General features: G+C 69.5%; 46 protein-coding genes and 1 tRNA gene (2 of these 47 running past the window's edge). 33 read left to right on the top strand and 14 right to left on the bottom strand.

The features are described 5' to 3' along the window. On the top strand, window positions 1–1259 hold the 3' portion of the coding sequence (locus LC452_RS17120; RefSeq protein WP_308116484.1) for a PH domain-containing protein. 745 nt of this gene lie to the left of the window's left edge; the window shows 1259 of its 2004 coding nt (coding positions 746–2004); the start codon falls outside the window, past its left edge; its stop codon occupies window positions 1257–1259. Between the two features lie 4 nt (window positions 1260–1263). Then, entirely contained in the window at window positions 1264–1956 is a 693-nt protein-coding gene (locus LC452_RS17115) for a DUF2520 domain-containing protein (RefSeq protein ID WP_223627420.1), read from the top strand. 18 nt (window positions 1957–1974) lie between these two features. On the opposite strand, the gene LC452_RS17110 is transcribed toward LC452_RS17115, so the two are convergent. Then, window positions 1975–3843, bottom strand: coding sequence for a DUF2207 domain-containing protein (locus LC452_RS17110; protein WP_223627418.1), 1869 nt, complete (start codon window positions 3841–3843; stop codon window positions 1975–1977). Window positions 3844–3922: 79 nt separating this feature from the next. On the opposite strand from LC452_RS17110, the gene lysS reads away from it, so the two are divergent. Next, window positions 3923–5455 carry a lysine--tRNA ligase gene (lysS, locus tag LC452_RS17105; protein ID WP_223627416.1) on the top strand — a complete coding sequence of 511 codons (1533 nt, stop codon included), beginning with the start codon at window positions 3923–3925 and terminating at the stop codon, window positions 5453–5455. Between the two features lie 14 nt (window positions 5456–5469). Here lysS and LC452_RS17100 read toward each other — a convergent pair whose 3' ends face one another. Beyond that, window positions 5470–6597, bottom strand: coding sequence for a DUF4192 family protein (locus LC452_RS17100; protein ID WP_223627414.1), 1128 nt, complete (start codon window positions 6595–6597; stop codon window positions 5470–5472). 112 nt (window positions 6598–6709) lie between these two features. Here LC452_RS17100 and LC452_RS17095 point away from each other — a divergent pair, with 112 nt between their 5' ends. The 3 genes from LC452_RS17095 to LC452_RS17085 all read left to right on the top strand — a co-directional run bounded on the left by LC452_RS17095 (window position 6710) and on the right by LC452_RS17085 (window position 9237). After that, window positions 6710–6883, top strand: a complete 174-nt coding sequence (locus LC452_RS17095; protein WP_223627412.1) for a hypothetical protein — start codon at window positions 6710–6712, stop codon at window positions 6881–6883. A gap of 91 nt (window positions 6884–6974) precedes the next feature. After that, entirely contained in the window at window positions 6975–8435 is a 1461-nt protein-coding gene (gene cls / locus LC452_RS17090) for a cardiolipin synthase (RefSeq protein ID WP_223627410.1), read from the top strand. A 64-nt stretch (window positions 8436–8499) separates the two neighbouring features. Beyond that, the gene (locus LC452_RS17085; protein WP_223627409.1) at window positions 8500–9237 is read left to right on the top strand and encodes a hypothetical protein; all 738 of its coding nucleotides are present in this window, start codon (window positions 8500–8502) and stop codon (window positions 9235–9237) included. Between the two features lie 26 nt (window positions 9238–9263). Here the strand turns inward: LC452_RS17085 and LC452_RS17080 are convergent, their stop codons facing one another. Further along, the gene (locus LC452_RS17080; RefSeq protein WP_223627407.1) at window positions 9264–10262 is read right to left on the bottom strand and encodes a diacylglycerol kinase family protein; all 999 of its coding nucleotides are present in this window, start codon (window positions 10260–10262) and stop codon (window positions 9264–9266) included. A gap of 208 nt (window positions 10263–10470) precedes the next feature. Here LC452_RS17080 and LC452_RS17075 point away from each other — a divergent pair, with 208 nt between their 5' ends. From LC452_RS17075 to LC452_RS17015, 13 genes are all read left to right on the top strand, one after another. Beyond that, window positions 10471–11430 carry a MetQ/NlpA family ABC transporter substrate-binding protein gene (locus tag LC452_RS17075; RefSeq protein ID WP_223627405.1) on the top strand — a complete coding sequence of 320 codons (960 nt, stop codon included), beginning with the start codon at window positions 10471–10473 and terminating at the stop codon, window positions 11428–11430. A gap of 43 nt (window positions 11431–11473) precedes the next feature. Then, the gene (locus LC452_RS17070; protein WP_223627403.1) at window positions 11474–12499 is read left to right on the top strand and encodes a methionine ABC transporter ATP-binding protein; all 1026 of its coding nucleotides are present in this window, start codon (window positions 11474–11476) and stop codon (window positions 12497–12499) included. Beyond that, the gene (locus tag LC452_RS17065; protein ID WP_308116483.1) at window positions 12493–13167 is read left to right on the top strand and encodes a methionine ABC transporter permease; all 675 of its coding nucleotides are present in this window, start codon (window positions 12493–12495) and stop codon (window positions 13165–13167) included. The genes LC452_RS17070 and LC452_RS17065 overlap by 7 nt, the downstream gene beginning before the upstream one ends. A gap of 70 nt (window positions 13168–13237) precedes the next feature. After that, window positions 13238–14431: a PLP-dependent aminotransferase family protein gene (locus tag LC452_RS17060; RefSeq protein ID WP_223627402.1), complete on the top strand. Its 1194-nt coding sequence runs from the start codon at window positions 13238–13240 to the stop codon at window positions 14429–14431. 30 nt (window positions 14432–14461) lie between these two features. Next, window positions 14462–15787, top strand: a complete 1326-nt coding sequence (gene serS / locus LC452_RS17055; protein ID WP_223627400.1) for a serine--tRNA ligase — start codon at window positions 14462–14464, stop codon at window positions 15785–15787. After that, on the top strand, window positions 15784–16605 hold the full coding sequence (locus LC452_RS17050) for an HAD family hydrolase (protein ID WP_223627398.1): 822 nt from the start codon (window positions 15784–15786) through the stop codon (window positions 16603–16605). The genes serS and LC452_RS17050 overlap by 4 nt, the downstream gene beginning before the upstream one ends. 43 nt (window positions 16606–16648) lie before the next feature. Further along, window positions 16649–16733, top strand: a tRNA-Ser gene (locus LC452_RS17045). 24 nt (window positions 16734–16757) lie between these two features. Next, complete coding sequence (locus LC452_RS17040; RefSeq protein ID WP_223627396.1) at window positions 16758–17993, top strand: LCP family protein; 1236 nt, start codon at window positions 16758–16760, stop codon at window positions 17991–17993. A 65-nt stretch (window positions 17994–18058) separates the two neighbouring features. Next, complete coding sequence (locus LC452_RS17035; RefSeq protein WP_223627394.1) at window positions 18059–19063, top strand: LacI family DNA-binding transcriptional regulator; 1005 nt, start codon at window positions 18059–18061, stop codon at window positions 19061–19063. Between the two features lie 193 nt (window positions 19064–19256). Then, a complete protein-coding gene (locus LC452_RS17030) occupies window positions 19257–20900 on the top strand; it encodes a glycoside hydrolase family 13 protein (RefSeq protein ID WP_223627711.1) in 1644 nt (547 codons plus the stop codon). 43 nt (window positions 20901–20943) lie between these two features. After that, a complete protein-coding gene (locus LC452_RS17025; protein ID WP_223627392.1) occupies window positions 20944–22314 on the top strand; it encodes an ABC transporter substrate-binding protein in 1371 nt (456 codons plus the stop codon). Window positions 22315–22317: 3 nt separating this feature from the next. Then, window positions 22318–23283 carry a carbohydrate ABC transporter permease gene (locus LC452_RS17020; RefSeq protein ID WP_223627390.1) on the top strand — a complete coding sequence of 322 codons (966 nt, stop codon included), beginning with the start codon at window positions 22318–22320 and terminating at the stop codon, window positions 23281–23283. Further along, window positions 23280–24227, top strand: a complete 948-nt coding sequence (locus tag LC452_RS17015; RefSeq protein WP_223627388.1) for a carbohydrate ABC transporter permease — start codon at window positions 23280–23282, stop codon at window positions 24225–24227. The genes LC452_RS17020 and LC452_RS17015 overlap by 4 nt, the downstream gene beginning before the upstream one ends. Window positions 24228–24244: 17 nt before the next feature. Here LC452_RS17015 and LC452_RS17010 read toward each other — a convergent pair whose 3' ends face one another. After that, on the bottom strand, window positions 24245–24814 hold the full coding sequence (locus LC452_RS17010; protein ID WP_223627386.1) for a TetR/AcrR family transcriptional regulator: 570 nt from the start codon (window positions 24812–24814) through the stop codon (window positions 24245–24247). 93 nt (window positions 24815–24907) lie between these two features. Between LC452_RS17010 and LC452_RS17005 the strand changes: the two genes are divergently transcribed. Further along, window positions 24908–27196, top strand: coding sequence for a glycoside hydrolase family 3 C-terminal domain-containing protein (locus LC452_RS17005; protein WP_223627385.1), 2289 nt, complete (start codon window positions 24908–24910; stop codon window positions 27194–27196). 29 nt (window positions 27197–27225) lie between these two features. Here the strand turns inward: LC452_RS17005 and LC452_RS17000 are convergent, their stop codons facing one another. From LC452_RS17000 to rhaI, 3 genes are read right to left on the bottom strand one after another with little or no spacing between them, the layout of a single operon-like run. Beyond that, window positions 27226–28632, bottom strand: coding sequence for a rhamnulokinase family protein (locus tag LC452_RS17000; protein ID WP_223627383.1), 1407 nt, complete (start codon window positions 28630–28632; stop codon window positions 27226–27228). Further along, window positions 28629–30665: a bifunctional aldolase/short-chain dehydrogenase gene (locus LC452_RS16995; RefSeq protein ID WP_223627381.1), complete on the bottom strand. Its 2037-nt coding sequence runs from the start codon at window positions 30663–30665 to the stop codon at window positions 28629–28631. Before LC452_RS16995 ends, LC452_RS17000 begins: the two co-directional genes overlap by 4 nt. Window positions 30666–30706: 41 nt before the next feature. Continuing rightward, a complete protein-coding gene (rhaI, locus tag LC452_RS16990) occupies window positions 30707–31873 on the bottom strand; it encodes an L-rhamnose isomerase (RefSeq protein WP_223627379.1) in 1167 nt (388 codons plus the stop codon). Window positions 31874–32012: 139 nt separating this feature from the next. Here rhaI and LC452_RS16985 point away from each other — a divergent pair, with 139 nt between their 5' ends. Then, on the top strand, window positions 32013–33020 hold the full coding sequence (locus tag LC452_RS16985) for a LacI family DNA-binding transcriptional regulator (protein ID WP_223627710.1): 1008 nt from the start codon (window positions 32013–32015) through the stop codon (window positions 33018–33020). A 6-nt stretch (window positions 33021–33026) separates the two neighbouring features. On the opposite strand, the gene LC452_RS16980 is transcribed toward LC452_RS16985, so the two are convergent. Next, window positions 33027–33380 (bottom strand): hypothetical protein, encoded by a 354-nt coding sequence (locus tag LC452_RS16980; protein ID WP_223627377.1) that lies wholly within the window; start codon window positions 33378–33380, stop codon window positions 33027–33029. A 114-nt stretch (window positions 33381–33494) separates the two neighbouring features. Continuing rightward, complete coding sequence (locus LC452_RS16975; RefSeq protein WP_223627375.1) at window positions 33495–36110, bottom strand: glycoside hydrolase family 78 protein; 2616 nt, start codon at window positions 36108–36110, stop codon at window positions 33495–33497. Between the two features lie 92 nt (window positions 36111–36202). Here LC452_RS16975 and LC452_RS16970 point away from each other — a divergent pair, with 92 nt between their 5' ends. Next, complete coding sequence (locus LC452_RS16970; protein ID WP_223627373.1) at window positions 36203–37051, top strand: NAD(P)-dependent oxidoreductase; 849 nt, start codon at window positions 36203–36205, stop codon at window positions 37049–37051. Between the two features lie 11 nt (window positions 37052–37062). Here the strand turns inward: LC452_RS16970 and LC452_RS16965 are convergent, their stop codons facing one another. Next, window positions 37063–37947 carry an SMP-30/gluconolactonase/LRE family protein gene (locus LC452_RS16965; RefSeq protein WP_223627371.1) on the bottom strand — a complete coding sequence of 295 codons (885 nt, stop codon included), beginning with the start codon at window positions 37945–37947 and terminating at the stop codon, window positions 37063–37065. Window positions 37948–38023: 76 nt separating this feature from the next. Between LC452_RS16965 and LC452_RS16960 the strand changes: the two genes are divergently transcribed. From LC452_RS16960 to LC452_RS16950, 3 genes are all read left to right on the top strand, one after another. Next, on the top strand, window positions 38024–38947 hold the full coding sequence (locus LC452_RS16960; RefSeq protein ID WP_223627369.1) for an aldo/keto reductase: 924 nt from the start codon (window positions 38024–38026) through the stop codon (window positions 38945–38947). Continuing rightward, window positions 38944–41940: a glycoside hydrolase family 2 TIM barrel-domain containing protein gene (locus LC452_RS16955; RefSeq protein WP_223627367.1), complete on the top strand. Its 2997-nt coding sequence runs from the start codon at window positions 38944–38946 to the stop codon at window positions 41938–41940. The genes LC452_RS16960 and LC452_RS16955 overlap by 4 nt, the downstream gene beginning before the upstream one ends. 117 nt (window positions 41941–42057) lie before the next feature. Beyond that, entirely contained in the window at window positions 42058–43299 is a 1242-nt protein-coding gene (locus tag LC452_RS16950) for a Fic family protein (RefSeq protein WP_223627366.1), read from the top strand. Between the two features lie 15 nt (window positions 43300–43314). Here the strand turns inward: LC452_RS16950 and LC452_RS16945 are convergent, their stop codons facing one another. Genes LC452_RS16945 through LC452_RS16935 form a run of 3 tightly spaced genes read right to left on the bottom strand, consistent with a single transcriptional unit; the run spans window position 43315 to window position 47836 of the window. Then, complete coding sequence (locus LC452_RS16945) at window positions 43315–44574, bottom strand: four-carbon acid sugar kinase family protein (protein ID WP_223627364.1); 1260 nt, start codon at window positions 44572–44574, stop codon at window positions 43315–43317. Window positions 44575–44582: 8 nt separating this feature from the next. Next, window positions 44583–45839 carry a RuBisCO large subunit C-terminal-like domain-containing protein gene (locus LC452_RS16940; RefSeq protein ID WP_223627362.1) on the bottom strand — a complete coding sequence of 419 codons (1257 nt, stop codon included), beginning with the start codon at window positions 45837–45839 and terminating at the stop codon, window positions 44583–44585. Between the two features lie 5 nt (window positions 45840–45844). Beyond that, the gene (locus LC452_RS16935) at window positions 45845–47836 is read right to left on the bottom strand and encodes a glycoside hydrolase family 127 protein (RefSeq protein ID WP_223627360.1); all 1992 of its coding nucleotides are present in this window, start codon (window positions 47834–47836) and stop codon (window positions 45845–45847) included. 210 nt (window positions 47837–48046) lie between these two features. Here LC452_RS16935 and LC452_RS16930 point away from each other — a divergent pair, with 210 nt between their 5' ends. The 4 genes from LC452_RS16930 to LC452_RS16915 all read left to right on the top strand — a co-directional run bounded on the left by LC452_RS16930 (window position 48047) and on the right by LC452_RS16915 (window position 51914). Beyond that, window positions 48047–49384 carry an ABC transporter substrate-binding protein gene (locus tag LC452_RS16930; protein ID WP_223627358.1) on the top strand — a complete coding sequence of 446 codons (1338 nt, stop codon included), beginning with the start codon at window positions 48047–48049 and terminating at the stop codon, window positions 49382–49384. Window positions 49385–49448: 64 nt separating this feature from the next. Further along, on the top strand, window positions 49449–50330 hold the full coding sequence (locus LC452_RS16925; protein WP_136056194.1) for a carbohydrate ABC transporter permease: 882 nt from the start codon (window positions 49449–49451) through the stop codon (window positions 50328–50330). A 2-nt stretch (window positions 50331–50332) separates the two neighbouring features. Then, on the top strand, window positions 50333–51247 hold the full coding sequence (locus LC452_RS16920) for a carbohydrate ABC transporter permease (RefSeq protein ID WP_223627356.1): 915 nt from the start codon (window positions 50333–50335) through the stop codon (window positions 51245–51247). A gap of 4 nt (window positions 51248–51251) precedes the next feature. Next, window positions 51252–51914, top strand: coding sequence for an aspartate/glutamate racemase family protein (locus tag LC452_RS16915; protein ID WP_223627355.1), 663 nt, complete (start codon window positions 51252–51254; stop codon window positions 51912–51914). 14 nt (window positions 51915–51928) lie between these two features. Here the strand turns inward: LC452_RS16915 and LC452_RS16910 are convergent, their stop codons facing one another. Further along, entirely contained in the window at window positions 51929–52909 is a 981-nt protein-coding gene (locus tag LC452_RS16910; RefSeq protein ID WP_223627353.1) for a sugar-binding transcriptional regulator, read from the bottom strand. 153 nt (window positions 52910–53062) lie between these two features. Between LC452_RS16910 and LC452_RS16905 the strand changes: the two genes are divergently transcribed. The 4 genes in view from LC452_RS16905 to LC452_RS16890 are tightly spaced (at most 30 nt apart) and all read left to right on the top strand, a layout consistent with a single transcriptional unit that may run on beyond the window. Further along, complete coding sequence (locus tag LC452_RS16905) at window positions 53063–54565, top strand: DUF4038 domain-containing protein (RefSeq protein ID WP_223627351.1); 1503 nt, start codon at window positions 53063–53065, stop codon at window positions 54563–54565. Window positions 54566–54568: 3 nt separating this feature from the next. After that, window positions 54569–56656, top strand: coding sequence for a beta-galactosidase (locus LC452_RS22145; RefSeq protein WP_223627349.1), 2088 nt, complete (start codon window positions 54569–54571; stop codon window positions 56654–56656). Between the two features lie 30 nt (window positions 56657–56686). Continuing rightward, window positions 56687–57610 (top strand): NAD(P)-dependent oxidoreductase, encoded by a 924-nt coding sequence (locus LC452_RS16895; RefSeq protein ID WP_223627347.1) that lies wholly within the window; start codon window positions 56687–56689, stop codon window positions 57608–57610. Then, a protein-coding gene (locus LC452_RS16890; RefSeq protein ID WP_223627345.1) for a 5-dehydro-4-deoxyglucarate dehydratase crosses the window boundary here: on the top strand, window positions 57607–57671 show its 5' portion. 853 nt of this gene lie beyond the right edge of the window; the window shows 65 of its 918 coding nt (coding positions 1–65); its start codon is at window positions 57607–57609; the stop codon falls past the right edge of the window. The genes LC452_RS16895 and LC452_RS16890 overlap by 4 nt, the downstream gene beginning before the upstream one ends.

The following is a 57671-nucleotide window of genomic DNA, read 5'->3' as shown; positions in this document are numbered from 1 at the left end:
ACCTCGCCGACGTCGCCCCCGAGAGCGTCGTCAAGATCCCGACCGGCCGCCTGATCGGCTCGCAGCTGATCTCCGGACTGCTCTGGCTGCTGTTCTTCGGCGTGATCTTCGCGATCGCGCTCGGCAGCACGATCATCGGCGTCCTCGCCGACGGAGACACCGAAGGCGGAGTGGTGCTGCTCGGCATCGGGCTGGCCATGGGAATCCCCATGGTCGTCGCGGTCGTCGGTATCACCTGGGCGCAGATCTCCAAGTCGCTGCGCTACTCGATCGCGCCGACGCCCGACGGGGTGCGCATCACCTACGGTCTGCTCACGACCGTGACCGAGACGCTCCCGCCCGGACGCATCTTCGCCGTCGAGGTGTCGCAGTCGCTGCTGTGGCGTCCGTTCGGGTGGTGGACGATCAAGATCAACCGCATGAGCGGCAAGAGCGCGGCGGCGCAGCAGTCCGGCAGCGCTCAGCAGTTCAACGTCGTGCTCCCGGTCGGCAAGCGCGCCGATGTGGAGCGCGTGCTCGGCCTGGTCCTCCCGGACGTGCCCGCGGCGAGCATCCCCTTCCTCTGGGAGCAGGGCATCGTCGGCCCGACCGAGGGCGACCCGTTCCGCCGGATGCCGCGACGGGCCTGGTGGCGTCGTCCGCTGTCGTGGAAGCGGCACGGCTACTCGGTCGCCGACTTCGGGCTGCTGCTGCGGCGCGGCGTCGTGTGGCGCAAGCTCGCCGTCTTCCCGCTGGCCCGCCTGCAGGGCGTCTCGCTCTCGCAGGGGCCCATCGACCGGGCGCAGCGCGTCTCCGGTGCCCAGGTGCACACTGCGCCGGGTCCGATCACCGGGTACCTGTCCGGGCTCGAGCGCGAGGACGCGCTCGCGCTGCTCGGGGATGTCAGCCGCGCGGCCGCCGAGGCCGCGTCGCGCGACACCAGCCACCGCTGGAGCGCGCACGCTCCGGTCGCTCCGCCGACGCCTCCCGCCCCTCCGGCGTACGGGGCACCGGCGTACACGGATCTCCCGGCGCCGTCGGGTCCGCCCGTGCCGCTGCCCGCGCCGCCGGTGACGACTCCGCCTCCTGCGCCTCCGGTGGCTCCGCCTCCTGCGCCTCCGGTGACTCCGCCTGCGCCTCCGGTGGCTCCGCCTGCGCCTCCGGCGGCTCCGCCTGCACCTCCCGCGCCGCCGGTGGCTCCGCCTCCTGCGCCTCCCGTGGCACCGCCCGCACCTCCGGTCTCTCCGCCGCCTGCGCCACCCGCCACGAACGGGGAGTGACGCGGTGGTGCGTGACGGGCGTCTCGGCGTCGGCATCATCGGTGCAGGGCGCGTCGGACCGGTGATCGGCGCGGCACTCGGGGGTGCCGGCCACGCGATCGTCGGCATCACGAGCGGTTCGGACGATGAACGCGCCTCCGCCGTCCTGCCCGAGGTGCCGGTCCTCGACGCGCTCGAGGTGGTGCGCCGCGCGGAGCTCGTGATCCTGGCGGTCCCGACCGATCAGCTCGGGTCGCTCGTCGCGGGCATCGCCGAGGTGGGTGGGTGGCAGATCGGTCAGCTCGTGCTGCACACCGATCCGGCCCACGGCACCGAGATCCTGCGGCCGGCTGCGGAACGCGGAGCGATCCCGCTCGCCGTGCACCCCGCCATCACCTTCACGGGGACATCGATCGACCTGCGCCAGCTGCAGGCGGGTTTCGCAGCGGTGACCGCCGCGGCCGCGGTGCTGCCGATCGCGCAGGCGCTCGCGGTGGAGATGGGCTGTGAGCCGATCGTGATCGCGGAAGAGGATCGTCCCGCGTACGCGGATGCCATCCAGACTGCGACGGAGTTCTCGCGGTCGATCATCGGGCAGTCGACCGCGCGGCTGCGCGAGATCGGCGTCGAGAATCCGGGCGGCTACCTCTCGGCGCTCGTGCAGTCGACTGTCGAGCGGGCGCTGCGCGAAGCATCCGATCCGCCGCCGCTGGTCTGACGAGTGCAGGCCGGCGGTTCAGCGTCCTCCGGAGAACCCTCCGCCGCCTCCGCCGCCGGAGAATCCGCCGCCGAAGGATCCGCCCGAGCTCGATGATGTTCCCGCAGACGGCGACGTGTACACCGATGCCGCGTGGGACGACGCCGTGAAGGCGGAGAGATAGACGCCGACGTAGGGCGTGGATGGATCGCCGATCCAGCCGGGGCCGCGCTGCTCGCGCAGGTACGCCTTCTCCAGCACGTCGCCCCACTCCTTCTCCATGCCGAACAGCATCGCGTAGGGGAGCAGCCGCTCGTACACGTGGATGACGTCGGCCGTGCCGTCCTGCCGACGTTCGGCTCCGCTGTACGACTGCAGCATGCGCAGGCGGTCGGCATCCGCGACCCGGATGAACTCCTTGACACCCTGCAGATATTCGAACTCGCGGGCGCCTTCGGGGGTGAGGACGGTGTGCTTGGTGAAGGAGTAGAAGCCGGCGATGAGCACGAGGACGACGCCGAACGAGACCGCGACGAGCGCCGGGATCGCCGAGAGCCGACCGGAGCTCACGCCCCACACCGAGACCCCCAAGCCGACGACGGCGAGGGCGATCGCGCACCACTGCACGATCACGGCGACTCGACTGCGCGCCCCGGTCGTGAGTCCGCGGGACGCCGCAGCGGCCTTCCCGGACTGCGTGAGCGCCGTCATCCGCCCGGCGAAGGACTCGCTCGCGCTCGGAACGTCGACCACACCCCCGTCGTTGGCCTTCAGGAAGAGGGCATCGAGTGCTTCGACATCGAGCTGGTCGGGGATGCGCGCTCCCGGGAGGCGTCGCAACCGCGGATTCTCCGGAGAGCCGCCTTCTTCGATGCGCAGGGTGCCGCGCACGGCGAGGTGCACGATCTCGGCGGGGATCACGTCTTTCGCACCGGGCACGATGGCGGCGGCAAGCAGGGGAGGCATCGCGTCGGGCACGTCGTACTGGGCGACGATGATGCCGGTCGCGACGCGGCGGCGGCGCTGGAAGGCCGACACGCTCAGCCATCCGCCGACCGCCAGTCCGGCGGCGCCGATGGCGGCGACCAGAGGTGCCGTGTCGGTGACGGGATTCGGCGTGCGCGCCGACGGCTGCACGACCGTTCCCGGTTCGAAGCCGATCGCGACCGTCACGCCGTCGCCCGCAGGCCGCTCTCCGGACTCGACCCGGAACGTCGCGAGGCCGCCGTCGACGGCGGGGCCCTGAAGCTCGCACTCGTCGGCCGCGCCGGAGACACCGGCATAGCAGCTCGTCGCTCCGACGAGCTGCGCGCCCATCGCGGAGTCGAAGACGATGTCGGCACGGAAGCGCTCGATGGGCTGGGTGCTGTCGAGCGGGAGGAGATCCCAGTAGAACTCGTCCACGGCAGGATGGCCCGAGCCGTCGCCGCGTGCTGCTCGCGATGCTCCGGCAGCGAGGATCACGTCGCGCATCTCGTACTCGATGACGTAGGTGGTGAGTCCTCGCACGTAGTCATCGTTTCCGGTGAGGATCAGCAGCAGACCGTCTTCGTCGTCGGTCTCGTAGGGGACGTCCGCTCCCTGCTCGTCCTTCACCGACAGCACCCGGGTGTCGATGCCGGCGCCCTCGTAGCTCGTCGGGAGCCCGCGGACGATGCCGCGGTTCTGGTCGTATTCGGGGAAGCGGGCGACGAGCGTCTCGGTGACGTGCATGCGCGCGCGACCGTCGTCATCGATTCCGACCTCGAACACGGCATCCCAGGAGGCGTAGGAGAAGTCGTCCACGTCCTCCGATGCCGCCGGGCGCACGGACGATCCCGGCGCCGCCACCGCCGCCACCGGCGCGGCGACGCCGACGAGTGCGAGGGCGAGGACGGCGAGCGCGTGGATGATCCGTGGCGGGGTCATGCTTCGAGGCTACCCAGCCCGCGCGAAGACTCGGCGCGCCGCCTCGGTAAACTGGGGAGGACTTCAAGGAGCACCGCACATGACTGACGCGTCCGCCGCGCCCGAATCGGCTTCGGCCGACCCTTCGAACGAAGAGGACGTCCACGAGCAGAAGGCCGTGCGTCTCGCCAAGCGCGAACGCCTGATCGCGAATCGGGCGGATGCCGCGGGCGGCGCGTTCCCGGTCGGCGTCCCGGTGACGCACAGCATCCCGGCGCTCCGCGCGGAGTACGGCGAACTCGAGGCGGGTGCCGAGACCGGCGTCGTCGTCGGGGTGGCCGGGCGCGTGGTGTTCAGCCGCAACACCGGCAAGCTCTGCTTCGCGACGCTGCAGGCCGGCGACGGCACGCGCATCCAGGCGATGATCTCGCTGGCGAACGTCGGCGAGGAGTCCCTCGCGGAGTGGAAGGAGCTCGTCGACCTCGGCGACCATGTCTTCGTGCACGGCGAGGTCATCTCCAGCCGCCGCGGCGAGCTCTCGATCATGGCCGACGACTGGACGATCGCATCGAAGGCGATCCTCCCGCTGCCGAACGCGTACTCCGAGCTGAGCGAAGAGGGCCGCGTCCGCAGCCGCTACCTCGATCTCATCGTCCGTGAACAGGCACGCATCACCGTCCGCGCCCGCGCTGCCGTGAACGCGAGCCTGCGCGCCACTTTCACGAACCACGACTACCTCGAGGTCGAGACGCCGATGCTGCAGGTGCAGCACGGCGGCGCGTCCGCTCGTCCGTTCATCACCCGCTCCAACGCCTTCGACACCGAGCTGTATCTGCGCATCGCGCCGGAGCTCTACCTGAAGCGCGCGGTCGTCGGCGGCATCGAGCGCGTTTTCGAGATCAACCGCAACTTCCGCAACGAGGGCGCCGACTCGACGCACAGCCCGGAGTTCGCGATGCTCGAGGCCTACCAGGCGTATGGCGACTACAACCAGATGGCCGCCCTCACGCAGGAGCTCGTGCAGCAGGCCGCGATCGCGGTGACCGGCTCGACGACGGTGACCTGGGCCGACGGCACCGAGTACGACCTCGGCGGCGAGTGGGACCGCATCTCGATGTACGAGTCGCTCTCGGCCGCATCGGGCCGCACGGTCACCCCGCAGGACTCCGTGGACGACCTGATCGCCTTCGCCGAGGCCAACGGTGTCGACCTTCCGGCGCAGGCCACGCACGGCAAGCTGGTCGAGGAGCTGTGGGAGCACTTCGTGAAGGGCGACCTGGTGCGCCCGACCTTCGTGATGGACTTCCCGGTCGACACCTCGCCCCTGGTGCGCGAGCACCGGTCGACCGCGGGCGTCGTGGAGAAGTGGGACCTGTACATCCGCGGCTTCGAACTGGCGACCGGATACTCCGAGCTCGTCGACCCGGTGATCCAGCGCGAGCGCTTCGTCGAGCAGGCCAAGCTCGCGGCGCGCGGTGACGTCGAGGCGATGCCCGTCGACGAGGAGTTCCTGCGGGCGCTCGAGCACGGCATGCCGCCGTCGGGCGGCATGGGCATGGGCATCGATCGCCTCCTGATGGCGATCACCGGACTCGGGATCCGCGAGACCATCCTCTTCCCCCTCGTCAAGTAGCCGTCGGACCCCGGTCACCCCACCGGGCCACGCCGGAACGCCCATTCCGGCAGCAGGGCGCCGCCGATCATCGTCTCGAGCAGCGCGGCGAGACCGTACTGCGGATCGATCTCGCGGACCATCTCGAGGTAGCGGCCCGCGTGGGTAGAGCGACCGAGCGCCCAGGACAGCCACGCCGCGGCTGTCAGCGGCGCAGGTCGTGAGGCTCGCGGAGCGCGTGCCGCGGCGTGCCGCACCACCGACAGCGCGACGCGGAGCCGATCGGGGTCGGGAGCGGGTCCGCGGCCCAGGAAGACCTGGCCCAGATCGTCGGGAACCATCGAGCCGGAACCGGCGAAGGCGAGCTGGGCGCCGAGCGTGCGCATGCCGCCGGCCAGGTCGGTCGCCCACTGCGCGATCGCGACATCGCGGAAGAGCGGACGGTCGAGGCACCACAGCAGCGCCGCGGTCGCGAACGGCGGCAGATCATCGGGAGTGCGCAGCACCGACTCGAAGAACGCCGGCACATCCTCCAGCGTCACCAGGGCGGCGATCGCCAGCGGGTTCTCCCGCCCCGTGAGCGTGCCGCATCTGTCGCGGCTCAGCATCTCGGTGAACTCGAGGAGCGCCTGCCCCACGCGCTCCTTCTCCGCGAGGTCGGCGGCGGGGAGCTCGGTTCCGGAGAACTGGTCGCCGGACACGTCGCCGGACACGTCATCGGCGGTCGGGAACGCGACGGCATCGATCTCGCTGAGAGCGCCGATCACCGGGTCGTCGACGAGGTAGCTCGACCAGCCTGCGGGCGTCACGCAGAGGGCGTCGACGACGCGAAGCCCGGCGTCATCCGCGCAGCCGAGCAGCTCGTCGACCTCGACCGCGAACGGCAGCACGAGCCCGTCGCGCGTGGGGTGCACCTCGGAATCGGTGTAGACGACGAGCGCGACGGCATCCGTCCCCTCCACGCGCAGGGCGAGCCCGACCGCGGCGTCGGCATACTCCTCGAGGGGGACGTCGTCGCCCGGCAGGTCGAGACGCATCGCGCCGTAGGCGCGGGACCCGCGGAACGGCAGGAGCACGATGCTCTGCCGCGGCGTGAAGCCGGCGAGCGTGGGCACGATCCGGAGGAAACCGGCGGAGTCGGAGGCGCGAAGCAGTGTGGTCATCCCAGGAGTGTCATCGAACCGTGGGTCGGCCGGGTGCGGAAAAGGCTCCTGTGGAGAGTTTGCCGGGGAAGCGACGAATGTGGACGAAGAGTCGCTCGCGTACGATGGAGGGATGGAGAACTTCTGGCTCGCTGCGGCATGGTCGATTCTGCCGACCATCGGAGTGAGCGTCGTCTTCGTCTTCGTGCTCCGCGGCATCCTCCGATTCGATCGCACCGAGCGCAAGGTGCACGCGCAGATCGAGGCCGAGGAGCGCGCGGCGCGCGGCCTCCCTCCTCGCACCTGAGCAGCGTCCGAGCCATCGGCTACTGTGTAGCCAATGCGCGGCGGACTGCGCGAACCTCCGGTGATCGACGCCGGGGGAGCGAGGGGAGACGATGACGCCCGAGATCTGGGCCCTGTTGATCGCGGTCTTCCTCCTGCTGCTCGATCTCGCCATCCGCGCCACCGCGATCATCATCATCCCGCGCAATCGCCGGCCGACGGCGGCGATGGCCTGGCTGCTCGCCGTGTTCTTCATCCCCTTCATCGGCGTCTTCCTGTTCCTGCTGATCGGGAACCCGCGCCTTCCGCGTGCTCGGCGACGCAAGCAGGACCAGATCAACGAGTACATCGCGCAGACGAGCGAGCACCTGCATTTCGGCACCCTCCGCCCGCACGCGCCCGGATGGTTCGGGCCGACCGTGGAGATGAACCAGAAGCTGGGCGCGCTCCCGCTCTCGGGTGACAACGGCGCGCATCTGATCTCGGACTATCAGGAGTCGCTGGATGCGATGGCCGCAGCCATCCGCGAGGCGAAGGAATACGTCCACATCGAGTTCTACATCCTGCAGGCCGACGTCTCGACCGACAACTTCTTCCGCGCGATGGAAGAGGTCGCGCAGCGGGGCGTCGAGGTGCGGGTGCTCATGGACCACTGGGCGAACCGCTGGAAGCCGCGGTACAAGGCGACCGTCAAGCGACTCAACGCCATGGGCGCCGACTGGCAGCTGATGCTTCCTGTGCAGCCCCTCAAGGGCAAGATGCAGCGCCCTGACCTGCGCAACCACCGCAAGCTCCTCGTCGTCGACGGCAAAGTGGCCTTCCTCGGTTCGCAGAACGTGACCGACTCGACCTACAACCTCCCCAAGAACATCAAGCGCGGTCTGCACTGGGTCGACCTCATGGTGCGTCTCGACGGTCCGGTCGTGCTGAGCGTGAACGCGATCTTCCTCAGCGACTGGTACAGCGAGACCGACGAGGTGCTCGAGGAGATCGACATCGCGCACGCCGACATCGGCTCGGGGAATCTGGACTGCCAGGTGGTGCCGTCGGGGCCCGGCTTCAAGGTCGAGAACAACCTGCGGCTCTTCCTCGCGCTGCTCTATGCGGCCAAGCGCAAGATCATCATCGTCAGCCCGTACTTCGTCCCCGACGAAGCGCTGCTGCTGGCGATCACCGCGGCCGTGGATCGCGGCGTGCACGTCGAGCTCTTCGTGTCGGAAGAGGGCGATCAGGCGATGGTCTACCACGCCCAGCGCAGCTACTACGAGGCGCTGCTCCGGGCCGAGGTGCGCATCTGGATGTACCGCAAGCCGTACATCCTGCACACGAAGAGCCTCACGATCGACGAGGAGGTCGCGGTCATCGGCTCCAGCAACATGGACATGCGCTCCTTCGGTCTCAACCTCGAGGTGTCGATGCTCGTGCGCGGAGAGGAGTTCATCTCGGAGATGCGTGCCGTCGAGGACAAGTACCGGTCGCTGAGCCGCGAGCTCACGCTGGAGGAGTGGATGCAGCAGCCGCTCCGCTCGACGGTGCTGGACAACCTCGCCCGCCTCACCTCTGCCCTCCAGTGAGTTCACGGCCCCACCGCAGGAACCTGTAGGTGAATCCGGAATATCGGACGGGTACCCTGTGAGCATGGCCACACGCACGCGTCTCGCAGCCGTCCTCTCGTCCCTCGCTGCGATCGCGCTCCTCGCCGCAGGATGCACGTCGACGCCCGGCGCCGAGACGCCGACGAGCTCCCCGGCGCCGAGCGCGAACGCCGGCGACGACACCGGCGACATCGAGGGCGTGCTCCTCGACGAGGGCCGCATGTTCGCCGTCATCACCTGGGGCTCGTCCGGCTGCATCCCGCAGGTCGACGAGGTCTCCGCCGACGGCCAGACCGTGACCCTGAATCTCGTGGACCTCGAGGGCGAGGACGGCGAGGAGAAGGTCTGCACGGCCGACTACGCGCCGCGTGCGAGCGTCGGGGCTCTCCCCGAAGGCGTCGATCCGACGGCCGAGATCACGCTCAACGTCACCTACGGCGACATCGTCGACGATGTCGATCTCGACGGGAACCCCGACTTCGCGGGGAAGCCGGGCAGCTCGACCGAGTATCAGCCCTCGGCCGGATGGTTCGACGACGGCAGCCTGGTGCTGCTCACCTGGGGCTCCTCCTCGTGCGCACCGGTCGTGGAGTCCGTCGAGGGATCCGGCAACGCGGGCACCGTCACCTTCGTCACGGACGCCGAGCAGGTGTGCACGATGGACATGGGCCCCCGGGCGACCATCATCGCCTTCCCCGACGACGATGTGGATGACGACGACTTCACGCTCACCCTGACCGGCGGCGGCCTCGACGGCACCGTGAAGGTGCTCAGCAGCTGACCACCGGCACCCGGGGCTCCGCGGCATCAGAGCATCGACACCGGGTGGCCGGCGGGGAGGGCGAGCAGCAGCGCGCCCGGATCCGCCCGGCAGGTGATGCGCACGGCGTCGCCGAATGCATCGCCGTCGAGCTCGATCGGCGTCGGCCCGGGGGCTGCCGCCTCGGCGGCGACCCCGCGGAAGTAGTGCACCGATGCGTCTCGGCCGCGGCGCTCGAGCACCCGGCGCCCGGCACGGGAACGCCGCAGGACCGAATTGTCCCACCAGATCTTCCGCCAGACGCCGAGCCACCCGAGCACGCCCGTCGGCTGGATGACGGCGACGTCGAGCGTCGAGTCGGTGATGGACGCATCGGGGATGAGCGCGATTCCCGCGGGAAGCGTGCCGCAGTTCGCGAAGAGGATGCTGTGCACCTTCGTCGAGTGCAGGCGTCCTTCGTCGATCTGGTAGACCGCGCGGAACGGCCGGGCGCGCGGAAGTGATCGCGCCGCACCGTCGACATAGGCGATCCAGCCCACCGACTTCTTGAGGTCGGACCGCGTGTTCGCGATCATGTCGGCGTCGAGGCCGATGCCCGCGAGCACCACGAACGCATGCTCCGACTCCCCGCCGTCGGCACGGATCACGCGGGCCCATCCCATGTCGATCGGATGCCGGAAATCGCCGAGCGCTGCCCGGATCATCTCCTCCGGATCTCCGAGCGGGAGGCCCAGATTGCGCGCCAGCAGGTTGCCCGTGCCGCTCGGCAGGATCGCCAGCGGCACCCCGGAGTTCGCGATCGCTTCGGAGACCGCGCGCACGGTGCCGTCGCCGCCGGCGACGAGCACGACGTCCACACCGCGGGCGAGTGCCTGCGCGGTCGCCGCCTGACCGGCATCCTCGATCGTCGTGGGATAGAACGCGGGGTGCTCCCACCCGGCGTCCCGCGACAGATCGCGCACCGCGGCGCGAAGCCGCTTGCCGTCGACCTTGATCGGGTTGTACACGAGCGCCGCCTGGCGGCGGGCGGAATCGCTCGTGGTCATGGCGCTACTCTAAGCCCGGCATCCGCTCGCCCGATCTCCGGCACGACCACCCTCGTGTTTCCGCGCATTACCGCCGGGATCGTGCCGCCCCTGGCTCCGCGGCTAACGTCGGAAGCCATCCCGCATTCCTTGCGCAGCCGTCCCGAATCGGCTGGCCGCGGACGATGGCCGCACTCCCGACGACCCGCCCACTTCGCAGGAGCCCGACATGTCAGACCAGAACCAGACTCAGAACGAGATCGACGCGCACCTGGCCACGCAGAAGTCGCGCCGGCGGCTCTGGCTGATCGGCGGAGCGGTGGCCGTCGTGGCGATCGCCGCCGCGATCGTGATCCCGATCGTCGTGCAGAACTCCGCGCTGGAGGCAGCAGGCGAGGGTGCCGAGGAACTGATCCCGCTGACCATCGCCGACACCGCGCAGAGCGATTTCCAGGACGCGATCATCGAGGTCGGACGCGAGAACGGTCTCGACCTCACGTTCGTGAACTTCGATGACCCGTATCTTCCCAACACCGCTCTCGTCGAGGGCGAGGTCGACGGCAACTCCTTCCAGCACGTCGCCTGGCTCAGCCAGTTCAACAAGGAGAACGACACCGACATCACGCCGGTGTTCTCCACGGTCATCTCGGCCTGGGGCCTGTTCTCGGAAGATCTCGACTCGGCCGACAGCATCCCCGAAGGCGGGAAGATCGCCGTGCCCGACGACCCGGCCAACTTCTCCCGCGCGCTCTTCATCCTGCAGACCGCCGGCGTCATCGAGGTCGACGAGAACGCGGGGGTGTTCCCGACCGAGGAGGACATCACGTCGAACCCGCGCGGAGTCGAACTGGTGCGCATCGCCCACGAGTCCGTGCAGACCAGCTACAGCGACCCGACGATCTCCGCCGTCGTCATCGCCACCGACGACTTCGACCCGGCGCTCGAGATCACGAGCGACGACGCCATCGTGCTCGAGGACTCGTCGGCCACGACGTCGAGCCCGTACGTGATCGTGGTCGCCACGACCGCGGACCGCGCCGACGACCCGGCCTGGGCACTGCTCGAGAAGACGTACCGCGACGAGCGCGTCGTGCAGGCGCTCGAAGAGGAGAAGCGCGGCGAGGCCACGATCGTCGAGCTGCCGGTCGACGACCTGCGCGCGGCGCTCGCCGAGCTCGTCGCGCAGTAGCACCCGCAGTGCGGACAGGCCGCACGATCCGACCGAGGTTCGAATGACAGAGCGCATCCAGCTGTCCGGGGTGTCGAAGGACTACCCCGCGCGGGGCAAGGGCGAGCCCGTGCGAGTGCTGCGCGACGTCGACATCTCGGTGCGCGCCGGCGAGGTCTACGGGCTGATCGGCCGCTCCGGAGCGGGCAAGTCGACACTGCTCCGCATGATCAACGGGCTCGAGGCGCCGACGGAGGGACGCGTTCTCGTGGACGGCGTCGACGTGCAGTCGCTGCCGCCCGCCGAGCTGCGTGCGCTGCGGCACGGCATCGGGATGGTGTTCCAGCAGTTCAACCTCTGGAACTCGCGCACGGTCTTCAGCAACATCGCCACACCTCTCAAGCTCGCGGGGTGGAAGGACGATCAGATCTCGCGGCGGGTGGCCGAACTGCTCGACTTCGTCGGACTCGGCGGAAAGGCGTTCGCACGCCCACGTCAGCTCTCCGGCGGCCAGAAGCAGCGTGTGGGGATCGCCCGCGCGATCGCGGCGAAGCCGTCGGTGCTGCTGGCCGACGAGGCGACGAGCGCCCTCGATCCGCAGACGACGACGGAGATCGTCGACCTGCTCCGCTCGGTGAACCAGGAGTTCGGCATCACGATCGTCGTGGTGACGCACGAGATGGACGTGATGAGCCACCTCGCCGACCGCGTCTCGATCCTCAGCGACGGCGATGTGGTCGAGTCGGGCGACATCCATCAGATCCTGGCCCGTCCGCAGCATCCGGTGACGGCGAACCTCGTCGGGTCGTACACGCGCACGTTCCTGAGCGACGCGCAGCGTGCCGAGCTGGCTTCGAGCTTCACCGGCCGTCGCATCTCGGTGGCGATGGACGGCGCGGTCGCCGAGGGGCCGCTGCTCTCGTCGCTCGCCCGCACCCACGAGGTCGATTTCTCGATCATCCAGGGCGGCGTCGCGCGGGTGAAGAACCTCCCGTACGGCCAGCTCAGCCTGGCGCTGCACGGCGAGGATGCCGCCATCGAGCGGTTCGTCGCCGAGCTCGCGACACGGACCGAGGTGACGACGTGGTGAGATTCGACGTGCTCGAGCTCGACGTGGTGATCCCCAAGGTCGCGCGGGCCCTCGGCGAGACGCTCTTCATGGTCTCGGTCGCGTTCTTCCTCGCCTCGGTGATCGGCCTGATCCTCGGCATCTTCCTGTACGCCACGCGCCCGGGGCAGCTGCTGCACAGCCGTGTCGTGCACACGACCCTGAACATCGTCGTGAACACCCTGCGCCCGATCCCGTTCATCATCCTGCTGATCGCGCTGACTCCGCTCACGCGTGCTCTCATCGGCACGAGCATCGGGCCGGCCGCCGCGATCCTGCCGCTGACGATCGCGGCATCCGTCGGCATCGCCCGCGTCGCCGAGTCGAATCTCGTCGCGGTCGACCCGGGGGTCATCGAGGCCGCGAAGGCCTTCGGCGCCTCGCCCCTGCACATCCTGTTCGGCTTCGTCGTGCGCGAGGCGTTCGGGCCGCTGCTGCTCTCCCTGACGTTCATCTTCGTGGCGCTGATCGACGCGACCGCGGTGGCGGGCGCGGTCGGCGGCGGCGGGCTCGGAAACCTCGCGCTCACCTACGGCTATCAGCGCTTCGACTACGCCGTCATGATCCTCATCATCATCGTGCTGATCGCCCTGGTGCAGCTGGTGCAGTTCATCGGCAATCGGATCGCCAAGCACTTCATCGACGGATGACGGCTGCATCGGCGCCATCACGGAGGATGTATATGTCGTCCTCCTTCCGCCCCTGAACCGATCGGACACCATGACGGACACCGCTCTCACGCCGAGCGCACTGCTGGCCGGGCTCCCCGCGCGCCAGGGCTTCGGCGACGCCACGCTCATCCGCCTCGCGCCCGGCGCCATCGATCTCGGCGGCGGCAACCCGGCGGTGGACCTGCTTCCTCTCGACCTCTACCGGGATGCCTTCCGCGCGGTCTCCGAGGATGCCGGGTTCCCCGCGCTGCTGAAGTACTCCGCGGCACCCGGCCTGGCGGGGCTCCGGTCGGCGATCGCCGACCGTGAAGGGGTTGTCCCGGAGCGGGTCCTCATCACCAACGGCGGCGCGCACGGACTCGCTCTCGCAGCGCTCAGCCTCCTCGATCCCGGCGACCTGATCGTCGTCGACGACCCGGTCTACCCTCTCTTCCTCCGTGCTCTCGATCTGATCGGCGTCGAGGTGGCGCCCCTCGCCGTCACCTCCGACGGCATCGACGTGGACGAACTGGAACGTCGGCTCCGCGCGGGCCTGCGTCCGAAGGCCCTCTTCACCGTGCCGACCTTCCAGAACCCGTCCGGCGTCACGCTCAGCGCCGAGAAGGAGCAGGCGCTCGTCGCCCTCGCCGAGACCTACGGGTTCACGATCATCGCAGACGACCCGTACCGGGAGATCCGGTTCCCCGGCGTCGTCGTCCCGGACCGGCACGCGTTCCGCGCCTCGGACCGGGTCATCGGCGTGAACACCCTCTCGAAGACACTCGGGCCCGGACTGCGGCTGGGGTGGATCGTGGTGCCCGAGGCGATCTCGGAGCGCATCACGTGGCTGCGGAACCGGCTCGACGGCCAGACCAGCGGCGTCGTGCAGGCGGTGGGGGAGCGGATGCTGCGCGACGAGCGTCTGGATCCCTCGATCAGCGCGGCCGCTGCCGTCTACGCCCGCAAGGCCCAGGTGCTCACCGGCGCGCTCCGCGCGGAGTTCGGCGACGATGTCGAGGTCGCCGATCCGCAGGGCGGCTTCTTCGCGTGGGCGAGGCTCGGCGGCGGCGTCGACTACGACCGCGTGTTCGAGGACGCGCAGGATCAGGGCGTCTTCTACCAGCGCGGGGAGTGGTTCGCCGCAGCAGGTGACGGCTTCCCGGGATTCCTCCGCCTGTCGTTCTCGGAAGTCGGGGAAGACGACCTCGTCGAGGGCGTCGCGCGTCTCGGCAAGGCCTGGCGGGGTCTCATCGGGCGCGGCTGACGCCCTGGGCGCGCGCTCTAGACTTGGTGGATGATCGACCTCGCACTCCTCCGCGAAAACCCGGAGCTCGTCCGCCGTTCGCAGGCTGCTCGTGGCAATGACCAGGGCACCGTCGACGCCGCGCTCGAGGCCGATCGATCGCGCCGGGCCGCGCTGACGGCGTTCGAGGAGCTGCGGGCCGAGCAGAACGCGTTCGGCAAGCAGGTTGCGAAGGCGCCGAAAGACGAGAAGGCGGCGCTCGTCGCGCAGGCCAAAGATCTTGCCGAGCGGGTCAAGCAGGCCCAGCTCGCCGCCAACGAGGCCTCGGAGGCGGCATCCGTCGCCCTCGCCCGCATCGAGAACGTCGTGATCGACGGGGTGCCGGCCGGTGGCGAGGCCGACTTCGTCGAGCTGCGTCGCGTCGGCGACGTGCCCGCCTTCGACTTCGAGCCGCGCGACCACCTCGAGCTCGGCGAGCTCCTCGGCGCGATCGACATGGAACGCGGCGCGAAGGTCTCCGGCGCGCGCTTCTACTTCCTCCGCGGCATCGGTGCCCGACTCGAGATAGCCCTGATGAACCTGGCGCTCGACAAGGCGCTGCAGCACGACTTCGTGCCGATGATCACCCCGACGCTCGTACGCCCCGAGATCATGCAGGGCACCGGCTTCCTCGGCGAGCACGCCGACGAGGTCTACCACCTCGACAAGGACGACGACCTGTACCTCGTCGGCACCAGCGAGGTCGCCCTCGCCGGGTACCACAAGGACGAGATCGTCGACCTGACCGACGGCGCCCTCCGCTACGCCGGATGGTCGACCTGCTACCGCCGCGAGGCCGGGTCGCACGGCAAGGACACCCGCGGCATCATCCGCGTGCATCAGTTCAACAAGCTCGAGATGTTCGTCTACACGAACCCGGAGGATGCCGAAGCCGAGCACCTGCGGCTCGTCGCCCTGCAGGAGGAGATGCTGACCTCGCTCGGCCTCTCGTACCGCGTGATCGACGTCGCCGCCGGAGACCTGGGCTCGAGCGCCGCGCGCAAGTACGACATCGAGGCATGGGTGCCGACCCAGGGCGCGTTCCGCGAGCTCACCTCGACCTCGAACTGCACCACGTTCCAGGCCCGTCGGCTCGACGTGCGTCACCGTCCGGCCAGCGACCCTTCGACAGGCTCAGGGACCAAGGACACGAAGACGCAGCACGTGGCGACCCTGAACGGAACGCTCGCCACCACGCGCTGGATCGTCGCGCTGCTCGAGACGCACCAGCAGGCCGACGGGTCGGTACGGGTGCCCGAGGTGCTGCGCCCTTACCTCGGCGGTCTCGACATCATCCGTCCCCTCGGATGGGTCGACGACGCCGAGGCGGCACGGTGACTCGACCCTGGCTCGTCGGTCTCGACGTCGACGGCACGATCCTGCTGCAGGACGAGACCATGAGTCCCGGCGTGCCCGAAGCGATCACTCGTGCCCGGGAGGCCGGGCACGAGGTGACGATCGCCACCGGACGCAGCTGGATGGCCACCCGGCGCTACGTCGAGGAGCTCGGCCTGACCGCGGAGTACGTGGTGTGCTCGAACGGCGCCGTGACGATGCGCCGTGTCGACGGCGAGTGGGAGCGCTGGAACGTCGAGACGTTCGACCCCCGCCCCGTGCTCGCGCTGCTGCAGGAGCGTCTGCCGGAGGCTCGCTACATGGTCGAGCTCGCGTCGGCGCAGCGCCTCTACACGGCCGTGCTCGACGACTGGACCCTCGAGGGCGGACGTCAGGTCGACTTCGACGAGCTCGGCGCCGAGCCGGTGTCGCGCATCGTCGTCGTCTCGCCGGGGCACGATGAGGAGGACTTCCATCGGCTGGTGGCGGATGCCGGGCTCAACGAGGTCTCCTACGCGATCGGCTGGACGGCGTGGCTCGACATCGCTCCGCAGGGCGTGGACAAGGGCACCGCGCTGGAGCAGGTGCGCACCGAGCTCGGTGTCGACGGCGGCCGGGTCTTCGTGGCCGGCGACGGACGCAACGACGTCGGGATGTTCGGCTGGGCACGCTCCCATGGCGGACGCGCGGTGGCGATGGGCCAGGCTCCGGACGAGGTGAAGGATGCCGCGGGCGAGATCACGGACGACGTGGCGGACGGCGGCCTGGCGACCGCTCTCGACACGCTTCCAGCACCCGCCCAGGTCGACGCGTCAGAATAGAACTCGGCTAGACTCACGCGTTGTCGGCAGATTTCGTCTGTCGGGAGGGTTGTCCGAGCGGCCGATGGAGCTGGTCTTGAAAACCAGTGGGCAGAGATGTCTCGTGGGTTCGAATCCCACACCCTCCGCATACTGAACCCGAAAGGCCACGAGTGAGCGAGAACTCCCGACGCCGGCGCACCATCGCGCGGCACGGTCAGCAACGCACCCCCGGGGCCGTCGGCCAACTGATGAAGTTCCTCGCGATCGGCCTCGCCGTCGTCCTCGTCAGCGGTTTCGGCGTCGGCGCCTACATCCTCTACGACTTCTCCAGCACGGTCTCCGCGAACGCGGTCGATCTGGAGGGCCAGGAGCAGCTCCCGCCCGACATCGGAGAGTACAAAGAGGGGTTCAACCTCGTCCTCACCGGCGTCGACACCTGCGAGGAGAAATACAAGGATCTGTTCGGCGACCGTTGCACCGGCCGCGATGCCGGCGGCACGCTGAACGACGTGAACCTGCTGGTGCACGTCTCACAGGAGCCGCGTCGCATCACCGTCGTCAGCTTCCCGCGCGACCTGATGATCCCGATCCCGGAGTGCACCGATGAAGAGGGCAACGTCCACTCGGGCATGAGCAAGCAGCCGCTGAACGTCGCCTATTCCGATGCGGGCCTGAACTGCGTCGCGAAGACGATCGGCCAGCTCACGGGTCAGGAGATCCAGTTCGCGGCCTCCGTCACCTTCGGCGGAGTGATCGAGATCACGAACGCGATCGGCGGCGTCGAGGTATGCCTCGCGAACCCGATCAAGGACCGCTACACGGGCCTCGACATGGAGGCCGGTCAGCACTACCTGCAGGGTCTGCAGGCCCTGCAGTTCCTGCGCACCCGCCACGGCGTCGGTGACGGCAGCGACCTCGGCCGTATCGGCAACCAGCAGCAGTACATGTCGAGCCTGGCCCGCGCGCTGATCAGCGGTGAGACGCTCGGCAACGTACCCGTCATGCTGAAGCTCGCCAACATCGGCCTCAACAACCTCGAGACCAGCACGTCGCTGGCCGACCCGATGAAGATCGTGCAGATCGCCCTGGCCGTGAAGTCCGTGCCGTTCGAGGACATCGTCTTCCTGCAGTATCCGACGGTCGGCGACAGCGCCGATCCCAACAAGGTGGTGCCGAACCAGCAGGCGGCGGGCATCATGTGGGACGCGATCGAGGCGAACGCGCAGCTGCAGATCACGCACCAGAACAACAGCAACGACGGCGTGGTCGTCCAGGAGCCCACGGCGCCGGTCGAGGGTGCCACCCCGGATCCGAATGCCACGCCCTCGGACGTCGTCGCTCTTCCCGATTCGATCAAGGGCAACTCCGCCGCGCAGCAGACCTGCTCCAACGGCAACGTCCGCTAGGCGGTCGTTGCAGCGCTCTGCAGACCGCTTGCGCGATCTTGCAAGAACTTGCGTACACTGACTCCATGTCGAAACGACTCGCCGAGGTGGCGCGCAAGGTCGGAGTGAGCGAGGCCACGGTCAGTCGCGTGCTGAACGACAAGCCCGGCGTCTCGGATGCGACCCGTCAGGCGGTGCTCACCGCCCTCGACGTGCTGGGGTACGAGCGGCCGACGAAGCTGCGGGGCGAGCGGGCGCGCCTGGTCGGTCTCGTGCTGCCCGAGCTGCAGAACCCGATCTTCCCCGCCTTCGCCGAGATCGTCGGCGGCGCCCTGACGCAGAACGGGTACACCCCGCTGCTGTGCACGCAGAATGCGGGCGGGGTGACCGAGTCGGACTACATCGACCTGCTCCTCGCGCAGCAGGTCTCGGGCGTCATCTTCCTCGGCGGGAACTACACGCAGGCGGATGCCGCGCATCAGCACTACGAGCGGCTCCGCCAGGTGAACCTGCCCACGGTGCTCGTCAACGCCCGCGTCCCGGAACTGCAGTTCGCGACCGTGTCGACCGACGACTCCGCCGCCGCCGAGCAGGCCGTGCTGCACGTGCACCAGCTGGGTCACCGGCGGATCGGCCTGCTGCTCGGACCCGGCGATCACGTGCCGTCGCAGCGCAAGCTCGATTCGGCGCGCCGGCTGCTCGAGCGGCTCGGCTCCCCGCTCTCCGACGACCTCGTGATCCGCGGCATGTACTCGCTCGAGTCCGGTCAGGCGGGGGCGGCACGGCTCTTCGAGGCAGGCGCCACGGCGATCGTGTGCGCCAGCGACCCGATGGCCCTCGGCGCCGTACGCGCGGCGCGGCGCGCAGGGCTCTCGGTGCCGGGAGATGTGAGCGTGGTCGGCTTCGACGACTCCGCGCTGATGAGCTGCACCGAGCCGCCCCTCACGACCGTGCGTCAGCCGATCGAGTCGATGGGGAGAGCGGTGATCGCGCTGCTGCTCGCCCAGATCGCCGGCACGGCCCAGCCGATCGACGAGCTCCTCTTCGAGCCCGAGCTCGTCCTGCGGGCGTCCACGGGCCCGCTCGCCTGACGCCTCGACCTCCCGGCATCCGCCGAGCTCTTTCACGCGCACTGCAAGGATCGCAAAATTGCGACAACTTGTTTAGTTCTTGCATCAATCGCGAAGTAAAGCTACATTCAGGACATCGCCACTGACGACGAGGAGTTCCGTGGACACCGATGTTCTGCGCAGCACCGCACCCGCGCCTGCACGCACCCTGACCATGCCGGCGGATGAGGGATGGTGGCGCACCGCCGTGATCTACCAGATCTACGTACGCAGCTTCGCGGACGGCAACGGCGACGGCATCGGCGACCTCGCGGGCGTGCGGTCCCGTCTCGGCTACCTCAAGAGCCTCGGGGTCGACGCGCTGTGGTTCAACCCCTGGTACCTGAGCCCGCTCGCCGACGGCGGCTACGACGTGCAGGACTACCGCGACATCGACCCGCGGTTCGGCACGCTCGACGAGGCGGAGCAACTCATCGCCGAGGCTCTGGCGCTCGGAATCCGCACGATCGTGGACATCGTCCCCAACCACATCTCGGATCAGCACGACTGGTTCCGGCGCGCACTCGCCGCAGGCCCCGGGAGTCCCGAGCGCGAGCGATTCTGGTTCCACCCCGGCCGCGGGGAGGACGGCGACGGCATCCCGACCAACTGGGTCTCCAGCTTCCAGGGCGAGACCTGGACGCGCACGCGCAACGCCGACGGCACTCCCGGCGAGTGGTACCTGCACCTCTTCACGCCCGAGCAGCCGGACCTCAACTGGAACCATCCCGACGTGCGTCGCGAGCATGAGGACGTGCTGCGGTTCTGGTTCGACCGCGGCGTCGCCGGCGTGCGCATCGACTCCGCGGCGCTGCCGGTGAAGGATCCGGCGCTCCCGGATCTGCCTCCCGGCAGCGCCCCGGTCACCGGTCACCCGCACATCGACCGCGACGAGCTGCACGACATCTACCGCGACTGGCGCGCCGTCGCCGACGAGTACGACGGAGAGCGCGTGCTCGTGGGAGAGGTGTGGCTCGAGGACGCCGAGCGCTTCGCCCGCTACCTGCGGCCCGGCGAGATGCACACGGCCTTCAACTTCGGTTTCATGGCGCAGCCCTGGAGCGCGCAGGCCATGCGCGACTCGATCACCCGCACGCTCGCCGAGCACGCGCCGGTGGGGGCGCCCGCGACCTGGGTGCTCTCGAACCACGATGTCACCCGCCCGGCGACGCGCTACGGTCGCGCCGATTCGTCGTTCGCCTTCGATCGCAAGCGCTTCGGCACCCCGACGGACGCCGCGCGCGGCGGGAAGCGGGCGCGTGCCGCCGCGCTGCTCGTCGCGGCCCTCCCCGGCAGCCTGTACATCTACCAGGGCGACGAACTGGGCCTGCCCGAGGTGGAGCTGCCTCTGGACGTGATCGAGGACCCCATGCACTTCCGCTCCGGCGGGGTCGACCCGGGGCGGGACGGATGCCGCGTGCCGCTGCCCTGGTCGGGCGCCTCGAGCCCGTACGGCTTCGGCGGGACGCCGTGGCTGCCGCAGCCGGAGGACTGGGCGCCCCTTGCCGTCGACGCGCAGGAGCACGATCCGGCGTCCACCCTGAACCTCTACCGCGACGCGATCGCTCTGCGCCGCGATGTCGAAGACCTCGCCGACGGCGGATTCTCCTGGCTGGAGCTCGGCGCCGACGTGCTGGCCTTCCGCCGCGGAGACGGGGTGCTCAGCATCACGAACCTCGGTCCGACGGCGGTGCCGCTGCCCGCGCACCACGAGGTCCTGCTCGCCAGCACGCCGCTCGACGGCTCGCTGCCCCCCGACTCCACCGCCTGGCTCGCCCTGCGCGCCCTGCCGGAGCGCTCCCGCGGAGCGAAGCACTGAAACCCTGCACGACCCGATCAGCAATCACATGGAAGGAAAGACGATGAAGTCACCGAAGAGGACCCTGGTCGCCGGCGTCGCCGTGCTGGCGACGGTCGGCGCTCTCGCCGGCTGCTCCGCCGGGGGAGACGAGGGGAGCGCGAGCGGCAAGACCGAGCTGCGCGTCGCGACGTTCCCGCCCGGCGCCGATGCCGCGGCCTACGACGCGTTCGCGGCCCAGGAGAAGCAGTTCGAGAAGGAGCATCCCGACATCGACATCATCGGCGTCGAGTACGAATGGGAGGGACCGACGTTCGCCGTGCAGCTCGCCGGCGGCAGCCTGCCCGACGTCTTCACCGTGCCGTTCACCGACTCCAAGACGCTTCTCGAGAACGGGCAGCTCATGGACGTCACCGACGCGATCGATGAGCTCGGCTACACCGACAAGTTCAACCCGATCATCCTCGACGGCGTCACGGGCGACGACGGCAAGCTCTACGGGTTCCCGCGCCAGGCGTACGCCGCGGCGCTCCACTACAACCGCGACCTGTTCGAGCAGGCCGGCCTCGATCCCGACAACCCGCCGCAGACGTGGGAGGAGATCCGCGAGGCCGCCAAGGCGATCACGGATGCCACCGGCAAGGCCGGCTATGCGCAGATGGCGATCAACAACACCGGCGGCTGGCAGCTCACGTCGCAGACCGTCGCCCGCGGCGGGCGCACGCAGACCGACAACGGCGACGGCACGGCGGAGTCGACGATCGACAACGACGCGACGAAGGAGGCGCTGCAGTTCCTGCATGACGTGAAGTGGGAGGACGGCTCGTTCGGTTCGAAGGTCGACCTCGACTGGGGCTCGATCAACCAGGAGTTCGCCGCGGGCAACATCGGCATGTACACGTCGGGCTCCGACATCTACACGGCGCTGGTGCGCGACTTCGGGATGGACTCCGCGATCTACGGCATGACCGTCGTGCCGCTCGAGGGCGACGACCCCGGCACGCTCGGCGGTGGCGACATCGCCGTGATGAGTCCGACCATCGACGAGAAGACGAAGGCGGCAGGTGTCGAGTGGATCGACTGGTACTACATGCAGAAGCTCATGGACGAGGATGCCGCGGTGCTCGACGCGAAGACGCTCGACGAGTCGGGCCAGGCCGTCGGCACCCCGCTGCTGCCGGTGCTCAGCCGTGAACTCTACGACGAGTCGCAGGAGTGGATCGCCGACTACATCAACGTCCCGGTCGATCAGATGAAGCCGTTCAGCGACCGCATCTGGGACCAGACGCCGGTCGGCGAGCCGAAGGTGAAGACCCAGGAGGTCTACTCGCTGCTCGACTCCGTGGTGCAGACCGTGCTCACCGACCAGAACGCCGACATCGACGCTCTCCTCGCTCAGGTGCAGACCGACGCGCAGGCGAAGCTCGACGAGTAGTCGATGACGATGACGCTCTCCGAACAGCGGGCGGCGGTGGAGGATTCTCCGCCGCCCGCTGTGCGCCGACCCCGCCGCCGCTCGCCGCTCACGTGGTACCGCGGCGGCGGGCTGGCGAACCTCGTGTTCGTCCTGCCGATGCTGTTCGTCTTCGTGTTCTTCTCCTGGTCGCCGATCGTGCAGTCCGTGATCATGAGCCTGCAGAAGACGAACCTGATCGTCGCGGAATGGGTCGGCTTCGACAACTACCTCGCGGTGATCGGCGATCCCGAGCTCGGCAGGGCCGTGATCAACACGCTCTGGTTCGCGGTGCTCGCGCTGCTCTTCGGGTTCCCGCTGCCGCTGCTGATGGCGGTGCTGATGAGCGAGGTGCGTCGGGGGAAGGGGCTGTACTCCGCCCTCGCCTATCTCCCGGTCGTCATCCCGCCCGTCGTCGCGGTACTGCTGTGGAAGTTCTTCTACAGCGCCGACCCGTCCGGTGTCTTCAACACGGTGCTCGGCTGGGTGGGGATCCCGCCTCAGCCGTGGATCCAGGATGCCGTGCAGGCCATGCCCTCGCTCGTGCTCGAGGCGACCTGGGCCGGGGCCGGCGGCTCGATCATCATCTACCTCGCCGCGCTGCTGGGCGTCCCGCCCGAGCTGTACGACGCCGCCGAGGTCGACGGAGCCGGCATCTGGAAGAAGATCTGGCACGTCACGCTGCCGCAGCTGCGCGGCATCCTCTTCATCATGCTGATCCTGCAGGTCATCGCGACCGCGCAGGTGTTCCTCGAGCCGTTCCTGTTCACCGGCGGCGGCCCTGCCGGTGCCACGAAGACCGTGCTGCTGTACATCTACGACAAGGCGTTCCGCAACAGCCTGGGCGGCGACTACGGCGAGGCGACGGCCGTCTCGGTGCTGCTGGCGATCGTGCTGGCCGTCCTGTCCTGGCTCTACTTCAAGCTGACCGACCGATGGAGCACGACATGAGCCTCACGACCCGTCTCTCGACGCGGGCGGCGGAGCGCGCCGCCGAACGCGCCGCCGACCAGGTGGGCGATCGCACGGTCATCTCGGATTCGGAGCGGAGGCGTCCCGGCATCCGCATCGGGATGTCGATCACGCACCTGTTCCTCGCGGTCGGTCTGGTCGTCGCCGGGCTCGGTCCGATCCTCTGGCTGGCGAAGTCGGCGGTCACGCCCACGCAGGACACGCTGCAGCAGCCGTTCGCGCTCTGGCCGAACGGGATCGACTGGGCGAACCTGTCGACCGCGTGGAACGACATCCACATCGACCAGTACTTCCTGAACACGGTCATCATCGCCCTCGGCGCGTGGTTCGTGCAGCTGTTCATCGCGACGACCGCGGGTTACGCGCTGTCGGTGCTGCAGCCGCGGTACGCGCCGCTGCTGAACGCGCTCGTGCTGGCCACGCTGTTCATCCCCGGCATCGTGCTGCTGGTGCCGCTGTACCTGACGATCGTGCATCCGCCACTGCTGGGCGATGTCAGCCTGCTCAACAACTACCTCGCGGTGTGGTTGCCGATGGGGGCGAACGCGTTCAACATCCTGCTGGTGAAGAGGTTCTTCGACTCGCTGCCGCGCGAGGTCTTCGAGGCGGCCCGCACCGACGGCGCCGGGCCCTTCCGCCTGTTCTGGTCGATCGTGTTGCCGATGTCGAAGCCGATCCTCGGCGTGGTCTCGGTGTTCGCCATCATCGCCGCGTGGAAGGACTACCTCTGGCCGATGCTGGTGCTGCCGGATCCCGCCGTGCAGCCGCTGTCGGTGCGGCTCCCCGCCGTGCAGTCGCAGACCGAGCTCGACGTGTTCCTCGCGGCGCTCGCGATCGCGACGCTCATCCCGATCGGCATGTTCCTGCTGTTCCAGTCGGTGTTCCTGCGCTCGGCCGGGCTGGGGGGAGCCGTCAAGGGCTAACGCTGTCTTGCCGGGGCTCAGCTCTCCGGCTGCAGGGCGTCGATCAGGGCTGCCATGATGCCGGGCATGTCCACGGTGGGGTCGATCATCCACTGCAGCTGAAGACCGTCCGCTGCCGCCTGGATGATCCTCGCCAGCGTCTCCGGGTCGACCGGTGCGTGCCGCGGCCCGGAGGGGAAGTTCTCGGCGATCGTGGCGCGGAGCCGTTCGCTGCGCTCGAGGAAGTACTCGTGCGCGGGATGGGCGGGGTCGGCGGCATCCACCGAGAGGCGGGAGAACAGGGCGACGAGCCCGGGCACCTCCGTGTTGTGTCGGATGACCTGGAGGAAGCCGTCCCGGGCCCCGTCGGCGTCGAGGAAGGCGGGGTCGAGGCCGTCGAGCTCATCGCGCTTGCGGAGCACCGCGGTGAAGAGCTCCTCTTTCGAGCCGAAGTAGTGCAGGAGAGCCGCGGGCGTGACGCCGACGACCTCGGCGATCTCCTTCAGCGAGGCGTTCTGGTAGCCCTTGCGTCCGATGACGTCGAGCGCGCTCTCGAGGATCTCCTCGCGCCGTGCTACGCCCTTCGCGTATGAACCTCGAATCGCCATGCTCCGAGACTAATCCTGAATGACGTTTGGAATCTAATACTGAATCGCATATAGTTTTCGCAAGGACACCGCCGTCGCTGCGAAAGGAAGACCATGACCGAGATCTCGGCCTCCGACCTGACCCTCGAGGAGAAGGCTTCGCTGACCAGCGGCGCGGACTTCTGGACCACGAAAGCCGTCGAGCGGGCCGGCATCCGCTCCGTGATGATGACCGACGGCCCGCACGGTCTCCGCAAGCAGGCCGGCGGCACCGACCACCTCGGACTCGCCAGCAGCGTGCCCGCCACCTGCTTCCCGCCCGCGGTCGGCATCGGATCGTCGTGGGATCCGGAGATCATCGAGCGCGTCGGCGCCGCGATCGGCGTGGAGGCCGCGATCGAAGATGTCGCCGTCGTCCTCGGCCCCGGCATCAACATCAAGCGCTCGCCGCTGTGCGGGCGCAACTTCGAGTACTTCTCCGAAGACCCGATCGTCTCGGGCGTGCTCGGCGCGGCATCCGTGCGCGGCGTGCAATCGCAGGGTGTCGGCACGTCGCTCAAGCACTTCGCGGCGAACAACCAGGAGTTCGACCGGATGCGCGTGAGCTCCGACGTCGACCCCCGACCGCTGCGCGAGATCTATCTGCGCGGGTTCGAGCGGGTCGTGAAGGATGCCGCGCCGTGGACCGTCATGTGCTCGTACAACAAGCTCAACGGCGTCTGGACCTCGGAGGACCCGTGGCTGCTCACGAGCGTGCTGCGCGACGACTGGGGCTTCGACGGACTCGTCGTCTCGGACTGGGGTGCGGTCAACGACCGTGTCGCCGGTGTGGCGGCGGGGCTCGACCTGGAGATGCCGGCATCCGGCGGGCGCACCGACAAGCAGCTGGTGGATGCCGTGCGCGCGGGCACTCTCGCCGAGAGCGTGATCGACACCGCCGTGGCCCGCATCGTCGATCTCGTCCGCAAGGCGGGGGATCGTCCTGCGGCCACGGGTCCGCTCGACGTCGAGGCTCACCACGCCCTCGCCCGCGAGGCGGCGGGACGGTCGATCGTGCTGCTGAAGAACGACGGAGCCCTGCTGCCGTTGTCTCCCACGCAGAAGGTCGCCGTGATCGGAGCCTTCGCGACCGAACCGCGTTTCCAGGGTGCCGGTTCGTCGCTCATCAACCCCACACGTGTGGACGCGGCGCTCGACGCGCTGCGGGCGGTCGGCGGCGATGATGTCTCCCACGCGGCGGGCTTCGCGGTCGACGGTGGCGCCGTCGCGGCATCCGGTCGTTCCACCGAGGAGCTTCGGGAGGAGGCGGTCGCGGTCGCCGCGGCCGCCGATGTCGCCGTCGTGTTCCTCGGCCTGCCCGCTGCCGAGGAGTCCGAGGGCTTCGACCGTGAGCACATCGATCTTCCCGAGGTGCAGCTCGCGCTGCTCGACGCCGTGCTCGAGGCGAACCCGCGCACCGTCGTCGTGCTGTCCAACGGCGGCGTGGTCGCGCTGCCCTTCGCCGATCGCGTGCCGGCGATCGTGGAGAGCTGGCTGCTCGGTCAGGCCGGCGGCAGCGCCGTCGCCGACGTGCTCTACGGCACCGTGAACCCCTCGGGCAAGCTCACCGAGACGGTTCCGGTGCGGGTGGAGGACAACCCCTCCTTCGGCAACTTCCCCGGCGAGTTCGGGCACGTCCGCTACGGCGAGGGTCTGCTGGTCGGCTACCGCTGGTACGACGCGAAGGGCCTCGCCGTCACCTATCCGTTCGGTCACGGCCTGTCGTACACGACGTTCGAGTACGGGGCGGCGACGGCGGAAGTCACCGAGGCCGGAGACATCGTCGTGCGCCTCGACGTCACGAACACGGGAGACCGCGACGGCCGCGAGATCGTGCAGGTCTACGTCGCGCCGACCCGATCGCACGTCCAGCGCGCGCCGCGCGAGCTCAAGGCCTTCACGTCGGTGGCGCTCGCCGCGGGAGAGACCCGCAGTGTCGAGCTCGTCGTCCGCCGCGAAGACCTGGCCTACTGGGACGTGCGGGTCGACCGCTGGATCGTGGAAGGCGGCGAGTACGCGGTGGATATCGCCGCATCCAGTCGCGACATCCGCTCATCAGTCGCGGTGCAGGTCGACGGCGACAAGGTGCTCATCCCGCTCACGATGAACTCGTCGATCGGCGACGTCGTCGCGCATCCGGTCGCCGGCCCGATCGTCCTGGGCGCACTCGGCGGCTTCCTCGGCGAGCTCTCCGGAGCCGACTCGTCCGCGGCGTCCATGATGCCGAACGACGAGGCGATGGAGAAGATGATGGCGTCGTTCCCGATCGGCCGCCTCATCGGGTTCCCGGGCGTCGACGTGTCGCACGAGCAGGTCGAGCAGCTGCTCGCCGCCGCGAACGCCGGCGGCCCCGCGGCGGGCTGAGCGCGTTGCTCCGACGCCCGGCGCGGGAATCAGCGTCGGGCGTCGAAGCGCACCGGGGGATGGGTCGCGGCGACGAGCGTGCGCATCTCCTCCAGCGTCGAAGGCGCGGCGCCGAGGGCTCTGGCCTGCACGAGCACGTTGCCGAGCGCCGTCGCCTCGACCGGACCTGCCAGCACCGTCGTGCCGGTACGGTCGGCGGTCGCCTGGCAGAGGAGCGCGTTGAGCGAACCTCCCCCGACGATGTGGATCACGTCGATCGGGCGGCCGGACAGCGATGAGGCGGTGGCGATCGCCTCGGCGAACGCGGCGGCGATCGACTCGACGATGATGCGGGCGAACGCGGGTCGGTCGACCGGCGGCTCGCCGCTCGCGCGCAGCAGAGTGGCGATGCGGTTCGGCATGTCGCCCGGCGCGCTCAGTGAAGGATCGTTGGCATCGAAGAGTGGGATGTCGCCCGTGACGGCGGATGCCGCGGCGAGCAGCTCGGGCAGATCGATGGGCGCCCCGTCGGCCGCCTCCCACTCCCGCACGGTCTCGCTGAGCAGCCAGAGCCCCGTGACGTTGTGCAGGAACCGGTAGCGGCCGTCGACGCCCCGCTCGTGCGTGAAGTTGCCCTCGCGTGCGGCATCCGTCAGCACCGGATCCGACAGCTCCAGCCCGACCAGGCCCCACGTGCCGCAGGAGATGTACGCGGCCGAGGGCGACGTCATCGGCACGGCCGCGACGGCGGAGGCGGTGTCGTGCGATCCGACCGCGATGACGGGCAGCGTCACGCCGATGCGCGCCGCGAGTTCCGGTCGGAGTTCGCCGATCACCGCTCCGGGGTCGACGAGCTCGGGGAGCAGCGCCGGCGGGATGCCGAGTCGTTCGGCGAGCTCCGTGTCCCACTCGCCGCTCTCGACCCCGAGCAGTCCGGTCGTCGAGGCGTTCGTGCGCTCGGCGACCCGCGCGCCGGTGAGGAGGAAGGCCAGCAGATCCGGGATCAGCAGCGCGGTGTCGGCGTCGGCGAGCCGCGTGTCGACGCGGTACTGGTACAGCGTGTTGAAGGGCAGGAACTGCAGACCGTTGCGACCGTACAGTTCGGCGAACGGCATCCGCTCGTGCACCTCTTCGACGCCGCGAGCCGTGCGGTCGTCGCGGTAGTGGAAGGGTTCGGCGAGCAGTTCGCCGTCGCGGAGAAGTCCGTAGTCCACGGCCCACGAGTCGATGCCGATGCTCTCGATCGCCGGCTCGCGGCGCACAGCCTGGGCGAGCCCGTCGACGACGTGCTCGTACAGCGCGCCGAAGTCCCAGTGCAGACCGTCTTCACGCTCGACCGGGCCGTTCGGAAAGCGCGAGACGAGTTCGAGTTCGAGCACGCCGTCGCCGATGCGTCCGATCATCACCCGCCCGCTCGTCGCCCCGAGGTCGACGGCCGCGACGGCCCGCAGGGTCATCGCAGGAAGGCCGCGGCGACGCCGGAGTCGACCGGGATGTGCAGGCCGGTCGTGCGGCTGAGCTCGGGTCCGGTCAGCACGTAGACGGCATCGGCCACGTTCTCGGGCACGACCTCGCGCTTGAGGATCGTGCGGTTCGCGTAGTACTGACCGAGGTCCTCTTCCGCGACGCCGTAGGTCGCGGCGCGGTTGGCGCCCCAGCCCGACGCGAAGATGCCCGAGCCGCGCACGACGCCGTCGGGATTGATGCCGTTGACTCGGATGCCGTACTCGCCGAGCTCCACCGCGAGCAGTCGCACCTGGTGCGCCTGGTCGGCCTTGGTCGCCGAGTAGGCGATGTTGTTCGGGCCGGCGAAGACGGAGTTCTTCGACGAGATGTAGATGATGTCGCCGCCGAGCTTCTGGTCGATGAGCGCGCGGGCCGCGGCCTTGGAGACGAGGAACGAGCCCTTCGCCATCACGTCGTGCTGCAGGTCCCAGTCCTTCTCGGTGGTCTCCAACAGCGGCTTCGACAGCGAGAGCCCGGCGTTGTTCACGACGAGGTCGACGCCGCCGAACGCGAGCACCGTGGCGTTCAGGGCGGCCTGGATCGCGTCGGCATCCGCCACGTTCGCCGCGACGCCGATCGCGACATCGGTGTTGCCGAGCTCGGCCGCAGCGGCCTGCGCCTTCTCGAGGTCGAGGTCGGCGACGACCACGCAGGCGCCCTCGGCGGCGAGCCGGGTCGCGATGGCCTTGCCGATGCCGGACGCCGCGCCCGTCACGAACGCGATGCGCCCCTGGTGGGTCTTGGGCTTCGGCATCCGCTGCAGCTTCGCCTCTTCCAGCGCCCAGTACTCGATGTCGAACTTCTCGGCATCGGAGATGGGGGAGTACGTCGAGAGGGCCTCCGCGCCGCGCATCACGTTGATGGCGTTGACGTAGAACTCGCCGGCGACGCGAGCGGTCTGCTTGTTCGCGCCGTACGAGAACATGCCGACGCCGGGGATCAGCACGATGAGCGGGTCGGCACCGCGGATCGCGGGAGACTCGGCCGTCGCATGGGCGTCGTAGTAGGCCTGGTAGTCGGCCCGATACTGTTCGTGCAGTTCGTGCAGGCGGGCGACCTGCTCGTCGACGGATGCCGTGGCCGGCAGGTCGAGGATCAGCGGCTTGACCTTCGTGCGCAGGAAGTGATCGGGGCAGCTGGTACCCAGCGCGGCCAGCTCGGGCGCCTTCTCGGATGCCAGGAAGTCGAGCACCACATCGGCGTCGGTGAAGTGGCCGATCTGCGGCCGGTCGTGCGAGGCGATGCCGCGGATGGTCGGGGCGAGGGCTGCTGCGCGCTCCCGACGCTCGGCCTCGGGCAGCGCCTCGAAGCCGGAGCGGATGCCGCCGAACGGGTCGGCCTTGCCGTGCTCGGCGATGTACGCGGAGGCCGTCTCGATGATCCACAGCGAGTTCGCCTCGGCCTCGTCGGAGGTGTCGGCCCACGCCGTGATCCCGTGGCCGCCGAGGATGCAGCCGATCGCCTGCGGGTTCTGCTTCTTGATCTCGGCGATGTCGAGTCCGAGCTGGAAGCCAGGGCGACGCCACGGCACCCAGACGACCTTGTCGCCGAAGATCTTCGCCGTCAGCTCCTCGCCGTCGGCGGCCGTGGCGATCGCGATGCCGGAGTCCGGGTGCAGGTGATCCACGTGCGCGGCGTCGACGAGGCCGTGCATGGCGGTGTCGATCGAGGGGGCAGCGCCGCCCTTGCCGTGCAGGCAGTAGTCGAACGCGGCGACCATCTCATCCTCGCGGTCGATGCCGGGGTAGACGTCCACCAGGGCGCGCATGCGATCCAGCCGCAGCACGGCGAGGCCGGATTCCTTCAGGGTTCCCAGGTCGCCGCCGGAGCCCTTGACCCAGAGCAGCTCCACCGGCTGACCGGTGACCGGGTCGGTGTCGGTGCCCTTCGCGGAGGTGTTGCCCCCGGCGTAGTTCGTGTTCTTCGGGTCGGAGCCCAGGCGGTTCGAGCGCTCGATGAGGGCTTCGGCAGTCGGGTTCGTCATCAGTCTTTTCCTCGGTTCGAAAGGGTCGGTGGTGGAGGCGCTCAGGCGCCCCAGCCGGCCTGCACGCCCCCGACACGGTCGGCGGCGATCTTCTGCTGGTAGCCGGATGCCGCGTACGCGGCCATCGGGTCGCCGGCGAGGCCGCGCGACTCGCGCCACTCGGCGAGGGCCGGACGCACATCGGTGTAGAACGCGTCCATGAACACGGCGTTGGCGGCGAGCACGTCGCCCGACTTCTGCGCGGCGGTCAGGGCGTCGCGGTCGACGAGCAGCGCGCGGGCCGTCATCTCCTGCACGTTCAGCACCGACCGGATCTGGCCGGGGATCTTGTCCTCGACGTTGTGGCACTGGTCGAGCATGAACGCCACGTCCGGGTTGTTCAGGCCGCCGCCCCGGATGACCTCGAAGAGGATGCGGAACAGCTGGAACGGGTCGGCCGCGCCGACGATGAGGTCGTCGTCGGCGTAGAAGCGCGAGTTGAAGTCGAACGAGCCGAGCTTGCCGAGGCGCAGCAGCTGCATGACGATGAACTCGATGTTGGTGCCCGGGGCGTGGTGGCCGGTGTCGAGGCACACCATCGCCTTGTCGCCGAGCGCGCTCACCTGGGCGTAGGAGGTACCCCAGTCGGGGACGTCGGTGTGGTAGAAAGCCGGCTCGAAGAACTTGTACTCGAGCACGAGGCGCTGGTCGTCGCCGAGACGCGCGTAGATCTGCTGCAGCGATTCCTGCAGGCGGTCCTGGCGGCCGCGGAGATCGGCCTGGCCGGGGTAGTTCGAGCCCTCGGCGAGCCAGATCTTCAGGTCGCGGCTGCCCGTGGCATCCATCACGTCGATGCAGGCGAGGTGGTGGTCGATCGCCTTCTGCCGGATCGCCGCGTCTTCGTGCGTCAGGGCACCGAACTTGTAGTCGTCGTCCTGGAACGTGTTGGAGTTGATCGTGCCGAGCGTGACGCCGAGGTCTTCCGCGTGCTTGCGCAGGTCGTCGAAGGAATCGACCAGGTCCCACGGGATGTGCAGCGCGACGGAGGGAGCGAGTGCCGTGTAGGTGTTCACCTGCGCGGCATCGGCGATCTTCTCCCACGGATCGCGGGGCGTGCCGGGCGTGCCGAACACCTTGAACCGGGTGCCGGAGTTGCCGAAAGCCCAGCTGGGGAGTTCGATGCCCTGCTGCTCGAGAGCTGCGAGGTCTTCGGGGGAGAGGATGCTCATGCGACGCTGCCTTCAATCCGGGTTGAATCGTTTCAAGTCATTGTAGGAGTCCCGCGCTCCTTGTGCAACACCTGATCGATCCCGATCCGGACGATGCCGTACACTCGCGGACAGTGCACGAGTGGAAAGGGGCACCCGGGTGGCAGTGAGCGTGCGCGATGTGGCTGCTGCAGCCGGAGTCTCCGTCGGCACGGTGTCCAACGTCCTGAATCGTCCCGACAAGGTCGCCGAAGACACGGTCGAGCGCGTGCGCGATGCCATCGAGCGCCTCGGCTTCGTGCGCAACGACGCCGCGCGGCAGCTGCGAGCGGGCCGAAGCCGGAGCATCGGACTCATCGTCCTCGACGCCGGCAACCCCTTCTTCGGGGACGTCGCGCGCGGTGCCGAGGCCCGCGCCGACGAGGACCGCCTCTCCGTCCTGCTCGGGAACAGCGATGAGGATGCCGCGCGCGAGAGCAGCTACCTCGACCTCTTCCGGGAGCAGCGGGTGAACGGCGTGCTCATCACACCGGCATCCGACGATGTCACCGGACTCCGGCGCCTCGCGGATGCCGGGACGCCGGTGGTCCTCGTGGACCACGAGATTCCCGGCAGCGGCTTCTGCTCCGTGTCGGTCGACGACGTCGAGGGCGGATACCTCGCGACCCAGCACCTGCTCGACATCGGCCGCCGGCGCATCGCCTTCCTCGCCGGCCCCTCGTCCATCGCCCAGGTCGCCAACCGTCTCGAGGGCGCGCGCCGCGCGGTCGACGAGGTGCCCGGTGCGGCGCTCGAGGTGATCGAGGCGGATGCCCTGAGCGTGCTGAACGGGCGCGAGGCCGGCGACGCGGTCCTCGGAAGGGCCGCCGCCGATCGCCCCGACGCCGTCTTCGCCGCGAACGACCTGCTCGCGGTCGGCCTGCTGCAGGCGCTCACGATGCGCGGGAGCCTCCGCGTGCCGGAGGACATCGCACTGATCGGCTACGACGACATCGACTTCGCCTCGGCGACCGTCGTGCCGCTGACGTCGATCCGCCAGCCCGCACGGCTCATCGGGCACACGGCGGTCGACCTCCTGCTGCGGTCGATCGACGACCCGGACGGCGACTACGAGCGGAACGTGCGCTTCCGTCCCGAGCTCGTCGTGCGCGCCTCGACCTCCGGCTGAGTCCGCTCAGGCGCCGAGCATGACCGCCAGCAGGGCACCCGCTCCGCCGACGATGAAGAGGAGCGTGCCCAGTTGCATGGTGCGCGTCTTGTTGCGATCGGCGACCGGCACGCTGAGCTCGAGGATCGGGCATCCCGACCAGCCGATCAGACCGATGCTGAGCCCGACGGTCAGCGCGCTGAGCCACCACAGCGCCTGAAGTCCCTCCGGAAGGGTGGTCGGTCGCCACCCGGAGGAGAGGAGGAGGCCCATCGTGACGGCGACCGATCCGACGGCGGCCGCGAACCACACGGTCCCCGTCGTCATGATGCGCTGCACGTTGATCTCAGGTGCCATCAGGTCAGATTCGGTGGTGCTCATATGCGTATCTGTCTTCGATCCCAGGATGTGACGTGGATTGTTCCCACCGTCACGGAGAATCCGCTCGCGGTGGACCAGCAATCAGAATAGACCCGTCTGAGGACGATGGGCCCCTCACACGGTGCCGATCGCGGAACGCCACGATCCTTCGAGGCTGTGAGTCCCGCTGCCGACCTCGACGCGCTCGCCGCCCGGCAGCTCCACGGTCGCCGTGGTGCCGGTCGGCACGGTGACGTCGACCCGCAGGATGTCGCCATCGCGCCGCCATGCGATCTCCGCGCGACCGTAGGGGGTCTCATGCGCAGCGCGAGCGTGGGTGAACCCGCCGCCCGGCTTCGGCGCGAAGCGGATCGCGCGGTAGCCCGGCGCGGCGGGCGCGAGGCCCGCCACGGTGCGGTGCAGCCAGTCGGCCACCGCGCCGAGCGCGTAGTGGTTGAACGAGGTCATCGTGCCCGGGTTCACGGTGCCGTCGGGGCGCAGGCTGTCCCAGCGCTCCCAGATCGTCGTGCCGCCCTGCGTGACCGCGTACAGCCACGACGGTGCCTCCGTCCCCAGCAGCAGGTCGTAGGCGGCATCCGCGTGACCGGTGACGGTGAGCGCGTCAGAGACCAACGGCGTCCCGACGAAGCCGGTGGCGATGCGGTGGCCCGCTTCCTCCACCAGCGCGGCCAGGCGCGCGCCGGCCGTGGCGAGCACGTCGTCCGACACGAGGTCGAACGCGATGGCGAGCGAGTACGCGGTCTGCGCGTCGCTGGTCATCCGCCCGTCCGGCAGCACGTACGCCGCCGTGAACGCCGCGCGCACCTCGGCCGCGAGCTGCGCGTAGTGGGCGCGCTCGTCGTCATGGCCGAGCACCTCGGCCATGCGCGCGACCCGGTCGGCCGAGCGTGCGAAGTACGCCGTGGCGACGAGGTAGCGGTCGGTGGTCGCGTCGGCCGGATCCTGCGGCGGTGCGGCGGGATCGAGCCAGTCACCGAGCTGGAAGCCTTCGTCCCAGAGCCGGTCCTCGCCGGCGAGCCGCGCGAGCAGATCGACCCACTTCTTCGCGCTCGGGTACTGGTGGGTGAGGATCCGGGTGTCGCCGAAGCGCTCGTACAGCGTCCACGGCGTGAACGTCGCGACGTCGCCCCAGGCGGCCCCGGGGCGGATCGGCGTCCACTGCTTGTCGGCCGGGATCACCGGCACGTACCAGGGCACCGTGCCGTCGGGCAGCTGCTCGATCGCGACGTCCTTCAACCAGCTGGAGAGCATCCCCGACACGTCGTACAGGAACGACGCGGTCGGCGCGAACACCTGCAGGTCGCCGGTCCAGCCGACGCGCTCGTCGCGCTGCGGGCAGTCCGTGGGGATGTCGAGGAAGTTGCCGCGCATGCTCCAGACCACGTTCTCGTGCAGCCGGTCGACCAGGGCGTTGGACGACGCGAACCAGCCGGTGCGCTCCATGTCGGTGTGGTAGACCCGGGCGACGATGTCACCTGCGGCGACGGCGGCATCCAGGGCGTGCGCGTCCCCCGGCCACTCGATCTCGGCGTAGCGGAAGCCGTGGAAGGTGAACCGCGGCTCCCACTCCTCGACCCCGCTGCCCGCGAGGATGAACTCGTCGGTCGACTTCGCGTCGCGGAGCGGGCGCGTGTAGATCTCGCCCTCCTGCAGCACCTCCGCGGTGCGGAACCGCACGACGTCACCGGCTCGACCCGAGACCCGGAACCGCGGGCGTCCGACGAGGTTCTGCCCGAAGTCGAGCACCCGCTTGCCCGTCGGCGTCGTGAGCAGTTCGACGGGCGCCACCTCCTGCGTGCAGCGGACCGGCGGACCCTCGGGGGCGGTGAGCGTCGCCGGGTCGCGGTGGGCGGCGACCACCCGGGACCAGCCGCTCGCGTCGAAGCCCGGTCGTGACCAGCCCTCGAGCTCGGCGGCGATCCGGGCGTCGTAGGTCTCGCCGTCGTAGTTGCCCGTGTGCAGGATCGGGCTGGGCGTCGCGCGCCAGTCGCCGTCGGTGGCGATCGTCTCGGTGGTGCCGTCGGCGTAGCGCAGTTCCAGCTGCGCGAGCAGCGACAGGTCGGTGCCGAAGACGTTGCGGAAGCCCCCGCGCCAGCCCATGCGTCCGCGGTACCAGCCGTCGCCGAGCCAGGCGCCGATCGCATTGGCGCCCGCGGCGATCTCCTCGGTCACGTCGTAGGTGTAGTAGCGCAGCTTCTCCCGGTACGGCGTCCAGCCGGGCGACATGGCATCGTCGCCGATGCGTCGTCCGTTGATCTCGACCTCGTACACGCCGTGCGCCGTGACGTAGAGGCGTGCGGAGGCGAGACCCTCGCGCGCGGAGAAATCGCGCCGCAGCACCGGGGGCCGACGGTCGTCGCGGTGCGGATTCTGCGGCCAGTTCGCGCCGACGGCCATCGCGGTCCAGTCCGCGGCGTCGAGCAGGCCGATCTCGACCGCGGCCGGCTCACTCCAATCGGACACGGAGCCGTCGTCGCCCGTGACGCGGACGCGCACGACCGCGCGTTCCCGGGAGGAGAGCGGAGCAGACGGCCACGGGCGCAGCACCGAGTCGGAGTCGTCGGCCGCCGCGGTGGCCACCTCGCCGGCGCGCGTCACCTCGAGCTCGTACGACGCCTGACTCCAGCCCGCCGGAGCCTGCGTCTTCCAGGAGATGCGGGGCGAGGGATCGCCGATGCCGAAGGCGTGGCGATGGTGCTCGAACGTGGGCGCAGCGACGACGATGCTCATGAGTCTCCAGATTCAGGGGTGTGTCGATCATCTCGGATGAATTGACACGTTTCAACACGGGGCGGGAAGATGGGGGCAACGAAAGGATCCCCATGCGCGTGGTCGTCACCGGCAGTTCGGGAAAACTCGGACGCGCCACCGTGGAGCGGCTGCGCGCCGACGGCCACGAGGTCGTGGGGTTCGACATCGTCGGAGCGCCGGGGCCCGGCTTCGTCCGCGTCGACCTGCAGGACTACGGGCAGGTGCTCGATGCGCTGCTCGGCGTCACGGCCCGCCATGACGGGCTCGACGCCGTCGTGCATCTCGCCGCCCTTCCGGTGAACGGGCTCGTGCCGGACGCCGCGACCTTCACGAACAACATGAACGCCACGTTCCACGTGCTCCACGGTGCTCTGCGCGCCGGCATCCGCACGATCGTGCAGGCGTCGAGCATCACCGCGATGGGGTTCCCCGACTTCGCGAACCTGACCTCGCTGCCCGTCGACGAGGGGTACACCGAGGCGAACAACACCTACGCCCTCGGCAAGGTCGCCGAGGAGGCGATGGCCGCCCAGCTCGTGCACTGGGCCGAGGGGACCAGCATCACGGCGCTGCGCTTCACCAACGTCGTCGCCGAGGGGGAGTACGCGACCTTCGAGCGTGCCGGCGTCGCGGACTACCGCCGCGATCTGCTCGGCACCTACGTCGACGCTCGCGACGCGGCCACCGCCGTCGCGCTCGCCCTCGAGCACGCCGCCCCGGGCTTCGAGGTCTACAACGTGGCGGCATCCGACTCCGGCGTGGCGACCCCGACGGCCGAGTACGCCGCGCGGAACTACCCCGGGGTGCCGCTGCGCGAAGGCCTCGGCGAGTTCGAGACGCTGATGTCGATCGACAAGGCGCGCGACCGGCTCGGCTTCGAGCCCGTGCATCTGTGGCGTCAGGAGTACGCGGGAGCGTAGGCGGCCGGCCATCACGCCGCGGTCGTCGTCGTGCGGATCCGGTAGAGGCTCGTCGTGGCCGTGAGGAACAGGTCGTGTCCGTCCTCGCCGCCGAACGTGCAGTTCGACACCGTCTCCGGAACGGGGATGTGCTCGAGCAGGGCGCCGTCGGGTGCGTAGACGTAGATGCCGTCGCCGGCCGAGGTCCACACCCGGCCCTCGCGGTCGATCGCGAACCCGTCGGAGGCGCCGACCGGCGGCTTGGCGAACTCCTGGCCGTCGCCGAGGACTGTCGCCCCATCGACCTCGAACACGCGGATCTGCTGCGCCTCGGGATGGTCGGCGTAGAAGCCCGTGTCGGAGACGTACAGCCGTGAGCCGTCGGGGGAGAACCCGATGCCGTTCGGGTGCACCATGGTCGTGACGACCGGCGACGCTTCCCCGGTGACCGGATCCCTGCGGAACACGAAGCACGCGTCGTAGTCGGACGTGCCGGGGTGCCCTTCGCGTCCGCTCGGGTGGATGCCGTACGGGGGATCGGTGAACCAGATCGCTCCGTCGGATGCCACGGCGAGATCGTTGGGGGAGTTGAACCGGCCGCCGCTCCAGCGGTCGACCACGATCTCGGGTCCGTCCGCGCCCTCGCGCTCGATCGCGCGACGCCCATGACTGCACTGGATCACGCGGCCCTCGAGATCGACGGCCCTTCCGTTCGTGTACTCGGCGGGCTGCCGGAAGGTCGTCACCTCGCCGCTGGCGGCATCCCATTCGAGGATGCGGTCGTTCGGGATGTCGCTCCAGCGCACGCGCCGGCTGTCGGGCAGCCACACGGGACCCTCGCTCCAGTCGGCACCGTCTGCGAGGCGCTCCAGAACGGCTCCGGGGGCGATCAGCGTGGATGCCGCTTCCGTTGACATGCAGATTCTCCTATGAATAAACTTGCATCATTCGGTTCAGATCCGACCGTAGCACTCGCGGTGAGGGGTTCCCACGATGACTTCCCGGCAGCGGCCGACGACTCTGGTGCTCGGCACCTCGGGTCTCGGCTCCGGCGACGAGGAAGCCGCGGTCGACACCGCCACGGCGCTCCTGCGCAGCGAGCACTTCATCGACACCTCCAACATCTACTCCGGCGGAGCATCCGAGCGCGTCCTCGGGCGGGCGCTTTCGGCGCTGGCTCCCGAAGAGCGAGCCCCGGCGGCCGGCAGGATCCTCACGAAGGTCGACCGGGATCCGGAGACCGGTCGCTTCGATGCCGACCGCGTGCTGCGCTCGGTCGAGGAGAGTCTAGGACGCCTCGGTGTCGAACAGGTCTCGCTGCTGCACCTGCATGATCCCTACGTGCTCACGGTCCGCGAGGCCCTCGCTCCCGGTGGAGCGGTCTCGGCCCTGGTGCGGTTGCGCGAGGAAGGGGTCGCCGCGGCGATCGGCATCGCGGCCGGTCCCGTGCCGCTGCTGCAGCGCTACGTCGACAGCGACCTCTTCGACGCGGTGCTCTGCCATAACCGCTACACGCTCGTCGATCGCAGCGCCGCGTCGCTCTTCCGCGACGCGAGCGACCGCGGCATGCGCGTGTTCAACGCGGCACCCTTCGGCGGCGATCTGCTCGCCCGCGGTCCGCGCGACGGCGCGCGCTACCAGTACAGGCCGGCATCCGCAGAGCTCCTCACCTGGACCGCGCAGGCCGAGGCCGTCTGCGCGCGTCACGCGGTGACGCTGCCGGCCGTCGCGCTGAGTCTGTCGCTGCGCGCCGACACCATCGACGGCACGGTGGTCGGCGTCTCGTCGCCCGGGCGGCTGGACGCCCTCGAGCAGCTCGCCGCGACGGTGATCCCCGACGCGGTGTGGACGGAGCTCGACGCGCTCGGACCCGCGCCTTCCCCCATCGATGACAGCGGCTACGGAGACGACGAATGACCGGTCGCTACTGGGAGAGCACCCTGCCGGGTGCCGGTCGGCGCTCGCCGCGGGCGGATGCCGTGAGCGATGCCGCCGTGCAGAGCCTCAACGGCACCTGGCGCTTCCGGCTCTCCCCGACCGCCGCCGGATCGGGCGACGGCTTTCTCGCCTCGGACTTCGACGACTCCGGGTGGGACGAGATGCGCGTCCCATCGCACTGGGTGCTCGAGGAGTTCACACCGCTGGCCGGAGGCGCAGCGCGCCGCATGCTCGGCACCGAGGAAGGGCCGCTGTACACGAACACGGCCTATCCCATCCCGCTCGATCCGCCGTACGTGTCGACCGAGAACCCGACGGGCGACTACCGCCTCGTCTTCGACGTGCCGGCCGACTTCGGCGCCGCGGTCCTGCGTTTCCAGGGTGTGGACTCGTGCGCGAAGGTCTGGCTGAACGGGAAGGAGCTCGGCTGGTCGATGGGCAGTCGCCTGCCGTTCGAGTTCGACGCCCCCGTCCGCGCGGGCCGGAACGTGCTGGCGGTGCGCGTGCACCGCTGGTCGGCCGGGACCTACCTCGAGGACCAGGACATGTGGTGGCTGCCCGGCATCTTCCGCGATGTCGAGCTGCTCGCGCGGCCGTCCGGCGCCATCGACGATCACTTCGTGCACGCCGACTACGACCACGTCGCAGGCATGGGCACCCTGCGCGTCGACGCGTCCATCGACGCTGTCGTCGAGATCCCGGAGCTGGGCATCTCGATGCCGGCCGGTCAGACGGCCACGATCGCGGTGGAGCCGTGGAGCGCCGACATCCCGCGCCTCTATCGCGGGACGCTGCGTGCGGCGGGAGAGACGGTCGAGCTCGCGATCGGCTTCCGCCGGGTCGAGATCATCGACGGGGTGCTGCGGGCCAACGGGAGCGCGCTCACCTTCCGCGGCGTGAACCGGCACGAGCACCACCCCGACACCGGGCGCACGCTCGACCGCGAGACGATGATCCAGGACATCGTCATGATGAAGCGCGCGAACATCGACTCCGTGCGCACGAGCCACTACCCGCCGCATCCCGAGTTCCTGCGCCTGTGCGACGAGTACGGACTGTGGGTCGTGCTCGAGGTCGACCTCGAGACCCACGGCTTCATCTACGAGGGGTGGGAGCACAACCCGCCCGCGCTGCCCGAATGGCGCGAGTCGATCATGGATCGCCTCCGCCGCACGGTCGAGCGCGACAAGAACCACCCCAGCATCGTGGTCTGGTCGCTGGCCAACGAGAGCATGTCGGGCGACGGCTTCACCGAGATGCGGCGCTGGCTCGACGACCGCGACCCGTCGCGCGTGGTGCTGTACGAGCGCGACCCCAGCTACCGCGACTCGGACTTCTACTCGCTGATGTATCCGTCGCTGGAGCTGCTGGAGAGCATCGGGCGGCACGAGGAACCGCGCGGCGGTCGGCTGAGCATGCACGGCATGGTGTTCGGCGGGGCCGACGAACCGCTTCCACCCGGTGTGACGGAAGCCGAGGAGACCCGCCGTCGCGGGCTGCCGTTCCTGCTGGTCGAGTACGCCCACGCGATGGGCAACGGTCCGGGCGGGCTGCAGGACTACTGGCGTGTGTTCCGCTCGTACGACCGTCTGTGCGGCGGGTTCGTCTGGGAGTGGATCGACCACGGCATCAACGACGTGGACGCGGAAGGACGACCGTTCATCCTGCAGAGCGAGGACATCGACTACGAACCCCGCGGCGGACGATTCTCGCTCGACGGACTGCTCTTCAGCGACCGCACGCCGAAGCCGTCGCTGGCGGAGCTCGCCAAGGCGCACGAGGTGATCGACATCGAGGTCTCCCCCGAGCGGGTGCGCATCGCGAACGCGCGGCACACCGCGGACACCTCGGATCTCCGATTCCGCTGGTCGGTCGAGGCCGACGGGGAGCAGGTCGCGAGCGGCGTGCTCGAGGTGTCGACGATCGCCCGCGGAGAGCGCGTGGAGATCGCGATCCCGGATGCCGCGGCATCCGCTCTGCGCGGCACCGACGCGGTGCTGACGGTCGAGGCGACGCTCGAGGCCGAGACGCTGTGGGCTCCGGAAGGGCACGTGATCGCGTGGGCGCAGCGCGTTGCGGAGCCCGAGGAGCGCGGCTCGCGCGAGGTTCCGGGTGCCGGCGCGGTGTCCGAGGTCGCCGGTGACGTCATCCGGGTAGGGGCGGCCGCGTTCGACGCGGACACCGGCCGTCTTCTGCGGCTCGGCGAGCTGCCCGTCGACGGACCCTGGATCGACCTGCATCGGGCGCCGACGGAGAACGACCGCGGACAGGGCGACAACAACAACATCGCCGCGATCTGGCGCGCCACGGGCCTGCACCGGCTGCGGCACCGCATCGATGACGTGGACCTCGACGGCGAGCGTCTGGTCGTGCGCGGACGGACCGCACCGCGCACCCACCCGCACGGCGTGACCTGGACGATGACGTGGCAGCCGGACGGCGATGGGCTGCGCCTGGACACGGCCGTCGACTTCATGGGTCCGTGGGCCGACACGCCCTTCAAGCACCGCGACATCTGGGTGCCTCGCCTGGGACTCCGCTTCGGCCTGCCCGCCGCTGCCGATCGCGTGACCTGGTTCGGCCGCGGTCCCGGCGAGACGTACGTGGACTCGGTCGAGGGAGCCCGTGTCGGGCGCTTCGAGAGCACGATCGACGCGCTGCAGACGCCGTACCCGATCCCGGAGGAGAACGGCAACCACACGCAGACGCGGTGGCTCGAGGTCACGGGCGAAGGGATGCCGACCCTCCATGTCGACGGTGAGCCGTTCGATTTCACCGCGCGGCGATGGACGTCGGAGCAGCTCGAGGAGGCGCGTCGTCCGACCGACCTCGTCGCCGGCGACCGGGTGTGGCTGAACCTCGATCACCGGCAGCAGGGCATCGGCTCGGCATCCGTCGGTCCGGCGCTCCCCGAGCAGTACCGGGTGCCGCGCGAGCACACGGCCTGGAGCGTGCGGCTCTCCGTCCGCTGAATCGGATGACGGCTATACGTTGGTATGGCCCGGTCTTACCAACACTTAAGCCCCTAAGTGTTAGTATGACTCGGTCTTACCAACATTTAAGCATCTAAGTGTTGGTAAGATCGAAGCATGTCCACGGCTTCACCGAATATGCGCATCCCCATCGAGGCTGTCGCGCACGAAACTCTCCCGTGGATTCCGCGCGCGCCCGAGATGTACTCGCGGGCCGAGGTCGAACGACAGACCGGGCCGTACGAAGCGACGGTCACTGTCGGGATAGCCGAGTGGAACGCCCCGGTCAACGCCGAGGACGCAGCCGATATCGAAGATGCGACCCGGCGGTTGGTCGCCTTCGATGACCATGCGCAGCGGCGGCTCGGCACGGGCAGTCCTGTGCTGGGCCCCATGTCCGCGGTGCTGCTCCGCACCGAATCGGCGTCGAGCTCGCAGATCGAGCAACTGACGACGTCGGCGAAGCAGCTCGCCCTCGCGGAGATCGACGAGGGCGCGAAGAGCAACGCGCTCACCGTCATCGGCAATGTCCGTGCGATGGAAGCGGCGCTGGCGCTCTCGGCAGACATCACGGAGGATTCCATTCTCCAGATGCACGCGGCGCTCCTGCGGCATCAGGCAGGATCCGAGCAGGAGGCGGGCCGGTACCGTCAGGAGCAGGTCTGGATCGGCGCGGGGAACGCGGGCCCGCGTCTGGCCGAGTTCGTGGCTCCTCACCAGAACCGGATTCCTGCCGCGATGGCTGACCTGATCCGTTTCATCAAGAGGCAGGACCTCTCCGTGCTGGCGCAGGTCGCCGTCGCGCATGCGCAGTTCGAGACCATTCATCCGTTCGTCGATGGCAACGGGCGGACCGGCCGGGCTCTCGCACAATCGATCCTGCGCAACAAGGGACTCGTCGGCTCGACCGCGGTTCCGATCTCTGCGGGGCTTCTTGTCGACACGGGTCGCTACTTCGCGGCACTCACATCGTTCCGTGAGGGAGATGCGGGTCCGATCATCCGCGAGTTCGCCGCGGCGAGCCGCATCGCCGCGACGACGGGCGTCCAGCTCGTCGATGATCTCGTCACCGAGTTGGACGAGTCCCGGTCACGGATGCGGGGCATCCGTGCCGACGCCGCGGCGTGGAAGCTGCTCCCTGCGCTCATCGGACAACCGGCCGTGAACACGTCGTATGTCACGGACGTGCTCGGCTTCGGCGAGATGGCTGCCCTGCGCGCGCTGGATTCACTGGTCGAACGCGGTGTGCTCGCCGAGACGACCGGTCGAGGAAGAAATCGGGTCTGGGAGCACCGAGGGATTCTCCGAGTCCTCGACGAGTACGCCGCCCAGATCCGTCGGATGATCCCGCGAGGGTGAGCGGGTGCCGGAGGCTCAGGCGTCGAGGGCGGCGACGTCGAGGAAGAGGGTGTCGGCGCCGACCTGGCCGCCCTTGAGCAGCAGCTCGAGAGCGCCGACATCGGCGTCGGCGGCGTGCGGACGCAGCAGCACGACGTTCCCCCAGGGGTTCGCCGCGATCGACAGCGCCTCGATGCCGAGTAGACGCGTGATACGACTCGAGGTGTCGCCGCCGCAGACGATGACACGGCGCGCCGCACCCGCTCGCGCAGCCGCAAGCACCAGCGCGCCCGCGGCCTCCGCGATCTCTTCGAGCACGGAACGGTCGCCGACCGACGACGTGTCGGCGTCGGCCGAGGTGAAGACGACGCTGCGCCCCGAGGTCAGTGCGCCGAGGGCGGCCTCGGTCGCGTCGGCGAGATCGTCGGCGGCGAGGGGCAGCGGGCGCACCAGCCAGCCCGCGACGGCAGCGGCTTCCGCCTGACGACGCGTCTGCGGCGAGCGACTGCCCGAGACGACCAGGACGGGCCCGGCTGCCGGAGTGGCTGTCGGAACAGCGGATGCCGCACCCGGCGATGCCACGGCGAGGCCATGCGACAGGCCGCCGGAGCCGATGGCGAACACGGGGGCGGGCAGGTCGTGGAGTGCCGCACCGACCGTCAGCAGGTCGTCGTCCGACACGGCATCGAGCACGACCGCGGCCTCGTCGGCACCGCGGAGTCGCTCGGTGAGCGAGTCGTAGGCGGTCAGCGGCACCGCGCCGACGGGGAGGGAGGTCTGGCGGCCGATGTGAACGGCGAGATCCGCCTCCGTCATGGGCGTCGACGGGTGCGTCGACATGGTCGGCTGCCGGTCGAGACGGTGGACGATGCCGTTCTCCGAAGCGAAGTGGGTGCCGAAGAGCGTGTAGCGACCGAAGTCCGGCTGGGCGAACAGCATCGGCACCGGACGTGACGCGACGACATCCCTCCCGATCTCGATCACGCGCCCGAGGCTGCCGATCTCCGGGGCGGAGTCGGCGGTCGAGCACGCCTTGTACTGCACGATCGGCGCGCCGGTCGAGACCAGGGCCTGCAGCGCCGGGATCACCTCGGCATCCATCTGCTCCGGCGACAGCGAACGGGCGATACCGGCGATGCCGACCACGTCGACGGCCTCTGCCGCCGCACGCAACGCGCCCGCTGTGGGCAGGGTGGTGAACAGCCTGCCCGACCAGCCGCGGCGGGCGAACTGCAGCAGCGCGTCGACGCTCCCGGTGAAGTCGTCGCCGTAGAAGGCCGCGCGGATCTCAGACATGGCGGATCTCAGGCACGGACGGGGCCGAACACCTCGGTCGCCCGTCGCAGCGCATCCGACCGCTCGACGGCCTCGTGCACCGACTCGCCGCGGGCGGCGGATGCCCAGGCGTCACGCATGCTGCTCACGCCGGCTGCAGCGCCGTCGGGGTGACCGTGGATGCCGCCGCCGGCGAGCACGAGCAGATCGGTCGTGCCGACAGCGCGGTAGGTCGCGTGCGCCAGTCCGCCCCACTGCCCGCTGGAGAGCACGGGAACGGTCGAGTTGATGCCGAGGAGCGGTTCGCGGACCGCGGCGATGGAGTCGAGCACCTCGTCGTCCGTCTCGTAGAACTTGTTGCTGATGCCGTTGGTGTGCAGATGATCGGCGCCCGAGAGGCGGGCGAGCTTCTGCCACGCGCGAAAGCCTATCCCGACCTGCTCCGACCGGCCGATCGCGCCGAACATCGTGCGATGCCCGTGGATCGGCACGGCCGTGTGCGTGCTGAGGAGCTCGAGCCCCGCGAGTCCGACGAGGTTCACGCAGGCCATCACGCAGGTGCCCCCTGCGGCGACGACCAGGTCGTGGTTCGCCTCGAGTCGGCCGATGTCGTCGGTGATATTGAACGCGTACATCGGCATCCGACCGGTGCGATCGGCGTAGCGGTGCAGCACCGGCATGACGGCGTCGACGCGCGCGGACAGCGGTGAGGACGGACCGTTGCCCTGCAGCTCGTCGTCCTTGATGAAGTCGATGCCCGCCTCGGCGAGCTCTCCGACGACCTCCGCGAGCTCGGACGGCGCCAGGCCGATGCTGGGCTTGATGATCGTGCCGATCATCGCGCCGTCCGATGCGCCCATGAGCCGCCGGGTGCCGGCGACGCCGAAGCGAGGGCCCTGGTAGCGCTCGGCGAACGCGGCCGGCAGGTCGAGGTCGATCAGGCGCACGGCGGAGAGCTCTTTGATCTCGAAGAGGTTCCCGGCGACAGCCGCGAGCAGGTTGGGGAGCGAGGGCCCGAAGTTGTCGAGCGGGAAGCGCAGCCGCAGCACGGCCCTGCGTCGGTCGGCCGGATCGCCGACCGCGCCGGGCAGACGGGAGGCGCCCGTGAGGGGGATCTCCTGGATGGACTCCACCTGTGCGGCGAAGCGCGCCCGCACATCGTCGGACTCGCGCTGCACCCGCACGAAGGTGCCGGTGGACTGCTCGCCCGCCAGCACCTCGGCCGCATGCAGCAGGGGGAGGGAGGTCTCGATGATGTACGTCGCGATGACGTGCTGTGCGCTCATCCCGATCACCAGACCAGCGGGAGCCACACGGACATCTCGCCCGCGCCGCGGTTGCCCCACGTGTAATAGGGCACGAGACGGGCGGTGGCCGTGGTCACCTCGGCCTCGCCGAGCAGGTCGTAGAGCGCATCCTCCGCCGTCGTCGGGAGCACCGTGATCTCGGTGTCGAGAGCGACGACACGGTGGCCGGCGACCTCGGTCTCGACGGGTGCGAGCTCCGCGCCGCGGCGCAGCGCGGCCTGCTCGAGCACGACGCCGTCGGGCAGGTCGGCGCTCTCCAGCGCATAGACGACAGGTCCTCGGCGCACGGCGACCTGATTGGCCGTCTCCTCGGCGAGGCGGTGTCCGCGCAGCATCCGCACCGGCATCGGCAGCGTCAGCACCACGACGTCGCCCTCGGCCCAGTCGCGGTCGATGCGCGTGTACGTGCCCGGTGCCGAGACCTCGACGACCTCGCCGTCGACCGTCGCGGTCGCGCCCTCGCTCCACCCGGGGATGCGGAGATGCAGCGGGATGCCGCCGCCCGATGCCGCGGTCACCGTGAAGGTGAGCGTCTCGCTCCAGGGGTAGTCGCTGTCCTCGCGCAGGGCGAGGGTCCGGCCGTCGTCGGTCGACACGTTCAGCTCGCTGCCGCCGTACTGGTGCACGTAGAGCCCGTCGTCTCCGAGAGCGGCGGCGCGTTCGTGGAAGCGGGCCAGCGTGCGCGCGATGTTCGGCGGGCAGCAGAAGCAGGCGAGGTAGCCCTCGCGCAGCCGCTCGTCGGAGGGAGGCGGCGGAGGAGTCGGGTGGATCGCCGTGTCGCCCGGGCGCCGCAGCGGGTACGGGAGATCGCGCACCTGGCGCAGCGCGTTCGTATAGAAGTACTCGGAGCCGGCCAGGCTGATGCTGGCGAGCAGCGTGTTGTACGCGACCTGCTCGATGACGTCCGCGTACTTCGCGTCTCGGGTGAGGGCGAGCATGCGCTCGCTCCAGAAGATCATGCCGATGTTGGCGCACGACTCGTTGTGGGCGGTGGTGTGCGGCAGCTGGTACGCGCGGCCGTAGGCCTGGTGCACGCGGCTGATGTCGCGCTGCCACGGTGACGCGTCGGGGGAGGCGCCGTCGTAGAGGGCCCCGCATCCGCCGGTGATGTAGAGCTTGGTGTCGACGACGTCCTGCCACAGCCGCTCCAGCACGCCTTCGAGCTCGGCATCGCCGGTTTCGAGAACGAGGTCGGCGAGGCCGGCGTACAGGTAGTTGGCGCGCACGGCATGACCCGCGACGACCGTCTGCTCGCGGACCGGCACGCGGTCCTGATTGTCGTCGCCGCCCTCGAAGTCGTCGCGCACGCGCACGAACGCCTCGGCGAGGCGCAGGTAGCGCTCCTCCTGGGTGACCCGGTACAGCTCGATGACCGCCATGTAGTGCGAGGGGCAGATGGCGCTGCGGGCCAGCTCCATCGGCTTGTTCGTGGCGAGGTCCTCGAGGAAGCCGGCGGCTTTGCGGGCCACGTCGAGCAGCGTCTCGGAGCCGGTGACTTCGTGGTGCCGCACGCCGGCGGTGATCAGATGGCCGAGGTTGTAGGTCTCGAAGTGGAAGCGATCGGCGAGGGCGGCGACGTCGACGTCGTTGCGGTCGGCGATGAGCGTCGGGGTGTGCAGGTAGCCGTCGGGGCGCTGCACGGAGGCGATCAGCGCGGCGATGTCTTCGATGCGCTGGGCGAGATCGTCGTCGGGGTCGGTTTCGAGGCTGGCGATCGCGGCCTCGAGCCACTTGTAGAAGTCGCCGTCCATGAAGGAGGGGCCGAGGTGCTCCCCCTCTTCGAGACCCGCGGCGATGCGGAAGTTCGCGAGCCCCGGGCTGACGGACGGATCGCTGAGCGACGACCAGATCTGCGGAACCGTGACGTCACGGGTGCGATCGTGGATGCCGCCCCAGAAGCCGTGGGTCCAGCGGGCGTTCTCTGCGCCGAGCGGCCGCAGCGGGCTCGATGCGCGCAGAGTGTTCGTCGTCGACATGACGTTCTTCCTTCCGAGGCGGCTGCCATCAGTTCCTGCAGTCAGATCATGCACCCTGTCGGAGATCGCAGGACTGCATGATCATGCATGTTAGCGTGGAAATGCGGCCCGTGTGAATAAACTTTCAATACTGATTGTTGACACACCATTGAAACGATTCTATTCTCGTGTCATACCCGCATCGCCCTGCACTTCGTCAAGGAGGACGTCATGAACATCCACAGCACCCGCGGCCGCAAGTGGCTCGCGCTCGGAATCGTCGTCGCTGCGGCACTGCCGCTCGCGGCGTGCGGCGGTACCGGTGACAACGCCGGCGGTGGTGGTGGCTCGTCCGACGGCGGCACCGACCCCGAGGCGTTCACCGTCATGACCGCGAACGAGAACACGGTCATCGGCCCGACGCTCGACGCTCTCGCCGCCGACCAGTGCAAGGCCGAGAACGAGGCGCTCCCCATCGAGCACCAGAAGATCGCCCAGGCCGACACCGTGCAGCGCATCACGCTGCTCGCCAGCCAGGACGCCCTGCCCACGCACACCATCGCCGGCACCGCGCTCATCCGCCCCGACGGCGACCTGGGCGCCGCAGGAATGGTCGGCGACCTGAAGGCGGCGCTCGAAGAGAAGGACGCCTGGGACAACGTGCTGCCCGCCGCGGCATCCACCGTCGAGCAGGTGTACGGCGGCTTCGTCTCGCTGCCGTACCAGTACAACATCGAGGGCATCTTCTACAACAAGCAGATCTTCGAAGAGCTCGGCCTCGAAGAGCCGCAGACCTGGGACGAGCTCGCCGAGGCGTCGCAGGAGCTGCAGGACGCCGGCTACACCGCCATGGCGCAGGCCGGCGCCGCGGGCTTCCCGCTCACCCGACTGCTGGGCATGTACATCTTCCGCAACGTCGGTCCCGAGGCCATGCAGGCCGTCGCCGACGGCGACGCGAAGCTGACCGACCCTGAATACGTCGCCGGTGCCGAGGCGATCGCCGAGTACGCCGCGAAGGGCTACTTCGGAGACGGCTTCTCGACCCGCGACGCCGACGCCACGTCGAACCTGTTCCTGACCGGCAAGGCCGGCATGGCCTACGACGGCACCTGGCTGCTCAGCGCCATCAACGACCCGGAGCGCAACCAGATCGGCGGCGAGAACGTCGGCTTCATGCCGTTCCCGGCCGTCGACGGCGGCAAGGGCTCGATCGACCAGTACCCCGCGAACGCCGGAGCGCCGATGATCATCGCCGCCGGGCAGTTCGGCCCCAAGGTCAAGGACTGGGTCGCCTGCATCTCCGAGAACTACGGCCAGCAGGCCCTGCAGGACACCGGCTCGATCTCGGGCTTCGCCGTCAACGGCGAGGTCACCGACATCAGCCAGAACACGCTCGACATCCAGGAGCGCATCTCCGGCATCGACGAGACCGTACTGTGGTTCGAGGCGCTGATGGACCCGAAGAGCAACTCGCTCGCGTCGACCAACGCCACCCTCCTCACCACCGGCCAGATGTCGGCGGAGGACTACATGGCGGCACTGCAGGACAGCATCGACGCCAACCGCTGACCCCGAAGCCGACTCCTCACCGCCCGGGTGAGGAGTCGGCTTCTTCCGAGAAAGGACCGAGCGAATGAACTCGATCTTCGGAGATCGCAAGACGATCTTCATCCTCCTCGGCCCCGCCCTTCTGCTGTACACGCTGCTGAAGATCGTGCCGGTGCTGTGGTCGTTCGGCCTGTCGTTCTTCGAGGGGAACACGCTGCGCGGGTTCGACTTCGTCGGCATCGAGAACTTCACGACGTTCTTCACCGACAAGGCGGCCCTGCAGTCGCTCGGCGTCAGCGTGTTCTTCGCCATCGTCGCGACGATCGGCCAGGTCGCCCTCGGGTACGGTCTCGCGCTCCTCTACGTGTTCGTGCTGCGCAAGGGCTCCTCCATCGTGCGCACGATCGTCTTCTTCCCGGCCATCCTCCCCACCGTCGCCGTCGCTCTGCTGTTCAAGAGCTTCGTCGCGGTCGGCGACAACCAGGGGCCGGTCAACGACATCATCAACTTCTTCGGCGGTGAGAGCGTCGAGGTGCTCGCATCGACGGCGGGCACGATGGCGACCGCGATCGTCATGACGCTGTGGAGCTCGATGGGCTTCTACGCGGTGCTGCTCTACGCCGGTCTGCTCGACATCCCCGAGGAGATCATCGAATCCGCTCGACTCGACGGGGCGAACGGTCTGCGACTGGTGAAGAACATCATCCTGCCGCTGTCGCTGCCGATCCTGCTGTCGTCGATCATCTTCAGTCTGAACTCCACGCTCAAGGTGTTCGACAGCCTCCTGGCGCTGAACAACGGTCAGCCCGGAACCTCGACCGCCCCGCTGACCCTGTACATGTACCGCACGTCGTTCGAGTACGCCGAGTACGGCTACGGCTCGACCATCGCTCTCGTGCTCACGGTGCTCTGCCTGGTCTTCACCCTCGCGATCTTCCGATCGCAGCGACGCAAGGCGGAGGTCTGATCATGACGACGACGCAGACGCAGACACAGCTCACCGTCGCGAACCCGACGGTCCTGCGACCCCGTCCCGGACAGGCGCGACGCACCGCGGTGCGCAGGGTCCGCCGCATCCCGGTCTGGATCCTGGTCGGCCTCCTCATGGTGGTCGTGCTGTATCCGCAGGTGTGGATGCTGCTCGGGTCCTTCAAGACGCAGGCGGAGTTCCTGTCCGACCCGGCGTTGTCGCTGCCGAAGACCTGGCAGTTCGACAACTACATCGCCGCCCTCACGAACGGCGATGTCGCCCGCAACTACCTGAACAGCCTCATCGTGACGATCCCGTCGGTGCTGCTGATCGTGTTCATCGGCGTCGCCGCCGGGTACGCGCTCGAGGTCATGATCTGGAAGGGTCGCAACGCGGTCCTTCTCTATGTGCTCGCCGGCATCATGGTGCCGGGGCAGATGATCCTCGTGCCGCTGTTCATCGTGTACTTCCGGCTCGGCCTGACCAACACGATGCTGCCGATGATCATCACCTACACGGTGATGGGACTGCCGCTGACGACGTTCCTCATGGCGACGTACTTCCGTGCCGTGCCTCGCGAGATCTTCGAGGCCGCGACCGTCGACGGCTCGGGACCGCTGCGCTCGTTCTTCCTGATCGGGATGCCGATGATGCGGAACGCGATCCTCACGGTCGGGCTCGTCCAGTTCTTCAGCGTGTGGAACGACCTGCTGATCGCGCTGACCTTCACCACCAGACCGGAGCTCGCGACGATCCAGGTCGGCCTGCTCAGTCTCAGCGACGAGTACGGGTCGACGCAGTACGGCCCGTTGTTCGCGGCCGTGAGCCTGAACATCGTCGTGCTGATGATCGTCTTCCTGGCGCTCAACAAGAAGATCATGGCCGGCATGGCCGGCGGTGCTCTGAAAGGATGATCCGATGACCTCCCGAGCCCCCCGCGTCGCCTTCCTCCACACCGGCGCTGTCGTGATCCCGCCGGTCGGCGATCTCGCGCGCGAGCACCTCGCCGGAGCCACGACGGTGAACTACCTCGACGACAAGATCGTCGCCGACCTCGGGGATGCCGAGCGCGCGGCATCCGTTCCGGAGCGCCTGATCGACCTGGCCCAGGCCGCCCGTGCCGGTGGCGCCGATCTCGTCATGTTCACGTGCTCGTCGATCTCGCACCTCGCCGGGCCGACGGCGGATGCCGTGGGCATCCCGGTGCTGCGGATCGACGAGGCCATGGCGGACGACGCGGTGACGGTGGGGGAGCGGATCGCTGTGCTGGCGACGCTGCCGACCACCCTGACGCCGACGCTGGCTCTGCTCCGTGAACGGGCGGAGCTCGCCGGACGCACGCCGGAGTTCGTCAGCGAGGTCGTCGAGGGCGCCTTCGAAGCCGTCGCCGGTGGCGACAGGGCCACGCACGACCGGCTGGTCGGCGCGGCGATCGAGCGCCTGGCCGCGGATGCCGAGGTCGTCGTGCTCGCCCAGGCGTCGATGGCCAGCGCGGCCGAGGGCGTCGACGTCGCGGTGCCGGTGCTCACGAGCCTCGACCCCGGCATCCGTCGGCTGAGTGAGGCCGTCGCGGCGCTGTAGGCGCGGGACAGCCGTCAGATCGTCTCGGCGAGGCGCTCGGCCGTGTGCAGGTCGGTGACGAGCGCCGTGACCCAGCCGCCGGCGATCGCACCGCGGATCGCGTCGAGCTTGCGCTCGCCGCCCGCGATGCCGACCCTACGCGGGATGCGCAGGAGACTGTCCACCGGGATCGCGATCACGCGGTCGTCGATCTCACCCGTCACGGCCGAACCGTCGATGCGGAACACGTGGTGGCAGATGTCGCCGACGGCGCCCTCGGCGAGCAGCTGGGCGCGCTCGTCGTCGGCGAAGGCGTTGCCGCTGGTCGACAGCACGTCGGACGGATCGATGCTGCCGATGCCCATGATGGTCATCGTCAGCGACTCCCAGTGGCGCATGGTCTCCTGCATCGACGGATCCCGCAGCAGACTGTCGCGCACGGCGGGGTCGGCCACGATGCCGGGCGCCTGCACGTAGATGGGGTCGGCGCCGAGCATGCGCGCGAGTGCGGCGAGGAGACGATGGGAGTGCCCCTGCACCTCGGGAGCACCCGTGCCCCCCAGCAGCTGCACGACCTCGATCGCGCCGCGAGTGGGCAGCGGGCGCATCCGGTCGGTCATGGCGAGAACCGAGCGGCTCCACGACGAGACGCCGATCCGATCCGTGCCCGAGAGCGATGCCTCCAGGTACCCGGCGGCGCCCGCGCCGATGGCGGCGAGGAGCTCGGCCTCATCGGCATCCGGCTCCACATCGACGATGATCGCCTCGGAGAGGCCGTACCGCGCTTCGAGGCGCTCCTCGAGCTCGGCGTGCACGCCGGGAGCGACGGTGACTATGGTCCGCACGATGCCGGCGGTCTCGGCGCGCTTGAGCAGACGCGAGACCTTCGCCTGCGAGATGCTCAGCGCTGCGGCGATCTCCGACTGCCGGATGCCGCGTTCGTGGTACATTCGCGCCACCTTGGTGAGCAGGCGCAGCTGTCCGTCGACGGGGGTGGCGAACGGGGTCGACGACACGATGACTCCTCCTGCTTCAGGCGGTAGCGGATGGACATTCGCTGATGAAAGTATATTCTCGCAGATCCGTGATGAATAGAGATTCATGTAGTGAGAATTATGCAAGACTGGAGGTTCCGACGCCCGGCGACGGGTGGCTTCTCCAGGAGGATGATGATGTTCCCCAGGTACGACACCGTCGAACTCGCTTTCGAGGGGGCGGAGCGTCTGCCGGTCCGTGCCGAGCCGCCGTTCACGGTGCGGCTGCGCAACGGCCGCGAGGAGATCGTCGCTGCGGGATTCTGGGACGGCGGAACCACGTACCGTGTGCGGGTCTGCCCCGAGTCCGCCGGCACCTGGACCTGGACCGTGACGGATGCCCGGACGGCGCTCGACCGGACGTCGGGGGCGTTCGAGGTCGGAGGCGGAACCGCGCACGGTCCGGTCCGTGTCGCGCACCGCTTCCACTTCGCCCATGCCGACGGCACGCCCTTCCGGCCCGTCGGCACGACGGCATACAACTGGCTGCACCAGGACGAGCCCCTTTTCACCGCCACGGTCGACGACATCGCCGAGGTCGGCTTCACCAAGCTGCGCTTCATGGTCTTCCCGCAGGGCGGCGGCTACGTCGAGCACGTGCCCACCCTGATGCCGTTCGAGAAGACCGACGGCCGGTGGGATGTCAGCCGGCCGGTGCCGGAGTTCTTCCAACGCCTCGACCACGCCGTCGCGCTGCTCGGCGCTCGCGGCATCCAGGCCGACGTGCTCATCTACGACGCCTATGACCGCGGCCAGTTCGGACTCGACAGCCTGAGCGAGGAGGAGGACGCGGTCTACCTGCGCTACCTCGTCGCGCGGCTGTCGGGGTACGCGCACGTGTGGTGGTCGCTGTGCAACGAGTTCGATCAGCTCGAGCGACCCGACGACCGCTGGGACCGCACCGGCGCGCTGCTCGCCGCCGTCGACCCGCACGACCACCTGCGGTCGATCCACAACTGGATCGAGATCTACGACAACAACCAGCCCTGGGTGACGCACGCGTCGATCCAGAACGGCGCGGCGACGGAGGACTTCGGCCGGGCGAGCCTGTACCGCGACGTCTGGAAGAAGCCGGTCGTGCTCGACGAGATCAAGTACGAGGGCGACATCCCCGATCGGTGGGGCCACCTCGACGGCCCGGAGCTCGTGCACCGCTTCTGGATCACGACCGTCGCCGGATGCTACGCCTCGCACGGCGAGAGCTTCCGCACCGAGAACGGCAGCCTGCACATCGTCGAGGGCGGCGTGCTGCGGGGCGAGTCGCCGGCGAGGATCGCGTTCCTGCGCAGCATCCTCGATGACCTCGTCGTGCCGGGACTCGACCCGATCGACAAGTGGGACGACCCCGCGCATGTGGCCGGCTGGCATCGTCACCAGTACGTGCAGTATCTCGGGCGCTCGGCCCCGTCGTCGTGGTCGTTCCGGCTTCCCGTCGGACAGCCCGGAGAGAGCCCGGAGGTCGGCGACGCCTTCGACGTCGACATCATCGACACGTGGAACATGACCGCCACCCCGGTCGGCCGGCGCTTCACCCTCACCGAGGTCGGCCGCAACGAGGCGTTCGATCGTGCGTCAGCCCCGGTGGAGCTGCCCGCGGGCGCGTCGATCGCTCTCCGCATCACGCGCGTCGAGGCCTGATCCGTGGGCGACAGGACGGCGGATGCCGGGGGTTCGTGGGGCCGCGGGCCTCGGCTCGGCGCGGCGTACTACAACGAGTACCTCCCCGATCCCTCCCGGCTGACGACGGATCTCCGGCTCATGGTCGAGGCCGGGATCACCTGCATCCGGGTGGGGGAGTCGGTGTGGTCGACGTGGGAGCCGCGCGACGGCGAGTTCGACCTGGAGTGGCTCGCGCCGGTCCTCGACGGTGCGGCGGCGCACGGGATCGACGTCATCCTCGGCACCCCGACCTACGCGGTGCCGCCGTGGCTCAGCCGCATGCACCCTGAGCTCGCGGCGATCCGGAAGGACGGCTCGTCCGTACCGTGGGGAGCGCGCCAGGAGGTCGATTACACGTCCGACGTGTTCCGCGGCTACGCGGAGCGGGTCATCCGCGCCGTGCTCGGCCGGTACGGCAGGCATCCCGCGGTCATCGGCATCCAGCTCGACAACGAGGCGGGTCTGCACCTCATCCACAACCCGCACGTGGTCGAGCGCTTCCGCCGCCGGGTCGCGGAGCAGTACGGCGACGTCGAGACGCTCAACCGCGAATGGGGCCTGACCTACTGGTCGCATCGGATCTCCGACTGGGACGAGCTGTGGGCGCCGGCGGGAAACACGACGCCCGCGTACGACCTCGCCTGGCGCCGCTTCCAGGCCGAGCTCACCGCCGAGTTCATCGGCTGGCAGGCCGGGATCGCGCGCGAGTACATCGCCGATGACACCGTGCTCACGACGTGCATCGCGTATCAGCGGCCGGCGATGGACGATGTCGCCGTCGGTGCGCACCTCGACATCGCGAGCGGCAACGCGTACTACCTGGCTCAGGACTCCCTCGACCACGAACGCGAGGGTGCGGGCGGCCAGTGGTACGCCGACGACGTGCCGCAGCTGATCCTCAGCGCTGACCGGATGCGTGCGACGAAGCAGGCGCCGTTCCTCGTCACCGAGACCGGCGCCGCGTCGATCGGCGGCGCCTCGCTGACCAGACCTCCCTACGACGGGCAGCTGGCGCAGGTCGGCTGGCTGCTCGCCGCGCGCGGCGCACGGCTCGTCTCCTACTGGCACTGGCACACGCTCCATTCGGGTGCGGAGGTGCACTGGGGCGGCATCCTCGGCCATGACCTGCGCCCCGGCCGGGTCCACGCCGAGATCGCGGGGCTCGGGCGCCAGTTCACTGCGGCGTCGGAGTGGCTGGCGGATGCCGAGCCGGATGCCGACATCGGCATCGTGTACGCGCACGACAGCGAGTGGATGATGACCTTCGAGCCGCCGCTCGCCGGGCCCGGCGGCGCCCCGGACCGCGGGTCGTACGCACGCATCGTCGGCGCGTTCGGTCGAGCGGTGATCGACGCGGGACTGCAGGTCGGGTACCTCAACGAGCGGCAGCTGACCGACGCAGCCGCGCTGCTCGCCCGGTATCCCGCGGTGATCGTGGCCGCGCTGTTCGCGGCATCCGATCGCACGCTCGAGATCCTCGCCGAGTATGCACGGCGGGGCGGTCGTCTCATCGTCGGACCCCGCACCGGATACGCCGACGACCAGGGGCGGATGCGCGTCTCGACGGCGCCCGCGGTTCTCGGGCCGCTCGCCGGCGTCGGCTACCGGGAGTTCGCAGCACCGCCGGAACCTGTTCCGCTCGAGCGCGACGGTGCCGTCATCGGCGAGGCACGCGGCTGGATCGACGCGCTGGAACCCGGGGAGGCGAGCGTCGTCGTCGGGTACCGGTATCCGCACTACCGACGATGGGCGGCTGTGACGAGGCGCGCGGTCGGCGACGGTGAGATCACGGTCGTCGGCACGCTGCCCGACCGCGTGACGCTCGCGGCGGTGATCGCAGACGCCGCGGGTGCACAGGCGGGACTCGTGGTCGATCGGCCTCTCCCGGTGACGGTGCACTCGCTGACCGGCGCGCGGGGTCGTGTGTGGGTGGTGCACAACTGGTCGGGCGAGGGGCGAGAGATCCGTGTCGCGCGCGCCGTGGCATCCGTGATCGACGGCGCCGCGCACGATGCGGGTGAGTCGGTCGGGCTGGCCGCCTGGGACGTGCGGGTCTGGCGTGAGGTCTGATCCGGGATCGGGATCGCGAGAAGGAGCGACATGCGAATCGCAGTGACAGGGGCATCGGGTCGCCTGGGACGGACGGTCGTCGGCGTGCTCGCCGACGCGGGGCACGATGTGCACGGGCTCGACAGGGCGCCCGGCACCGGAGTCGCTCACGTCGTCGACCTCACGGATGCGGATGCGACCGCCCACGTGCTCCGTGCCGTCTCACCGGACGCGCTCGTGCACCTCGCGGCGATCGCGGTGCCCTTCAGCGCACCCGAGCGGGACATCTTCACCGTGAACACGAGCATGGCCTTCACCGCGATCGAGGCGGCGGTCGCGGCGGGGGCGACCCGGGTGCTCGTCGCCTCCAGCCCCACGGTGCTCGGGTACGGCACGCCGGGGTGGACCCCGGCGACGCTGCCGTTCGACGAATCGGTGCCGAGCGCACCATCCCACGCCTATGCCCTGTCGAAGGTCTGCGTCGAGGAGACGGTCGGCGCGTTCGCCCGCTCCGCGCCGTCGGTGCGATTCGCGTCGTTCCGTCCGTGCTACATCATCACGCCGGAGGAGTGGGACGGCGCTGCCACCCAGCAGGGGCACACGGTCCTCGATCGGCTGCAGGATCCCGCGCTCGCCGCAGTCTCGCTCTTCAACTACGTCGATGCCCGCGACGTCGGGGAGTTCGTCGACGCGTGGCTGGCCGCCGACGACGCGCCCAGTGGAGCCCGGTATTTCGTCGGAGCTCCGGATGCTCTCGCCACCCGCCCGTTGGATGAGCTGCTTCCGCTGTTCCATCCCGGCACCCGTGAGGCGGCACGTGCCCTCTCCGGAACCGCCGCCGCGTTCGACAGCTCGGCGGCGACCCGCGACACCGGTTGGGTCGCGCATCGCTCGTGGCGCACCGAACTCCACCCCGACGCGCTCGCCGCGCTCGCGGCATCCGCATCCCCTCCCGATGGAAGGACCCCTCGATGACACTCGCATTCCGCGACGGCCCCCTCTACTTCCCGGTCACGGCGTACGGCGCCGACGGGGA

This window comes from Microbacterium sp. EST19A, assembly GCF_019969685.1.
In the GTDB taxonomy this organism is placed as follows: domain Bacteria; phylum Actinomycetota; class Actinomycetes; order Actinomycetales; family Microbacteriaceae; genus Microbacterium.
Note: the sequence above shows the minus strand (reverse complement) of the source record. Positions and strands in the feature narration are given on the sequence as shown.

Bases quoted from the DNA above. Each gene is read 5' to 3' on its own strand.
- LC452_RS16940 (WP_223627362.1), bottom strand. From the start codon at position 45,839: ATGAGCGCACAGCACGTCATCGCGACGTACATCATCGAGACCTCCCTC.
- LC452_RS16950 (WP_223627366.1), top strand. From the start codon at position 42,058: ATGTCCACGGCTTCACCGAATATGCGCATCCCCATCGAGGCTGTCGCG.
- LC452_RS16915 (WP_223627355.1), top strand. From the start codon at position 51,252: ATGACCTCCCGAGCCCCCCGCGTCGCCTTCCTCCACACCGGCGCTGTC.
- LC452_RS17060 (WP_223627402.1), top strand. From the start codon at position 13,238: ATGACGGACACCGCTCTCACGCCGAGCGCACTGCTGGCCGGGCTCCCC.
- LC452_RS16955 (WP_223627367.1), top strand. From the start codon at position 38,944: ATGACCGGTCGCTACTGGGAGAGCACCCTGCCGGGTGCCGGTCGGCGC.
- LC452_RS16935 (WP_223627360.1), bottom strand. From the start codon at position 47,836: ATGTCGACGACGAACACTCTGCGCGCATCGAGCCCGCTGCGGCCGCTC.
- LC452_RS16930 (WP_223627358.1), top strand. From the start codon at position 48,047: ATGAACATCCACAGCACCCGCGGCCGCAAGTGGCTCGCGCTCGGAATC.
- lysS (WP_223627416.1), top strand. From the start codon at position 3,923: ATGACTGACGCGTCCGCCGCGCCCGAATCGGCTTCGGCCGACCCTTCG.
- LC452_RS16965 (WP_223627371.1), bottom strand. From the start codon at position 37,947: ATGTCAACGGAAGCGGCATCCACGCTGATCGCCCCCGGAGCCGTTCTG.
- LC452_RS17005 (WP_223627385.1), top strand. From the start codon at position 24,908: ATGACCGAGATCTCGGCCTCCGACCTGACCCTCGAGGAGAAGGCTTCG.
- LC452_RS16975 (WP_223627375.1), bottom strand. From the start codon at position 36,110: ATGAGCATCGTCGTCGCTGCGCCCACGTTCGAGCACCATCGCCACGCC.
- LC452_RS16895 (WP_223627347.1), top strand. From the start codon at position 56,687: ATGCGAATCGCAGTGACAGGGGCATCGGGTCGCCTGGGACGGACGGTC.
- LC452_RS17085 (WP_223627409.1), top strand. From the start codon at position 8,500: ATGGCCACACGCACGCGTCTCGCAGCCGTCCTCTCGTCCCTCGCTGCG.
- LC452_RS17075 (WP_223627405.1), top strand. From the start codon at position 10,471: ATGTCAGACCAGAACCAGACTCAGAACGAGATCGACGCGCACCTGGCC.
- LC452_RS16920 (WP_223627356.1), top strand. From the start codon at position 50,333: ATGACGACGACGCAGACGCAGACACAGCTCACCGTCGCGAACCCGACG.
- LC452_RS16960 (WP_223627369.1), top strand. From the start codon at position 38,024: ATGACTTCCCGGCAGCGGCCGACGACTCTGGTGCTCGGCACCTCGGGT.
- LC452_RS16980 (WP_223627377.1), bottom strand. From the start codon at position 33,380: ATGAGCACCACCGAATCTGACCTGATGGCACCTGAGATCAACGTGCAG.
- LC452_RS17035 (WP_223627394.1), top strand. From the start codon at position 18,059: ATGTCGAAACGACTCGCCGAGGTGGCGCGCAAGGTCGGAGTGAGCGAG.
- serS (WP_223627400.1), top strand. From the start codon at position 14,462: ATGATCGACCTCGCACTCCTCCGCGAAAACCCGGAGCTCGTCCGCCGT.
- LC452_RS16970 (WP_223627373.1), top strand. From the start codon at position 36,203: ATGCGCGTGGTCGTCACCGGCAGTTCGGGAAAACTCGGACGCGCCACC.
- LC452_RS17025 (WP_223627392.1), top strand. From the start codon at position 20,944: ATGAAGTCACCGAAGAGGACCCTGGTCGCCGGCGTCGCCGTGCTGGCG.
- LC452_RS17080 (WP_223627407.1), bottom strand. From the start codon at position 10,262: ATGACCACGAGCGATTCCGCCCGCCGCCAGGCGGCGCTCGTGTACAAC.
- LC452_RS17015 (WP_223627388.1), top strand. From the start codon at position 23,280: ATGAGCCTCACGACCCGTCTCTCGACGCGGGCGGCGGAGCGCGCCGCC.
- LC452_RS17100 (WP_223627414.1), bottom strand. From the start codon at position 6,597: ATGACCACACTGCTTCGCGCCTCCGACTCCGCCGGTTTCCTCCGGATC.
- LC452_RS16945 (WP_223627364.1), bottom strand. From the start codon at position 44,574: ATGTCTGAGATCCGCGCGGCCTTCTACGGCGACGACTTCACCGGGAGC.
- LC452_RS16905 (WP_223627351.1), top strand. From the start codon at position 53,063: ATGATGTTCCCCAGGTACGACACCGTCGAACTCGCTTTCGAGGGGGCG.
- LC452_RS17095 (WP_223627412.1), top strand. From the start codon at position 6,710: ATGGAGAACTTCTGGCTCGCTGCGGCATGGTCGATTCTGCCGACCATC.
- cls (WP_223627410.1), top strand. From the start codon at position 6,975: ATGACGCCCGAGATCTGGGCCCTGTTGATCGCGGTCTTCCTCCTGCTG.
- LC452_RS16995 (WP_223627381.1), bottom strand. From the start codon at position 30,665: ATGACGAACCCGACTGCCGAAGCCCTCATCGAGCGCTCGAACCGCCTG.
- LC452_RS17030 (WP_223627711.1), top strand. From the start codon at position 19,257: ATGCCGGCGGATGAGGGATGGTGGCGCACCGCCGTGATCTACCAGATC.
- LC452_RS17000 (WP_223627383.1), bottom strand. From the start codon at position 28,632: ATGACCCTGCGGGCCGTCGCGGCCGTCGACCTCGGGGCGACGAGCGGG.
- LC452_RS17070 (WP_223627403.1), top strand. From the start codon at position 11,474: ATGACAGAGCGCATCCAGCTGTCCGGGGTGTCGAAGGACTACCCCGCG.
- rhaI (WP_223627379.1), bottom strand. From the start codon at position 31,873: ATGAGCATCCTCTCCCCCGAAGACCTCGCAGCTCTCGAGCAGCAGGGC.
- LC452_RS17020 (WP_223627390.1), top strand. From the start codon at position 22,318: ATGACGATGACGCTCTCCGAACAGCGGGCGGCGGTGGAGGATTCTCCG.
- LC452_RS16925 (WP_136056194.1), top strand. From the start codon at position 49,449: ATGAACTCGATCTTCGGAGATCGCAAGACGATCTTCATCCTCCTCGGC.
- LC452_RS17110 (WP_223627418.1), bottom strand. From the start codon at position 3,843: ATGACCCCGCCACGGATCATCCACGCGCTCGCCGTCCTCGCCCTCGCA.
- LC452_RS17010 (WP_223627386.1), bottom strand. From the start codon at position 24,814: ATGGCGATTCGAGGTTCATACGCGAAGGGCGTAGCACGGCGCGAGGAG.